This is a genomic window from Peribacillus sp. FW305-BF15 (assembly GCF_058783805.1).
In genome coordinates, this window is sequence record NZ_JBYSYV010000001.1 from 147,808 (window position 1) to 205,478 (window position 57,671).

The 57,671-nt window shown below is 39.6% G+C and carries 59 protein-coding genes and 1 pseudogene (2 of these 60 only partly in view); 18 read left to right on the forward strand and 42 right to left on the reverse strand.

Translation table 11 applies throughout. The features are described 5' to 3' along the window. From AC3WLU_RS00630 to cdaS, 9 genes are all read right to left on the reverse strand, one after another. Positions 1 to 572, reverse strand: the 5' portion of a protein-coding gene (locus AC3WLU_RS00630) for a TetR/AcrR family transcriptional regulator (RefSeq protein WP_063591155.1). Its footprint begins 22 nt before the window's first position; the window shows 572 of its 594 coding nt (coding positions 1-572); the start codon lies at positions 570 to 572; its stop codon lies off the left edge, out of view. 505 nt (positions 573 to 1,077) lie between these two features. Further along, entirely contained in the window at positions 1,078 to 3,066 is a 1,989-nt protein-coding gene (locus AC3WLU_RS00635; protein ID WP_492596587.1) for an acetoacetate--CoA ligase, read from the reverse strand. Positions 3,067 to 3,174: 108 nt separating this feature from the next. Beyond that, positions 3,175 to 4,365: an ATP-binding protein gene (locus AC3WLU_RS00640; RefSeq protein WP_492596588.1), complete on the reverse strand. Its 1,191-nt coding sequence runs from the start codon at positions 4,363 to 4,365 to the stop codon at positions 3,175 to 3,177. 461 nt (positions 4,366 to 4,826) lie between these two features. Further along, a complete protein-coding gene (locus tag AC3WLU_RS00645; RefSeq protein WP_400449274.1) occupies positions 4,827 to 5,159 on the reverse strand; it encodes a (2Fe-2S) ferredoxin domain-containing protein in 333 nt (110 codons plus the stop codon). 868 nt (positions 5,160 to 6,027) lie between these two features. Next, a complete protein-coding gene (locus AC3WLU_RS00650) occupies positions 6,028 to 7,170 on the reverse strand; it encodes an acyl-CoA dehydrogenase family protein (RefSeq protein ID WP_413002402.1) in 1,143 nt (380 codons plus the stop codon). Between the two features lie 115 nt (positions 7,171 to 7,285). Further along, positions 7,286 to 8,533, reverse strand: a complete 1,248-nt coding sequence (locus AC3WLU_RS00655) for a GTPase family protein (RefSeq protein WP_413002404.1) — start codon at positions 8,531 to 8,533, stop codon at positions 7,286 to 7,288. Between the two features lie 117 nt (positions 8,534 to 8,650). Next, positions 8,651 to 9,403: a PadR family transcriptional regulator gene (locus AC3WLU_RS00660; protein ID WP_492596589.1), complete on the reverse strand. Its 753-nt coding sequence runs from the start codon at positions 9,401 to 9,403 to the stop codon at positions 8,651 to 8,653. Positions 9,404 to 9,632: 229 nt separating this feature from the next. After that, on the reverse strand, positions 9,633 to 10,379 hold the full coding sequence (map, locus tag AC3WLU_RS00665; protein ID WP_063576246.1) for a type I methionyl aminopeptidase: 747 nt from the start codon (positions 10,377 to 10,379) through the stop codon (positions 9,633 to 9,635). A 268-nt stretch (positions 10,380 to 10,647) separates the two neighbouring features. Further along, on the reverse strand, positions 10,648 to 11,268 hold the full coding sequence (cdaS, locus tag AC3WLU_RS00670; RefSeq protein ID WP_218013318.1) for a sporulation-specific diadenylate cyclase CdaS: 621 nt from the start codon (positions 11,266 to 11,268) through the stop codon (positions 10,648 to 10,650). A gap of 272 nt (positions 11,269 to 11,540) precedes the next feature. Here cdaS and AC3WLU_RS00675 point away from each other — a divergent pair, with 272 nt between their 5' ends. Then, positions 11,541 to 11,861, forward strand: a complete 321-nt coding sequence (locus AC3WLU_RS00675; RefSeq protein ID WP_095678412.1) for a 2Fe-2S iron-sulfur cluster-binding protein — start codon at positions 11,541 to 11,543, stop codon at positions 11,859 to 11,861. Positions 11,862 to 11,958: 97 nt separating this feature from the next. Here AC3WLU_RS00675 and AC3WLU_RS00680 read toward each other — a convergent pair whose 3' ends face one another. Both AC3WLU_RS00680 and AC3WLU_RS00685 read right to left on the reverse strand, forming a co-directional pair. Next, positions 11,959 to 12,339: a VOC family protein gene (locus tag AC3WLU_RS00680; protein WP_053535009.1), complete on the reverse strand. Its 381-nt coding sequence runs from the start codon at positions 12,337 to 12,339 to the stop codon at positions 11,959 to 11,961. A 197-nt stretch (positions 12,340 to 12,536) separates the two neighbouring features. Beyond that, positions 12,537 to 13,028: a hypothetical protein gene (locus tag AC3WLU_RS00685; RefSeq protein ID WP_063576248.1), complete on the reverse strand. Its 492-nt coding sequence runs from the start codon at positions 13,026 to 13,028 to the stop codon at positions 12,537 to 12,539. Between the two features lie 163 nt (positions 13,029 to 13,191). On the opposite strand from AC3WLU_RS00685, the gene AC3WLU_RS00690 reads away from it, so the two are divergent. The 4 genes from AC3WLU_RS00690 to AC3WLU_RS00705 all read left to right on the forward strand — a co-directional run bounded on the left by AC3WLU_RS00690 (position 13,192) and on the right by AC3WLU_RS00705 (position 15,637). Continuing rightward, positions 13,192 to 13,659 carry a DinB family protein gene (locus AC3WLU_RS00690; protein ID WP_063576249.1) on the forward strand — a complete coding sequence of 156 codons (468 nt, stop codon included), beginning with the start codon at positions 13,192 to 13,194 and terminating at the stop codon, positions 13,657 to 13,659. A 62-nt stretch (positions 13,660 to 13,721) separates the two neighbouring features. Continuing rightward, positions 13,722 to 14,135, forward strand: coding sequence for a VOC family protein (locus AC3WLU_RS00695; RefSeq protein ID WP_057277670.1), 414 nt, complete (start codon positions 13,722 to 13,724; stop codon positions 14,133 to 14,135). A gap of 286 nt (positions 14,136 to 14,421) precedes the next feature. Then, positions 14,422 to 14,922: a VOC family protein gene (locus AC3WLU_RS00700; protein WP_098865806.1), complete on the forward strand. Its 501-nt coding sequence runs from the start codon at positions 14,422 to 14,424 to the stop codon at positions 14,920 to 14,922. 163 nt (positions 14,923 to 15,085) lie between these two features. Continuing rightward, complete coding sequence (locus AC3WLU_RS00705; RefSeq protein WP_413005379.1) at positions 15,086 to 15,637, forward strand: DUF402 domain-containing protein; 552 nt, start codon at positions 15,086 to 15,088, stop codon at positions 15,635 to 15,637. Positions 15,638 to 15,724: 87 nt separating this feature from the next. On the opposite strand, the gene AC3WLU_RS00710 is transcribed toward AC3WLU_RS00705, so the two are convergent. Beyond that, complete coding sequence (locus tag AC3WLU_RS00710; RefSeq protein WP_034311999.1) at positions 15,725 to 16,375, reverse strand: lysozyme family protein; 651 nt, start codon at positions 16,373 to 16,375, stop codon at positions 15,725 to 15,727. A 156-nt stretch (positions 16,376 to 16,531) separates the two neighbouring features. On the opposite strand from AC3WLU_RS00710, the gene AC3WLU_RS00715 reads away from it, so the two are divergent. Continuing rightward, positions 16,532 to 16,687 (forward strand): DUF4021 domain-containing protein, encoded by a 156-nt coding sequence (locus AC3WLU_RS00715; RefSeq protein ID WP_082609346.1) that lies wholly within the window; start codon positions 16,532 to 16,534, stop codon positions 16,685 to 16,687. Positions 16,688 to 16,872: 185 nt separating this feature from the next. On the opposite strand, the gene AC3WLU_RS00720 is transcribed toward AC3WLU_RS00715, so the two are convergent. The 12 genes from AC3WLU_RS00720 to AC3WLU_RS00775 all read right to left on the reverse strand — a co-directional run bounded on the left by AC3WLU_RS00720 (position 16,873) and on the right by AC3WLU_RS00775 (position 28,896). Next, positions 16,873 to 17,658 (reverse strand): glucose 1-dehydrogenase, encoded by a 786-nt coding sequence (locus AC3WLU_RS00720; protein WP_063576252.1) that lies wholly within the window; start codon positions 17,656 to 17,658, stop codon positions 16,873 to 16,875. Between the two features lie 49 nt (positions 17,659 to 17,707). After that, a complete protein-coding gene (locus AC3WLU_RS00725) occupies positions 17,708 to 18,460 on the reverse strand; it encodes an SDR family NAD(P)-dependent oxidoreductase (RefSeq protein ID WP_413005370.1) in 753 nt (250 codons plus the stop codon). Between the two features lie 34 nt (positions 18,461 to 18,494). Further along, entirely contained in the window at positions 18,495 to 19,283 is a 789-nt protein-coding gene (locus AC3WLU_RS00730) for a glucose 1-dehydrogenase (protein WP_063576254.1), read from the reverse strand. 113 nt (positions 19,284 to 19,396) lie between these two features. Further along, positions 19,397 to 20,047 carry a GntR family transcriptional regulator gene (locus AC3WLU_RS00735; protein ID WP_098865803.1) on the reverse strand — a complete coding sequence of 217 codons (651 nt, stop codon included), beginning with the start codon at positions 20,045 to 20,047 and terminating at the stop codon, positions 19,397 to 19,399. Between the two features lie 147 nt (positions 20,048 to 20,194). Next, on the reverse strand, positions 20,195 to 20,992 hold the full coding sequence (locus tag AC3WLU_RS00740) for a DUF2935 domain-containing protein (protein WP_413005377.1): 798 nt from the start codon (positions 20,990 to 20,992) through the stop codon (positions 20,195 to 20,197). A 366-nt stretch (positions 20,993 to 21,358) separates the two neighbouring features. After that, the gene (locus tag AC3WLU_RS00745) at positions 21,359 to 21,691 is read right to left on the reverse strand and encodes an AtuA-related protein (protein ID WP_053535000.1); all 333 of its coding nucleotides are present in this window, start codon (positions 21,689 to 21,691) and stop codon (positions 21,359 to 21,361) included. After that, entirely contained in the window at positions 21,663 to 23,048 is a 1,386-nt protein-coding gene (locus AC3WLU_RS00750) for an acyclic terpene utilization AtuA family protein (RefSeq protein WP_492596590.1), read from the reverse strand. The genes AC3WLU_RS00745 and AC3WLU_RS00750 overlap by 29 nt, the downstream gene beginning before the upstream one ends. A 53-nt stretch (positions 23,049 to 23,101) precedes the next feature. Continuing rightward, on the reverse strand, positions 23,102 to 24,034 hold the full coding sequence (locus tag AC3WLU_RS00755; protein WP_492596591.1) for an HpcH/HpaI aldolase/citrate lyase family protein: 933 nt from the start codon (positions 24,032 to 24,034) through the stop codon (positions 23,102 to 23,104). Then, positions 24,006 to 25,166: a CaiB/BaiF CoA transferase family protein gene (locus tag AC3WLU_RS00760; RefSeq protein WP_187049397.1), complete on the reverse strand. Its 1,161-nt coding sequence runs from the start codon at positions 25,164 to 25,166 to the stop codon at positions 24,006 to 24,008. The genes AC3WLU_RS00755 and AC3WLU_RS00760 overlap by 29 nt, the downstream gene beginning before the upstream one ends. Before the next feature lie 38 nt (positions 25,167 to 25,204). After that, complete coding sequence (locus tag AC3WLU_RS00765; RefSeq protein WP_278088940.1) at positions 25,205 to 26,509, reverse strand: CitMHS family transporter; 1,305 nt, start codon at positions 26,507 to 26,509, stop codon at positions 25,205 to 25,207. A gap of 183 nt (positions 26,510 to 26,692) precedes the next feature. Continuing rightward, positions 26,693 to 27,631, reverse strand: coding sequence for a hydroxymethylglutaryl-CoA lyase (locus tag AC3WLU_RS00770; protein ID WP_187049395.1), 939 nt, complete (start codon positions 27,629 to 27,631; stop codon positions 26,693 to 26,695). Positions 27,632 to 27,645: 14 nt separating this feature from the next. Next, entirely contained in the window at positions 27,646 to 28,896 is a 1,251-nt protein-coding gene (locus tag AC3WLU_RS00775) for a CaiB/BaiF CoA transferase family protein (protein ID WP_278088939.1), read from the reverse strand. Between the two features lie 302 nt (positions 28,897 to 29,198). On the opposite strand from AC3WLU_RS00775, the gene AC3WLU_RS00780 reads away from it, so the two are divergent. Beyond that, positions 29,199 to 29,864, forward strand: a complete 666-nt coding sequence (locus tag AC3WLU_RS00780; RefSeq protein ID WP_053534993.1) for a GntR family transcriptional regulator — start codon at positions 29,199 to 29,201, stop codon at positions 29,862 to 29,864. A gap of 223 nt (positions 29,865 to 30,087) precedes the next feature. Here AC3WLU_RS00780 and AC3WLU_RS00785 read toward each other — a convergent pair whose 3' ends face one another. Further along, positions 30,088 to 30,273 carry a hypothetical protein gene (locus tag AC3WLU_RS00785; protein WP_347343258.1) on the reverse strand — a complete coding sequence of 62 codons (186 nt, stop codon included), beginning with the start codon at positions 30,271 to 30,273 and terminating at the stop codon, positions 30,088 to 30,090. Between the two features lie 226 nt (positions 30,274 to 30,499). Between AC3WLU_RS00785 and AC3WLU_RS00790 the strand changes: the two genes are divergently transcribed. Beyond that, on the forward strand, positions 30,500 to 30,631 hold the full coding sequence (locus tag AC3WLU_RS00790) for a hypothetical protein (protein WP_492596592.1): 132 nt from the start codon (positions 30,500 to 30,502) through the stop codon (positions 30,629 to 30,631). 27 nt (positions 30,632 to 30,658) lie between these two features. Then, a complete protein-coding gene (locus AC3WLU_RS00795) occupies positions 30,659 to 31,009 on the forward strand; it encodes a class I SAM-dependent methyltransferase (protein ID WP_492596593.1) in 351 nt (116 codons plus the stop codon). Positions 31,010 to 31,318: 309 nt separating this feature from the next. Here the strand turns inward: AC3WLU_RS00795 and AC3WLU_RS00800 are convergent, their stop codons facing one another. From AC3WLU_RS00800 to AC3WLU_RS00855, 12 genes are all read right to left on the reverse strand, one after another. Further along, positions 31,319 to 32,869: a histidine kinase N-terminal 7TM domain-containing diguanylate cyclase gene (locus tag AC3WLU_RS00800; protein ID WP_440439385.1), complete on the reverse strand. Its 1,551-nt coding sequence runs from the start codon at positions 32,867 to 32,869 to the stop codon at positions 31,319 to 31,321. Between the two features lie 219 nt (positions 32,870 to 33,088). Next, complete coding sequence (locus AC3WLU_RS00805) at positions 33,089 to 34,888, reverse strand: S9 family peptidase (protein WP_492596665.1); 1,800 nt, start codon at positions 34,886 to 34,888, stop codon at positions 33,089 to 33,091. Between the two features lie 291 nt (positions 34,889 to 35,179). After that, on the reverse strand, positions 35,180 to 36,217 hold the full coding sequence (locus AC3WLU_RS00810) for a C40 family peptidase (RefSeq protein WP_222619793.1): 1,038 nt from the start codon (positions 36,215 to 36,217) through the stop codon (positions 35,180 to 35,182). After that, on the reverse strand, positions 36,207 to 37,289 hold the full coding sequence (locus tag AC3WLU_RS00815; protein ID WP_492596594.1) for a dipeptide epimerase: 1,083 nt from the start codon (positions 37,287 to 37,289) through the stop codon (positions 36,207 to 36,209). The genes AC3WLU_RS00810 and AC3WLU_RS00815 overlap by 11 nt, the downstream gene beginning before the upstream one ends. Before the next feature lie 15 nt (positions 37,290 to 37,304). After that, positions 37,305 to 38,465: a DUF819 family protein gene (locus tag AC3WLU_RS00820; RefSeq protein WP_492596595.1), complete on the reverse strand. Its 1,161-nt coding sequence runs from the start codon at positions 38,463 to 38,465 to the stop codon at positions 37,305 to 37,307. A gap of 161 nt (positions 38,466 to 38,626) precedes the next feature. Then, positions 38,627 to 38,944, reverse strand: a complete 318-nt coding sequence (locus AC3WLU_RS00825) for a DUF3870 domain-containing protein (RefSeq protein ID WP_492596596.1) — start codon at positions 38,942 to 38,944, stop codon at positions 38,627 to 38,629. A 320-nt stretch (positions 38,945 to 39,264) separates the two neighbouring features. Next, the gene (locus AC3WLU_RS00830) at positions 39,265 to 40,131 is read right to left on the reverse strand and encodes a carbon-nitrogen hydrolase family protein (protein ID WP_057277690.1); all 867 of its coding nucleotides are present in this window, start codon (positions 40,129 to 40,131) and stop codon (positions 39,265 to 39,267) included. A gap of 52 nt (positions 40,132 to 40,183) precedes the next feature. Further along, positions 40,184 to 41,668: a sodium:solute symporter family protein gene (locus AC3WLU_RS00835; RefSeq protein ID WP_034312033.1), complete on the reverse strand. Its 1,485-nt coding sequence runs from the start codon at positions 41,666 to 41,668 to the stop codon at positions 40,184 to 40,186. After that, positions 41,665 to 41,865, reverse strand: a complete 201-nt coding sequence (locus AC3WLU_RS00840; RefSeq protein ID WP_492596597.1) for a DUF3311 domain-containing protein — start codon at positions 41,863 to 41,865, stop codon at positions 41,665 to 41,667. Before AC3WLU_RS00840 ends, AC3WLU_RS00835 begins: the two co-directional genes overlap by 4 nt. Before the next feature lie 128 nt (positions 41,866 to 41,993). Further along, on the reverse strand, positions 41,994 to 43,226 hold the full coding sequence (locus tag AC3WLU_RS00845) for a Zn-dependent hydrolase (protein ID WP_492596598.1): 1,233 nt from the start codon (positions 43,224 to 43,226) through the stop codon (positions 41,994 to 41,996). A gap of 102 nt (positions 43,227 to 43,328) precedes the next feature. After that, entirely contained in the window at positions 43,329 to 44,948 is a 1,620-nt protein-coding gene (locus AC3WLU_RS00850) for an amidohydrolase (protein WP_492596599.1), read from the reverse strand. 267 nt (positions 44,949 to 45,215) lie between these two features. Further along, complete coding sequence (locus tag AC3WLU_RS00855) at positions 45,216 to 46,100, reverse strand: hypothetical protein (protein WP_492596600.1); 885 nt, start codon at positions 46,098 to 46,100, stop codon at positions 45,216 to 45,218. Between the two features lie 192 nt (positions 46,101 to 46,292). Between AC3WLU_RS00855 and AC3WLU_RS00860 the strand changes: the two genes are divergently transcribed. The 3 genes from AC3WLU_RS00860 (at position 46,293) to AC3WLU_RS00870 (ending at position 50,339) form a co-directional block, all read left to right on the forward strand. Beyond that, on the forward strand, positions 46,293 to 47,024 hold the full coding sequence (locus AC3WLU_RS00860; RefSeq protein ID WP_400449239.1) for a hypothetical protein: 732 nt from the start codon (positions 46,293 to 46,295) through the stop codon (positions 47,022 to 47,024). A gap of 555 nt (positions 47,025 to 47,579) precedes the next feature. Further along, a complete protein-coding gene (gene rocF / locus AC3WLU_RS00865; RefSeq protein ID WP_412992249.1) occupies positions 47,580 to 48,530 on the forward strand; it encodes an arginase in 951 nt (316 codons plus the stop codon). A gap of 372 nt (positions 48,531 to 48,902) precedes the next feature. Further along, complete coding sequence (locus AC3WLU_RS00870; RefSeq protein WP_057277697.1) at positions 48,903 to 50,339, forward strand: amino acid permease; 1,437 nt, start codon at positions 48,903 to 48,905, stop codon at positions 50,337 to 50,339. A 262-nt stretch (positions 50,340 to 50,601) separates the two neighbouring features. On the opposite strand, the gene AC3WLU_RS00875 is transcribed toward AC3WLU_RS00870, so the two are convergent. After that, complete coding sequence (locus tag AC3WLU_RS00875; RefSeq protein WP_034312053.1) at positions 50,602 to 50,880, reverse strand: hypothetical protein; 279 nt, start codon at positions 50,878 to 50,880, stop codon at positions 50,602 to 50,604. 381 nt (positions 50,881 to 51,261) lie between these two features. Between AC3WLU_RS00875 and AC3WLU_RS00880 the strand changes: the two genes are divergently transcribed. Further along, positions 51,262 to 52,593, forward strand: a complete 1,332-nt coding sequence (locus tag AC3WLU_RS00880) for an oligosaccharide flippase family protein (RefSeq protein WP_492596601.1) — start codon at positions 51,262 to 51,264, stop codon at positions 52,591 to 52,593. A gap of 181 nt (positions 52,594 to 52,774) precedes the next feature. Further along, on the forward strand, positions 52,775 to 52,966 hold the full coding sequence (locus tag AC3WLU_RS00885; RefSeq protein ID WP_034312059.1) for a DUF3934 family protein: 192 nt from the start codon (positions 52,775 to 52,777) through the stop codon (positions 52,964 to 52,966). A 215-nt stretch (positions 52,967 to 53,181) separates the two neighbouring features. On the opposite strand, the gene AC3WLU_RS00890 is transcribed toward AC3WLU_RS00885, so the two are convergent. Both AC3WLU_RS00890 and AC3WLU_RS00895 read right to left on the reverse strand, forming a co-directional pair. Then, positions 53,182 to 53,547 (reverse strand): DUF948 domain-containing protein, encoded by a 366-nt coding sequence (locus AC3WLU_RS00890; protein ID WP_492596602.1) that lies wholly within the window; start codon positions 53,545 to 53,547, stop codon positions 53,182 to 53,184. Positions 53,548 to 53,642: 95 nt separating this feature from the next. Beyond that, entirely contained in the window at positions 53,643 to 54,032 is a 390-nt protein-coding gene (locus tag AC3WLU_RS00895) for a DUF948 domain-containing protein (protein WP_492596603.1), read from the reverse strand. A gap of 130 nt (positions 54,033 to 54,162) precedes the next feature. Here AC3WLU_RS00895 and AC3WLU_RS00900 point away from each other — a divergent pair. The 3 genes and pseudogenes from AC3WLU_RS00900 to AC3WLU_RS00910 all read left to right on the forward strand — a co-directional run bounded on the left by AC3WLU_RS00900 (position 54,163) and on the right by AC3WLU_RS00910 (position 55,521). Continuing rightward, positions 54,163 to 54,416 (forward strand): annotated as a pseudogene (locus AC3WLU_RS00900) (four-helix bundle copper-binding protein). A gap of 318 nt (positions 54,417 to 54,734) precedes the next feature. Continuing rightward, positions 54,735 to 54,896 carry a hypothetical protein gene (locus AC3WLU_RS00905; protein WP_492596604.1) on the forward strand — a complete coding sequence of 54 codons (162 nt, stop codon included), beginning with the start codon at positions 54,735 to 54,737 and terminating at the stop codon, positions 54,894 to 54,896. Positions 54,897 to 55,209: 313 nt separating this feature from the next. Then, positions 55,210 to 55,521 (forward strand): hypothetical protein, encoded by a 312-nt coding sequence (locus AC3WLU_RS00910; protein ID WP_098936493.1) that lies wholly within the window; start codon positions 55,210 to 55,212, stop codon positions 55,519 to 55,521. 617 nt (positions 55,522 to 56,138) lie between these two features. On the opposite strand, the gene AC3WLU_RS00915 is transcribed toward AC3WLU_RS00910, so the two are convergent. Beyond that, on the reverse strand, positions 56,139 to 56,810 hold the full coding sequence (locus AC3WLU_RS00915; protein ID WP_369316136.1) for a hypothetical protein: 672 nt from the start codon (positions 56,808 to 56,810) through the stop codon (positions 56,139 to 56,141). Positions 56,811 to 57,124: 314 nt separating this feature from the next. On the opposite strand from AC3WLU_RS00915, the gene AC3WLU_RS00920 reads away from it, so the two are divergent. Beyond that, complete coding sequence (locus tag AC3WLU_RS00920; protein ID WP_034315248.1) at positions 57,125 to 57,334, forward strand: YqaE/Pmp3 family membrane protein; 210 nt, start codon at positions 57,125 to 57,127, stop codon at positions 57,332 to 57,334. Positions 57,335 to 57,394: 60 nt separating this feature from the next. Here the strand turns inward: AC3WLU_RS00920 and AC3WLU_RS00925 are convergent, their stop codons facing one another. After that, positions 57,395 to 57,671: the final stretch of a helicase-related protein gene (locus AC3WLU_RS00925; RefSeq protein WP_492596605.1), read on the reverse strand. It continues 2,294 nt past the right edge of the window; 277 of the gene's 2,571 nt are visible here — the last part of the coding sequence; its start codon lies beyond the right edge, outside the window; the stop codon is at positions 57,395 to 57,397.

Here is a 57,671-nt window from a genome sequence, read left to right on the forward strand (position 1 = left end):
AATGTTTGCACACTCTCCATGATAAATGCCTCCAGGGACACGGTTGGATAGTTCTCATCGGCATCCAGATTGTTCATAAAGGCACCAAAATTCATCATCATGAACGACAACGCCTGAAGCTCTGGGTCTGTGGGAATAAGCTTTCCTTTTTCATGCATCGTGTTAAAATAGTTTGTCAAAATACCCAGTAACTGTCGGGGATGCTTTTGTGTTTTTTCTCTAAAACCAGGTAAATTGCCTTCCTCCTTGATACTTATCATAATCATTTTCCGGTTACGATTCATGATTTCATGATATGTTCGACTGATCAGTAGTAAATCTGAATGCAAATCCCACACGATTTGCTCTTCATTAAAAAGTTTGGTCATCTCTTCAGCATAATGATATCGGTCAAATGCCGTTTCTAAAAGATTTTGCTTGCTTCCAAACCGACGGAATAGTGTTTTTTCACTAAAACCTGCGGAACCAGCAATTTCCTGAGTAGAAACACCATTGTACCCTTTCTCTGCAATTAGATCGATTGCCGCCAACAGCAGCTTATCATCGGTACTAAGCTTATTACTGCTACTCATGCTCTCACTTCCTCCGAATAGACCGTCAGTACTTACTGACTTTCCGTTTTATTCTATTCATCTGTTTTTAAATTGTCAAGAAAATATTTCCAACAGCACATTTTATTTAGATGGCATATGGCATAACCTTCTAAAATCAAAGACCAGTATCCAGAAATGGAGAAGTTGCTCGTTGGAGAATCATCTCTAAGTTCAATCAAGAGAAATTTAAAAAGACGGAGCTTTTTGTTCCTTCTCAGTTTGTAGACAAAAGGGGTCTATTTAAAAATTAAAACAAAGTTGATTGGAACGGAAGGTACGAGACTCCTGCTGGAAAAGCGAGTCCAGGGGAGACCCCACAGGCGCAATGGAGCCGAGGAGGCTCCCGGACCGCCCGCGGAAAGCGAGTGCCTTGAGTGGAAATCAACGTATAAATTACACAAAACACTAAAAAAACTGTAGATAAACTCGATATTCATCGAGATTGTCTACAGTTTGAGATGAAGCTTTTTGCTCCGCCTGAATACTAGAATATTTTTTTCTCATTCAACTCGAGTGCCAATTCTTTAAAAAACTGTAGCGATTCTGGATTTCCCATGGAGTCTGCATTCACTACTTTATCAAACTCGAAACCTAATAATACTTTACGTATCGGGACTTCCATTTTCTTTCCGTTCAACGTTTTAGGAATTTGTTCAACGACATGGATTTGGTCAGGAATAAAGCGAGGGGATACATGCCCCCTGATTTGTTCCTTGATTTTTGCCGTCAATGCTGCATCCAGACTTTCCCCGGGCTTAAGGACTACGAACAACAGCAGTGAGGAACCGCGGCCAAGCACTTCCCTATCAATGACTAGGCTTTCCATTACCTCGTCTATCGCTTCGACGACCCGGTAGATATCGCTAGTTCCCATCCGTACACCAGAACGATTGATGGTCGAGTCGGAACGTCCATAAATGATACAGCTGCCCTTGTCATCGATCTTTATCCAATCACCATGTTTCCATGTGCCAGGATACGTATCGAAATAACTCTCGTAGTATCTTTTCCCATCTTGATCATTCCAGAAATAAAGCGGCATGGACGGCATCGGTTTCGTAATGACCAATTCACCGACTTCATTAATCAATGTTTGACCATGCTCATCAAAGGCTTCCGCACAAACACCCAATGCCCTTCCTTGTATCTCTCCGATCCTCACGGGCAATGTTGGAACACCGCCCACAAATCCGGCACATACATCGGTCCCGCCACTGGATGAACTGAGCCAGATATCCTTCTTGACATTTTCATACACCCATTTATAACCGTCTCCAGATAATGGAGCTCCAGTTGAAAAAAGAGCCCTCAATTTCGATAAATCATATTTTCCCAGGGGCTTGTTTCCTAACTTCATGGAATTCGTAAGGAATGGTGCACTTGTTCCAAAGAAAGTCATGCCTGTATCTTGCGCCAATTCCCAAAGAACATCCATATTCGGATAAGAAGGACTGCCGTCATAAAGGACGATGGTCCCTTCATTAAGCAAACCACCCATAAGGAGATTCCACATCATCCAGCCTGTCGTCGTAAACCAGAATACGGTATCCTCGGAAGTCATGCCTTGATGGATTCTTGTTGATTTGAAATGCTCCAATAATATACCGCCATGCCCTTGTACAATCGGTTTTGGCATCCCGGTTGTACCTGATGAATAGAGAATCCAAAGCGGATGATCGAAAGGAACACTTTCAAAAGATAATTCTGCCTTTTCTTTTAATAGGTCATCCCAAGGAACTGTATCTGCCAGATTCACTTCCAAAATCTTTTTTTCTATGTAAGGAACCAGCACGGTATGCTTGACAGAGACCAATTCCTGTTTAAGCTGGGAGACGACCGATGTTTTATCATATACATTTCCATTGTACTGATATCCATCAACCGCCAGTAATACAACTGGTTCAATCTGTTTGAAACGATCTATGACGCTTCTTGCCCCAAAGTCAGGTGAACAACTGGACCAGATGGCACCTATGCTCACTGTTGCCAAGAAAGCTATCACCGCTTCGGGTATGTTTGGCATATAGGCAACAACACGGTCACCTGATTTCACACCAAGTTTCCTTAATGAATGGGCGACAGATGCCACTTTTTCTTTCAGCTCTTTCCAGCTAACCTCTTGCTGCCTGATATGTTCGGAGCGAAAAAAAATCGCCGTTTTCTCTTCTTGATCATTCAATAATGCATTTTCAGCATAATTAAGCCTTGCCCCCTCGAACCATTTCGCACCTGGCATAGATTGCTCCGCTATAACCCTGTCATATTTCCTGCCGGCTTTTACATCACAATAATCCCAAATTGAAGCCCAAAATTGCTCCAGTTCATCTACCGACCATTTCCATAATTCATGATAGTCATGAAATGTTAAACCTTTCTTTTCTTTTAACCATTTCACATATTGAGTCAATACCGTTTGCTCGATTTGTTCCTTTGTCGGTTCCCAAATGATTTGTCCATCTGTAAGCGATTTCATGCAATCATCTCCCTTAGGTATCAAATGCGTCATTGAATCATTTCATAATATTGGTAGTTTACTTAAATTGTAATCTATGAGTTTTAAAACTGTCAATTTACACTAAACTCAATTAGGCTCGTATTTATGTATGGGCAGGTTAATGGAGAAACATGTCCCTTTCCCTTGTACACTTGACACATGTACCGTACCATCCATGCTTTTGATAACGCTATATGAAACCATCATACCCAACCCCGTCCCTTTATTTTTTGTCGTGAAGTAAGGCTCACCTAAACGGTATATCTGTTCCTGTGTCATTCCAATTCCCTGATCTTGGATTTTAATTTGGATGGTGGAGGCAGCACGAATTAAATCTATGTATATTTCGCCAGCATGGTCCATCGATTCTATGCCATTCTTTAGGATATTGAACAAGCACTGCTGGAATTTCTTCCTTTCACCCATGATAGAATAAGCTCCATCTTCGATTAGTGATAACTTCAATTCTATTCCATTATTGTTAGCAAGGGGTTTTATGCTGTTCACGACATGCTGAATTTCCTCCGATACCCTTAATCGCTCCGTGTTTTCAGGGCTTATGGAAGCAAATGTCAAATAGTCATTAATGACATCCGTGGCCCGATCCAATTCCTTCAGTGCAATATTTGCATATCTGACCTTTGTATGGGAAGAAACGTCTTCGCTTAACATTTGTATATATCCCCTGGTAACTGTAAGGGGATTTCTGACTTCATGAGATATGCTAGCAGCCAGATGACTAACGATTTGCAATTTTTCCGCTTTCACTAATTTTTCGAGAACCTGAAAATTAGTGAGGATGACCTCCCATAGTAAGATTACAACAACAATTCCAATGACTTGGATCGTGAAGTATTGTTTCCATAGACTTATGCCGATAGTAAGTTCAAATACTACTGTTGAAATAAACTGCGTGAGAATATGTACAATGAAGATTAATGATATACCGATGATAATTTTTTTACTGACAGAGAGTTTCAAATAGTATTTAGATATAAAAAACAAGGAAACACCCACTAGTGGAAAAGTGATGCATGATATATAAAATCCATTATCACCCCCTGATAAATAGCGGATAACAAGAGTGATGACTATCAATATGATTCCTAACCGATAGCCTCCATATAAACCGCCTAACAGAAAAGGGATCCATCTAAGGTCCCAAACAAAATCCTCTTCTATAACAACGGGAAATAGCATGCATAGAACAAGTGAAAGAATAGGAAAAATCGATAGGAAGGATCCTTTTAATGCATCTAAACGGTATACGTACTTCACTAGATAGCTCATTTGCAATAAAAAGATCGGAAAAAGGATAAGTAAAAAGTTAATCAGTAAATCTTTGGTCATAAGATTCATTTTTACACCGAACTTTCGATATTTTTCGAAGATTTAGACAGGCATATCAATCATATCAAGATAGATAATGATAAGCTAGTGAAATTATTATGAGGTAAATAAAAGTTACCTCTTCCGCCATCCAGGAAAGAATTTGAGGTAATGTTATATAAAAAATACCCGTTCTTAAAGAACCGGTATTTTTTTCATATTGGTAAAACTGTTGAATTTTCTAAGAGAACAATTTTCAATTAGGATTAATGGGGAGATGTAAACTCTATTGATTAAATTATCGACTGATGGGTAAAAATGATCAGTCCACTGAATAACGCAATTTTTTTCTTTCAGAAAAGCGTCATATACAGAAACCCTTTTTAGATATAGAAGTGAGATGTTACAGTTCATTCACTCTTCTGGTTCTTGAATGTTTTCCCATCATGATAATAAAGTTCAGAGCCTAGATGAACATTGTCATTTTCTTTCAATTTATGAATAAGCTCTTTACTTTTTGTTTTATCCATTTCTCTATACCAGGTTCCTTGTGGATATAGAATAGCGATCGGACCATGCTTGCATTGGCCGTTGCATAATGTTTTTGTTGTGTGAATCTCCTTTTGTAGTTCTAAGTTTTTCAATTCCCCCCTAATCGTCTCTGTTACTTCTTCTGCTCCATTTTTCGTGCATGTTTTCCCGTTGCAAATTAATAGATGTTTGCTAACCCCATCTAAGTTCATATAAATTCCCCATTTCCTTATTATTTGACCTCTATAGCAAATGGATAGCTATTGACTTTATCATAAAACTTAAATTCTCCTCATATTTTTATCAACCTCAAACTCTATCGGACTAACCTGATGACAAGGTTTCCGGGTTTACTATCAACAAACGCATCATAAGAGTATTCAGGCAGGTAGAAATTCAGAGTATAAACGCCATTTCCTTTTTCCACAGGATGTATGGAAACAATCAACGGCCAGGGTAATGATAAACCATACAAAATATAAACCATACCCCGGTAAAGTATATGTTACTCTAAAAGAAATCGTGCTACAATTCGCACGTTCTTTTTTTAATGTTATGGTACATGTCTGGATTAAATTCCACTTCAACGGTGCTTTTCTCTACACTACCTCAATCGGTTTATTGCACTTGCCATGAACACAAAAAAGCCAAGCGCCGATTCAGGGACTTTCTAATCCTATTTTCTCCCGAATTCCAGAAAAAATAAAGGTTCTATAAGTAATAGAGAATTGGAATATGGTTTAGCGGCACAAAATAAGAAAAATGAAGAAAAACTCTGTTGAGACTCTTCTCCACAGAGTTTACTTCAAATCATCAGTTAGCTTTCAACTAGGGTGGCAGGGCACCTTCCCTTTGATTACGAGTGAATAGTACTTTTCGTGCCTCTTTTTATTTTGCAATTGAATCCATAAATGTTTTGTTCTAGTTTTCCCCACACTCTAGAAGTCTTACATGTGTACGGAAAAAAGACTACACCTAATCATGCCCTTAAAACGAAAACACAAATTTATGTTAGAAAAAGAACAGGAAAAAACACTGAAACGATCATTTCAGTGCCATCAAAAAATATCTGAATAAGAATTAATAAAGAGCTGATTTTGCGAGCATGGTGATTGTCGCATCATCCATCGGAGGATTATGGAGTCCTGCGCGTACATCCCTATAGTAGCGTTGCAGGGGATTGTTTCTTTGTAAACTTTTGGCTCCGACGACTCTCATCGCTTTATCGACGATGGAGATCGATTTGTTGACGACCGATAACTTAACTGCCCCCAATTGCTTCGATAATTCATCATGATCTTCAGGCTGCCGCACCCATTTTTCTGCGACAGAGTAGAGGAAATGGTGTGCTTCACCCAATTCCAGTTCCATCTCCCCGATTGTACGTTGCACATTCGGAAGGTCCCTGATTGGTCCTGGCAGGCTATTCGGAGAATAGGTTTTCGCAAATTCGACTGCGTAATTTCTGGCAGCCACTGCGATTCCCAAGTAGCAAGCCGGTATATGTAATAGCCACGCTTCAGGTTTTCTTTTTTCACCAGGATTGCTTTTCATGACATAATACTTTTCAGGCAGGCTGACATCATTTAACACCAGATCATGACTTCCTGTCCCCTGCATGGAAATCATATCCCAAGTTTCTTCTATACTTACACCCTTTACATCACGATGAACTAAAAATGTGCCAAGTCGCTCATCCTCGGGAACCCAAGCCGTTACGAGAAAAATATCAAGGACAGGAGAGAGTGTAGTAAAAGTCTTTCTGCCATTCAAATTCCATTGATTACCCTTTTTGATCGCGATGGTTTCCGGTCGGCCTCCGCGCGTCGGACTCCCCGTTCCAGCCTCAGATGCTGCCGTATTGATTAGTGCACCTTTCGACACTTCATCATACAATTCTTTCATGACTCCTTTTTCCCAAGGTCTCTTCTCCGATAAGGAAAGTACCGTTCCGACATGCCAGCCTATTCCTAAGGCTGTTGGGCCGCAATATTGAGCTATTTTTTCTTGGCATAGGAGAAAATCATATAAGGAACCGCCATAACCGCCATGCTCTTTAGCTAAAGTTAATTGGGGGTATCCGAATTCCTTTAACTCCTGAATGTTTTCATAAGGAAATCCCTTTGAATCATCAAGTGCCTCAGATCGGTCGGTAAAGGACTGAATCGCCGCCTCTAATTTTTGTATATATTCTTTTTGCTTCTGTGATTGAAAAAACGACATGAAGATCATCCCTCCTCTAGTAAACAAAAATCTTGAACCATCCAGCTGAAGAAACAGAACGGCTAACTCCACTTTATCATATCACCTTAGTGTAGTTTATGGTTCGAATCTCAGATTAAGAGTCAATGTCTTCATTTTTATATTCTTTGTTCGCGTTCTTGTATGCCTCCTTCGCCTGATCAATATTCTTGTTTTCGAGAAAGTAAGCTATCGCGGCTTGCCCGATTCCATAAGTGACGGCACCCGCTACCGCACCGGAAACGACTAGACCAGCTCCTGGAATGAAACGGACTGCAGCCCTGACACCTTCCCTGACAAGGAGTCCGATGCCAACATTGATTCCTAACGCTGCAATGAATTCACTTGCCGTTTTCGTATTGATTTCCTTATCCGCGATAAAACCGATCACCACAATCATCAAACCTTGAATGCCGGTCAAAATGGGAAAATCGGCAAAAGGTATTGGCTCTGCACCGATTAAACCTGCGATTGCCGTAAACGTTCCCACTATCGTCCGCGCGAATTTCTTCTTAACGAATTGGCTCTGCATTGCTTTGGCGGTCTTCAGCTTCGCTTCACTGGGTAAGGCCTCAATTAAGTAATCAGAAAGCAAATCTATGTTCCAACGCATATCATATTCAATATTTCCGCTTTCATTAAAGTCAATATACGAACAAGTAGGAATAATGTTCAAAAGTGGTATTTCACTCTCTTTAAATCGTTTTGACATCAAAGCGATGGCTTCATCAATATTCTGTTTTTTCTTAGGATTGGCATCAAAAGGTACTTGTTTATAATGTGGCGGATCTAATTCATCCACTTGTGTGACCACACAGATGACAGGTACATCATAATGGTGATTCTCTTTAACGATCTTGCGCAGCTTATTCAATTCTTGTAAGTCTTCTTCAATACGTGAATCTGCTTCTTTTGCTTTAATCAAGAAAAGAAACACATCAGGCTGTTCTTCAGTCACCGCTTTTATCAATTCATCCAATGGTGTATCTTCCTCGAACTCTTCCGTAGGAGCTTCACTCTCACCCAGCCCGCGTGAGTCCAGCAAACGAATTTTGGGTTCGGCATCACTCGGGTACCATAACCATTTACCCTTACCCGTTCCAGATTTAACGGAACTGACATATTGCCGTTCCTGACCAAACATCGCATTGATCAGTGAGGATTTTCCAGACCCTCTTCTACCGACAAGAGCAATTCGCGGTTCCCTTGCATCAACAGTCATCGTTTTAAGCTTTAAGAGCTGGTCGAGCATTTTGGTCTTTTTCGATTGTGAAATTGGGAGCTTATCTACCTGGCCTTTAATGAAACTGAATATGCTTCCCATTTCATCTTGTTTTTCCGCCATCACTCATTCCCCCTTTTTAAGAAGTGTATTAAGTAACATTTACCCTTGAACGATTCAATTTAAGCATGTAACTTCATTCTCCTTGCAAATTAAGGGGCTCCATTTTGGTCTAATCATTTAACTCTTTTCTTTTAAGAACATGACTACACTGGCCATGTATTTTTGAATTTCCTGGACTTGAAAGGCCGCAGAATCCGCAATCTGTTTGTAATGATGCTGTCCTTCATCGGTTATTCGTAAATACCGTTTAGTTCGTTTTTCACTTTCCCACCTGCCGACAAGTAGGCCGTTCTCTTCCATTTCATGAGATAAATCGTATAAATAGCCATTTGAAGCGATCCAGCCGAACTGATTTTTAAGCAGATCGCCAATTTCCCCCATATAAATGGGTTTCTTAGTGAAAGCGGCTTTTAAAGTTACATAACGGACAAGGTCCTTCACCGATATTATTTTCGAGAAATAAGACCTGTATTCTTCTGGAAGCTCATTTACAACCGGTGGGTTTTCACCAGATCCCCTTAAATCGAACATGAAGCGATCAATGACCTTTTTCACTTCGGAAAACCGTTCCAGGAAATTTTCTTGATACCATATGTAAAGCTCTTTGCCTTTTTCCGTTATTTGATAATAATTTCTTCCCTTATTCGTATATAATGATAAATGATTGGATTCGACTAGCGAATTCGATATTTTACATAAATAGTCATAGCTATGCACTTTTCCAGTGAACGTATTTTTCAGGTCCTGATGAATCGCCCTTGGATAATTCGCTTTTATCCTCAAAGAGTGAAGTAAGAAAATCGTTAAAAATTCGCGCTGGCTCAACCCCACGGTTTCTACCGTCGCAGACAGTTTCTCCCCTTTCTTCACAGTCATTCCCCCCTTAATACTGTATATAATTAAATATTTCTTCCTTCCCCTTATTATCCTGTGCTGCCACATAATAGTAAAGTTTTTAATGCCAAACTGCCTAGTACTAATTTTTTGGATTCGATCTATTGTGGGATAGGAGAATTCCGAATATTCTGTCGAGGTTTATTGTGAAATAGTTTTAAAACAAAAAAAGAAACGGCCTTATCATAGGCCGTTTCTTTTTTGCTTACTGTTCCGTTAAAATGATCGGATCTTCTTTTGTAATGACGAGGGTATGTTCATATTGGGCGGAAAGCTTTCCATCTGCCGTTCTCGCCGTCCAGCCGTCTTGGTCCATTTTCATATGCCATGTTCCTGCATTCAGCATAGGCTCAATCGTGATGACCATGCCCTCTTTTAAACGGGCACCTTTACCTGGCTTACCATAATGTAGGACGGTAGGGTCCTCGTGCATGGTTTTGCCGATTCCGTGTCCTGTAAAATCGCGGACAACAGAAAACTTTTCACCTTCTGCATAAGACTGGATTGCATGCCCAATGTCCCCGAGACGATTTCCTGCCCGTGCAACTTCAATGCCTCTATATAGAGCATTCTTGGTTACATCCATTAAGCGCTGAGCTTCTTCGGAAACTTCTCCGACTGCATATGTCCAAGCTGAATCCGCCAAACCGCCGTTAAGGTTCACCACCATATCGATCGTGACGATGTCTCCCTCTTTTAAGGCTTTCTTTTGCGGAAACCCGTGACAAATCACATCATTCACTGAAGCACATGTTGCATATTTATAACCGTTATAACCCTTTTGTTCAGGTGTAGCACCATGCTCTGCCAAATATTGATCGACAAATTCCTCGATTTCCCAAGTCGTGATACCCGGTTTTATCATTTTTGCAATTTCTCTATGCGTCGCAGCAAGAAGTTTGCCTGCTTCATGCATCAAATTTATTTCTCGTTCACTTTTAATGGTTATCATGTAAAATCCTCTTTCGTTTTATAACTTATCTGCTTGAGACTCCTTATTTATCATATGCCTTTTTTTATATAAAAAGCAACCAAAAACCCGGTAAAAATCACCGGGTTGATTAATTCATGAAATTTTCTGTACCTGTAATTCTGATAAAATAAGCAAAATTACAAAAGCCTAAAAAGGATCCAGCATTTACTTATTACGCGATTGAATATTCCAGAGGTGAATTAACTGGAACATGATAATTACCCTGTGACTTATGGTCTTAATAATTCTATATAGGCCCGTGTGTATTAATTGGGTACAGTTTCCCATTCATTGCAAATGAAACTCTTCCTGTTTCCTCTGATACTACCAATACAAGGGCATCACTCCGTTCAGATAAACCCAAAGCAGAGCGGTGCCGTGTTCCCAGTTTCTTTCCCCCGGTTGACATGTCTGAAAGCGGAAGGACATTTGCTGCGGAAACAATCTGATTTTGACTAACCAAAACGGCACCATCATGCAGTGGATTTCCAGGAAAAAAAATCGATTCCAATAAAGAATGGGTTAACTCCGCTCCAATAGAAATACCGGGTTGAATCAATGAATCAAGGGGATCTCCCCGTTGAATCACAATCAACCCGCCATGTCTCAAATTCGATAAATTTTGAACGCAAGTTGATAATTCGGGATATTTGTCCGTAAATGGTGACAAATAACAGTTTAGATAAAATGTTGCTGCTTTCATATCAATGTATATGAATTTATCCTTTATTTTCTCGAAATTTCCAAGAAGACAATAATTTTCATCACCCATTGCTTCTAAGTTATCCTGTAATGCCGATATTACTTGGCGTATCTCCTCTTTTAACGTTTGTTTCATTGGTGAAAAATCACAATGTCCATTATTCACAGGCATGCACCTCCCTTTAATTATTCGACTCTTTTTTTGAATGGATCTTAATTCCCACTAAAAGACCATGCTTATTTTCCCTAGCTCTATTTATCCCTTTTTACATTAATAATTATGAATGTACTTAAAGTTTGTCTTCACGATAATTAATTATTCATCTTTACTATAAATCAGCAGTGACTTCACATTTTTTTATGTCATATGGACAAGGTAAGAGAATAGATATATTAATGACCTGTTGATAGATATCCTATAATAAGAGGTGGTATTAGATGCCTTATGTAACTGTATTAGACCAAGGAACGTTTGAAGTTGAAATGGGAAAAAAATTAGTATTGGCATTGGAAGATAACGGGATAAATATTCTCCACCGATGCGGTGGGAAAGCTAAGTGTACAACTTGCAGAGTGGAAATATTGGCAGGTGATTTTTTGGAGGTTACACATAAAGAAAAAAAGGTCTTTGAGGAAAAAGGAATGGAAGATCATTTGCGTTTATCTTGTCAAATTTACGTGAATGGAGACATAACAATTCGGCCGATCAAAACGGTTGAGAACTCTGGACTTCCTGCTGGGCCAAGGCCTGAAGACTAAATGTTTCATAAAGAGTGTAGTTTGATCAAAAAACATCAAAACGACTAAAAATATTTTTTCTAGTCATTTTGATGATTTTTATCTTTAGCTAAATGATTTACTTCTTTTCCATGACCGCAAAGTAATTATCTTCATTATCAGCAAAATTGAAGACTCTTCCAGATGGCATATTTACAAGTTCTCCCACTTTGATATTCTTCTCCGAAAAGTCTTTATATAATTCATCAAGATTATCCGAGTAAAACATTAATGAAGGTGTAGCAAGATTTAATTCAGGCTGCATTTTAGCAATGAATTCCTTATTATGCAGGATGATACTCGTTTGTGCATCCTTTGTTGGTGCTATTTCAATCCATCTTAACCCTTGGCCGTTATCTTCTTCAGAAATTACGCTAAATCCGAATTTTTCCGTCCAAAATTTCAATGACTCATCTTGGTTATTAACGTATAACATAATTTGACCGACTTTATTAATCATTGGCTTCTCTCCCTTTCTGCTGGTTCCGTTATTAATTGAATCATTTATGTATAAGCATCATGCTGGTTGGGAAAATATAACTGATTAAATCGTATAATAAATGAAAGATTTAATCAATATTTACAAAAATTGAATTTTTCCTCTTTTGGGAAGGTTTTTGAAAACCAACACAATTGTCTATGGGAAGCGGATATCTCTTACGAACTTTGCTTAATTGTTTCTTCTACATATTCCAAGAAATCTGTATGTGCCGGATTCCCTTCCAGATGTTGAGCTACCACAGTCAATGGCATTATAACTCTATCTCTCTTTTTGGAATAAAGAACCGTCTCTGTTTTAATGCCCCTATTCACTTCATCAAGTGCAGAAGAAAAATGGTATACAGAATCATATTCATACCATTTATAATCTTGATTTATATTCCTTTTTATAACTTCTCCAATATACGCACCTATCCTTACCACAAAATTATCAAAATGATTCTTTAAAAGTTCCCTACCCATTTGAGTAGTGCTTAATCTTTTCGTATAAGCATCTATATAACGAGTGCTTTCAATAGTAAAATCTAAATTTCTCTTTGTTAGGTTCTCTTGATCCCAAGTGTCATCTGACACATCCTGATACATTAATTTCGCGATGCCTTTTAAATCATTTTTTATTAATTTAGTTTTATTTAAGGAACCGAACATATGACATTTCCCCTTTACTTTATCTTTTGGTTAATTATACATTAATGGAATTGCTCCATTGTTTATTTAAAAAAGCTATGCAATCTTTATATACAGAAATTTGCAGGACTTTTCTATTTTTCACAGAACTTCTATACAGAGTATTTCTCAAAGGAGAGTGAAAATGGTGGTTCTATCGAAAGAGGGTTTGTTAAATATATTGGAAGGCAACAGGAGCTTGACGTTGCGGGTGGTTGAAGCTTTCCCTGAAAAGGAATTGTTTCATTATACACCGGCCGGGAAGCTTCGCCCTTTCGCAGAGATGGTTAAAGAAATCATGAACATTGAAACTGCATATATGCGTGGAATTGCACTGGGTGTTTGGGAGTTTCCAGATTCCTTTGCCGGAATTTCCACCAAAGAAGAACTTGTATCTGCATGCGAAACAGTAAGGGATGAGACGAGGAAATTGTGGGAGGAAATGACCGAGGAAACGCTTGAAGTGGTTGAAAAAGATCCTTTTTTCGGTCCCTCACAAAGCCACTTTGATAGACTTCAATATGCCTTGGAAAATGAGATCCACCATAGGGGACAGGGTTATATTTATCTTAGAACCCTTGGAATTGAACCACCGGAATTTTTCGTAAGGTAATCATGCATTAAGTAATAAATTGGGAGCATTGAAAAATAAATAAGAAAATAGGAGTGAGATACATGTCAGTTGATGCATATCTTAATTTTAATGGGAATTGTCGACAAGCAGTAGAGTTCTACGCAGAGGTTTTTGGAACGGAACAACCAAATATCATGACCTTTGGGGAAACACCGCCTAATCCGGAATTTCCCCTTCCAGAAGAAGCGAAAGATTTAGTCATGCATACAAGGCTTACTATTAATGGTAGCAATATCATGTTTTCAGATACTTTTCCTGGTATGCCTTTTGTAGAAGGAAATAATATCAGCCTGGCATATGTCGGTAATGATGTGGAGGAAATTAAATCGATCTTTAACAAACTAAGTGAAGGCGGCACGGTTGGTCTAGAGCTGCAGGAAACATTCTGGAGTAAAATTTACGGTCAGTTAACCGATAAATTCGGAATCAAATGGCAATTTAACTTCGAAAGCTGAGAAACGGAATTTGGATATAGGACTTTTCACGGTTGAAAAGTTTCTATATCCTTTTGTATTTCCATCACCATGAGAAGGATATTGTAACAAGTAAAGGATTAAGGGGATTAGTTAAATGATCGGTTGGAAAACACAAAACACAACCTAACTTTACAGCATTATCTTGGTTCAGGATAAAAGGTGTATAGTGAAAGGGTACTTTCCAGGTATTTAATCTTATCTTATCGAATCAATTCTCATTTCCTGACCATAATAGCAAGGATGAAAACAATAAAGGAGAAAAATCATGAAAAACAAAATTCAAAAAATCACCACTAACCTTTGGTTTGATTCACAAGCCGAAGAGGCTGCGAAGTTCTACACATCCATCTTTGAAAATTCTAAGATCGGAAGAATCACCAGCTATGGAAATGAAGGAAATCAAATTCATGGAAAGACAATGGGTTCTGTGATGACCGTGGAATTTGAATTGGAAGGACAAAAATTCGTAGCATTGAATGGCGGTCCTCAATTCAAATTCACAGAGGCAATATCATTTATCATCCATTGCGAGGATCAAAAAGAATTGGACTATTATTGGGGGAAACTCTCGGAAGGCGGAGATGAAAAGGCGCAAGTGTGCGGTTGGCTGAAAGATCAATTTGGTGTGTCATGGCAAATCATCCCGGAAAGTCTAACCGAGATGGTGAACGACTCCAATCCTGAAAAATCGGAAAGAATGATGAAGGCGTTGCTCCAAATGAAGAAAATTGACATTAAAACTTTAGAGCAGGCGTATCAAGGATAAGTTCCAATAAACAACATTCTGATTAGGCAGAAGAGTGAACGATTTTGGTATAGTTAAAGCCTAATTTCTCGGTACTTGTGAAATTAGGTTTTGATATTTACCAAAGTAGAAAAGAAACAAATGGCATAATGATCTAGATGGTTTTTAAGGGAGAAATAAAATGATGGACAAAATATATACAACACCACTTCAACTTGGCAATGAAATAATTGAAAGAAAAATCCGCTATGACTCTTTAGTTGTAGAACATACCTGCATGCTATTAAACGCACAAAATCATCATGTCGTGCTTTTTCATGAAATCATGGATGCGTTCACGATGAAAGCGGGTCCCATAGAATTAAACATACCCATTGGAAGTTATACGATAGCTTATTATTGGAAAGACTGCCCTTATAATTTATACATTTGGAGAGATAATGAAGGCAATTATTTAGGTTCCTATTTCAATATTGTAAAAAATACATATATGGCGGATAAGTTGTTATCCTTTGAGGATTTGATCATTGATATCATGGTGCTTCCGGATGGGTCACATTTTATTTTGGACGAGGAAGAGTTACCTGTGCCCTTAGAGCAATTTGAGAGTGGCTCTGTTAAACAAGCCTTAAACTCTTTACTTGATTCCATTGATATCCTTCTTTCACAAATCATTGAGGAATCCGGGAAACTCTATAAACATACTGACCTCCTTCCATGGTTGAACAATAAATGACAATCGTTTTAATTCTTTGAACTCCGCAAAAGAGGTAGCATTACCATGAAAAAAAGCCTACTTCATTCAGTAGGCTTTTTGTTCCCCTCACTCACCATCAGCTTGAGCCGATATACTGTTACCAAGCTCCTCAATGTTCTTAGATACCTTTGCACTGTATGAGTAGTCGCCGTAGCAATATGGGTACCGAAAATTATCCTTGTCCCCGCCGCAATCATAGAGCTTGGGGTTCTTTTCGACCTGAAGCATGGAGAACTTCTTCGCAAGCTCTTCATTATGCTTGCCCCCTTCATTCGCCACGAAATCAATATAACCAATACCCATGTTATATGCTTGAATGATCGTGGCAAAATCCACACCCTTTTCATTGCCATATTCATTGATCCTCTTAAAATGTTTCACCCCATACTTAATGCTTTCCGTTGGATCTGTGATTGTATTTGGATCAAGACCCGCTGACTCAGATGCCTGCATTGGGTCACCGCCCCTTCCTCGGCTTTCCTGCTGCATCAAAGCAATCAATGTCGAAGTATGCTCCTCAAGTCCGTATTTAGCCAACTCCCCTTGAAGGAGTGAGCTATACTTTTTTACGTTCGCGAAAGAATCAAGCGTATTTACTGATGTGGAAACATTTTCGGAATAGGGGGTTTTCATGATCTCCTTAATGAGCAAAAATCCAAAAATCAGGATGAAAATGGTAAAAACTTTCTTTGATTTCTTACGTTTCTTCTTCTTCACATTCTCTCTCCGATATCTCTAAGTTAATATATTTATATCTTAACAAATAGTAAGACTAATAACTATTTAGAATACCCAATAAAACGTTTTGCAAATGAGATTACCATGCATATTTTATCAAGCAATGAGAAACCCTATTGGTTGGAGGTGATATGTATGGACAAAAAGAATGAAAAAGAAGAAATCCTTGATGATAAAAAGAAAAAATATAGAAACGAGTTTGGGGCAGATCCGGATGAACAAGAAATGAATGGTCTGTATGGTATGTTGGAAACTGAATATGAAGATAAGCTTCATGATAAAGAAAAGTAACGATTGGTTTCTTTAATGTTTGTTAAGCGCCTTAATATGGCGTTTTTTATGAGTTCCGTTACTATTCTAATGGTTCACATCGTTTCATAAATGTACTGATTTTTAAAATTTGAATTCATTTGGTCATAAAATAAAAGGATACGATTAAAAAGGGAGTGACCTATACTGTCACTCCCTTTACACGTTTAGTATTGTGAAGACTGTCCGCCATCAATCGGAATGACAGCCCCGTTGATGAACTCCGATTCCCCTGATAATAGGAAGGCGACTAAACGGCCGACCTCTTCTGGTTTACCAAAGCGTTTCTTAGGATTCACACTGACGAAATCCGCCATTGCTTCTTCCCAATTTTCCCCGCCTATTTGCCTGAATGAACCTTCTACCATTGCCGTTAAGATAACTCCTGGTGCAATGGCATTTATGCTGATTCCATATTGACCATATTCAATGGCAGCTGTTTTCGTTAAGCCTGCAACAGCATGCTTACTCGCAACGTAAGCACTTTGGTTAAGCACAGCACGAATTCCACCTACGGAAGCCACGTTCACCACTGCCCCTGATCCTTGTTCTTTCATGATTGGCAGAATGTATTTCATACCATAGAACACACCATTGATATTGATGTCCGTCACTTTGTTGAAAACTTTGCTATCGTATTCAGCCATAGGGGCTTGTTTACCTTCGATACCCGCATTATTATAAAATGCATCGATTCTGCCATATTTGCTGACTGTTTGGTCTACATAGTTCTTTACTGCTTCTTCATCCGATACATCTGCAGTGACCAGAAGCACGTCCGATTTTGGTGCAATTTCCAAGATTAATTTTTTTGTCACTTCCAAAGAAGCATCGTTTAAATCAACTAATGAAAGTTTAGCCCCTTCTTTAGCCAATTCCAATGCGGCTGCTTGTCCTAACCCTGATCCTGCCCCAGTAATGATTACAACTTTGTCATCGAATCGTTCGCTCATTTGTCAAAACTCCCTTTTTTAAGTTATCTCGAAAATCCTTTGATTATTATTATCCTTTAAAGCTTAAGAATCCATCATCAACAGGGATGACTTGTCCATTAATGGCGTCCGCTTTTTCAGAGAACAAGAACGTTACAACTTCAGCAACTTTTTCTGGCTGAATCAATTTTTTCCTCATATGAAGTTGTGCCAAACTGTCCAGGAACTCTTGATCTTCACCAATGATCGGCGTTTCGATGAAACCTGGTGCAACGCCGACAACACGAATCCCATATTGCGCAAGTTCAATGGCACCGGATTTAGTCATGGCGATGACTGCAGCTTTTGCGGCATGGTAATTAAAGCTGCCAATTGAAACCATCGTCCCATATATAGAAGCTGTATTAACGATCGTTGCCCCTGTTACACCAAGATCGACCATCTTCCTTGCTGCATAATACATGCCATAATATACGCCGTGTTGGTCAACATCAACGACTCTGTGGTATGATTCTGGATCCATTTCCAAAAATGGTTTTACTAGCCCAATTCCAGCGTTGTTGAATATGCCATTGATGGTGCCATGATTGGCAATTGCTGCTTCGACCATCGCTTCCACTTCTTCCGCTTTAGCTACGTCCACTTTCACAAAAGATGCCGTGCCTCCCTTTTGTTGAATAGATTCAGCCGTTTCCTTAGCGGCAACATCATTATAATCAGCCGCTACGACAATAGCTCCCTGATCAGCTAATTTATATGCCGTTTCCTTACCAATTCCGCTGCCCGCTCCTGTAATTATTATGACTTTTCCTTTTAAACTCATGTATGTGTCCCCCTTTAATAATGTTTTTTGCTAATCAGATTAAAATGGCCCCTCCGTCGATTACAAGTTCTTGACCCGTAATGTGGCTGGAAAGATCGGATACTAAGTACATCATTAGATTTGCAACTTCCTGAGGCTCAGCATACCGTCCATCCGGAGTCGTTGCTTCCAACTGTTTTCTAGCCGTTTCTGCTGCCGCGGAATCACCTTGACCAAATCCGCTTTCAATCGACCGCATCATAGCTGTATTGACGACACCTGGGCAGACCGCATTCACCCGGACACCATGTGGAGCAACTTCGACACCAGCTGTTTTCGTCATTCCAAGAACCGCATGTTTACTTGCGCCATACGCCATCATGTTTGGCGTTGCCAGTAAACCCGCTCCAGAAGCTGTATTCACGACTGCCCCGCTTTTTTGTTCAATCATATGTGGCAATACATGTTTCAAGCCCAAGAAAACGCCGCGTACATTTATTGTCATTAATTGATCGAAAACCTCAGTAGGATAATCGATAAGGGGCATTATTTTGCCTTCCCACCCGGCATTATTCAAGAAAATATCGATTTTCCCATAGGAATCTATCGTTTTTTGGACATAATTTTTAATATCGGCTTCCTTTGTAACATCGGCTTTTACGAATTTCGCTTCGCCGCCGTTTTCTTTGATTTTATTTACCGTTAGCATGCCAGCCTCTTCGGAAAGGTCTACAACAACCACTTTGGCTCCATTTTCTGAAAGTGTAATAGATGCTGCCCGGCCGATCCCCCCGCCGCCGCCGGTAACAATTGCTACTTTTTCTGTAAAATCGAATGCTTGCATAATATTCTCCCTTTCTCCCTTTAATCTTGCTGAAGATATTCTTGTTTGAATACGATTACATCATAACATTTATTTTGTCGATTGTCGACAATTTGGTTTTAGAGTCAAAGACTCTACATCACTCCACGACTCAAGGCTTCATGAATTTCATTTTTTGCTTTAACGAAATCATCTTCTAGAATGGCCTCAATGGACATTTTTAATCTGAAATGGAAGTTTTCCATCGTTTCCGTATTCCATTGACTTTGGGCAAAAACCATAAGGATATGACTGGCTTCTTCAAAAAATCTTGATAATGCTTTATTATTAGCGATTGAAAAAATATAGCGAAATATCTGTGTTGCCCTTTTTTGATACTCGATTACATTCCTATTTTCACACTCATCGGTTGCACTTTCCAAATGCCTTTGTAATGATTGCTTATTTTCTGCATGCCACTTCCCTTGGGAAAAATCAATGCCCATCTGGATCAACCCGATCGTAACATCATTATATTCAATGATTTCCTTTTGTGAAAATGGCTTGACGATCGTTCCCCGCCGCGGCATCCTCTCAACAATACCGTCAACCTGCAATAAATAAAGGGCTTCGCGTACGGGTGCACGGCTAGTGTTCAATTCTTTGGAAATGTCTTCTTCGACGATTTTCTCTCCAGCTTCTATTTCACCTTCAATGATTTTTTTTAAAATGTGTTTAGCGATTTGTTGAGGTAACGATTCTCCAAAATAAATGCCATCTGTCAAATTGGAAGCATTTCCAAACATCTTTCAGCACTCCTATACTTCTATAATTAATTTTAGTTCTTCTAGTATAACATAAGGATAGGAATTAACTTCCTTTATAAATCACACCCATTAAGGAAAGCACATATAAAGAGCCCGTTTAAAGAAAGGGCTCCATGAGGTACTTTTTTATTCGACTAGCCTGGGTTTCGCTGGATCGCAGTTTGGCTTTTCCATGTCTGTCGATTCAGCGAGTTTCGTTAAATAATAACATTCTTCACGCCACATATGATCGGCCATTAATGGCGAAAAAGTTCCAAGAGCCTGCGCACTGAGGTCAAGCTCCTCCAATTCAAGCAGGAAGTGCTGGAAGAATTTAATTTCCAATGTAACGTCCGCATTCATTTTTTCCAACGCTGGGAATGTTGAAAGATTAGTTCGTAAAAATCCAGCCATTTCAACAGCTTTTAAATAAAAATCATTAAAATGTTTTTTATATTGCTCACTTTTCTCTTTTAATCTTTTTTCAACATCATCCAAATTGGATGATATTGTACCTGCATGCCCTGCTGCATCTAGCAGCCAAAGCAAATGATGATGAAGTTCATGAAAAATCGGCGGCATTTGATTTGCATTGAAATATTTCAATAATCTTAAATATTCTTCTAATTCGTTCACCATATGATTAATGAATGAAGGTGAAAGATGTATTTTAATTTTACCTACCAGATGCTCTTTTAAAAGACATAGCTTAAACTCCCGAAATCTTAATGTTTCTTGTTCTGCTGTGGCAGTAAGTTGCGAAATTTCTTCCGAATTGGCTTTACCAAGGAGAGTATCAAAAATTTGAATGAATTCTGAGGCAATTTCAATGTATTCCACTTCGACCGGAGCTAAAGACTCGTGGATGAACCTGGCATGGTCTCCTAAGATTTGCAGCCAAAACCGATGCTCGAATCTTGCTGTTTTCTCCAAAAACTCGTTCATTTGCTCTCCCCCATAATTTAAAGTAAAAGAAACACACTTATTATTTTTATTCCTTTAAGGAAATACTTATGAACAAAAAATGAACAAAGGTCAGCAAATTTTTATTAAATGATCATCATTCTTTACGGAAAGAGAAAGGGGCCCTGCCCCCCTCTGCTCATCAACTTATACTAACCAAGCAGCATTTGAATACTTCCTCACTTGCTATATCATATAATCCTATCGTAGCGATCGGATTGTTTGATCCAATGATGTATAACAAAGTGTCAGCTTATATGTTAGGGTGGATACCAAAAGAATATCTCCTCAAAATATCGGGATACAAAAAACGAGCCCTTGAATATTTGGCTCGCCTTCATAAGAAAATTAATAATTTGGGTCATGTACATCAGCTTCCATATCGATTTCCATATCCATTAGGGCTGAGCTCATGCTTTTTCCATGTCTATCCAAAGCAAGTGATTTTGTGACTCCTCCGCCTAGAGCGTTTTGCATGACAAAGTTCAATGCGCCAATTTTCGGCAGTTCATACCTAACTACATCACCCTTCACTATTTCGTGAAAGTAATCCTTAACCTTTGCTGCAGTTACCTGTTTTTTTACTTTCTCAAAATCCTCCATACGATAGACGATGACGGAAATATTTGAAATATTTCCTTTATCCCCTGTTCTAGAGTGAGCGACTTGCTTGAGTTTCAATCTTGTCTACCTCCTCGTACGTTACGTCGATTGTAATATCTTCGCTAGGAATAAGAATTGAAGCAATGGATACAACCTCTTGGACATTAACCCGAACACCACCGCCTCCAGCAGGCCCATTAGTATATAAAGCTTCCACCTCTTGGCCGATTAAGTTAGCGCCTACTTTATCAGCTGTCCTGGCTGCAACCCTTAATCGTACCTCCGATAGTTTTTCTTTGTTATACAACGGTTCCGATATAGAAGATCCATATAGCGAATTAGAACCAATATGATCGAATCTAATTTCTTGAATCTCAATATTTGCCTGAATTAACCGGTGTCTCACTACTTCTTCCGCCAGTCTTGACCTTCCCAAACAACCCGAACCTCCGTAACTGATTTCTGCTTCAACTATGTATCCGTCCAAATAGCCGATGCTCGTTTTATAGTAACCGCTCTTCTCTTTTCCAGACACTCCCTTAATATGCACTTGGTTTGTTTCCTTTTCTATCACTTCTATTTGAGAAAAATCAGCGATAACATCCGGAGTAAGATATCGGGTTGGGTCATGAATTTCATATACAACCTGTTCCTTTACGGTAGCAGCCGTAACCATGCCTCCCGAAACCTCAAGCTTGGTTAAAAGAAAGTTCCCATTTTCCTGTACTTCGGCGATCGGATAACCGACATTCCATAAGTCAGGAACATCCTTATACCCCGGATCTGCGAAATAACCACCGGTCACTTGGGCTCCACACTCGAGTAAATGACCAGCGGCTGTCCCCTTACCAAGAAGCTCATAGTCTGTATCCTGCCAACCAAATTCATGTTTAAGTGGTGCAACTACTAATGAAGGATCAGATACCCGGCCCGTAATTACAATATCTGCACCTTCTCGCAAAGCGGAAACAATTCCTGAAATTCCGATATAGGCATTTGCAGAAATGATGGAAGACTTCACCTCTTTCAAGGGGACTCCGGTTTCTATTATTGTGCAATCCATGTACTTCCCAATGTTCGGATATACATCATCTCCACTTACAGCTGCTATTTTTAAATGTCCGATGCCTTTTTCCTCTGCTAATTGCTTAACGATCTTAGCGGCTGCGAGAGGGTTTGCTGCTCCCATATTGGTAATTAATTTGACATTATTCTCGACACACAGTGATAAGACCTTATCCATACGATACTTCAGTAAATGGTTGTACCCCTTATCAGGATTATTCATTTTCTCCTGCTGAGCAAGGGCAATTGTTCTTTCTGCTAAGCATTCAAAGATGATATAATCCAAATTTCCTTTAGAAATTAATTCCATCGCTGGCTCAATTCGATCGCCTGCGTATCCAGCACCCGAACCAATTCTAATTTTCTTCATAATAATAACTTCCTCCCTTCAAGCACCAGTGGGAACTTGAGCGAAACTTGACGTCACGATTGATATAAATTAACTGATTGAAGGGTACGCTTAGCACGTTCTACAATAGGAAGGTCAACCATTTTCCCATTAAGCTGCAAAACGCCTTCCCCTTTGACTAATGCCTGTTCGAACGCTCTTACAATTCTTTCTGCTTCCTCGATTTCTTCAGGACTTGGGGTAAAGACCTGGTTTACAAGATCGACTTGATCGGGATGAATGATTAATTTCCCTTGAAATCCAAGCTCCTTAACAAGCTGGGTTTCGGCTAGAAAGCCTTTATGATCTTTTATATCAACAAAAACCGTGTCTATAGGGGGTCCAACTCCCGCAGCCCTGGAAGTAACAACCAACTGGGATCTTGCATAGAGCAATTCATGGGCATTCTTCGTTATGGTTGCATTTATATCGAATGCATAGTCCATGGAACCGAAAGCAAGCTGCTGAACTCTCTGACTAGCAGAAGCGATTTCGAAAGAATTATATAATCCTAAAGCAGACTCTATTAAAGGTACAATTTTTATTTGGCCCTTATTTAGATTCCTTTTTGATTCCCTTTCAACTAATAAATGATCCAAAGACCTAATTTCTTCTTTTGTCTCAACTTTCGGTAATACAATTCCTGTCAAACCGAGATCGATTAGATCAAGTAAGTCATCGTAAAAATATGGTGTGTGAAATCCATTTATTCTGATGTAATTTTCCTTTTCCTGATTCGCCTTGATATATTTCCTTACTAAATCTCTTGCATCTTTTTTTCCTTCTGGAGAAACAGCGTCTTCTAAATCATAAATGAATACATCGGCACATAATTGCTGCACTTTCTTTAATTTCTTTTCATCAGACCCAGGAATGAACATCCATGTCCGAGTAATCATAACTTCACCCCTTTTCATTTTTCCATCATTAGGGTATGCCTTATATTTTTCCGATGATTTCGTTTTCAAATCCAAACTCCTTTAGGATAGACTCTGTATGCTCGCCAACATCCGGTATAGGATTCATGACCGGCTCCAAATCATCGAAAGTAACAGGGGGGATGAGTGCATTTAATTTTCCAGCAGGAGAATCGACTTCTCGCCAACGTCCCCGGACCTTCAATTGTGGATGTTTGATGAATTCCTCTACCGTATTTAAATGGGCATTCGCAATTTTTGCTTTTTCAAGTTTTTCAATTATCTCACTCGAGTTCATTTTTTGAAAAACAGCGTCAATCATTTCCTTGAGAATACCGCTATTTGAAACGCGGAATGCATTACTATGAAACCTTCTATCTGTAATTAATTCAGATTTTTCTAACACTTGTGTACAAAAGCTTTCCCACTCCCGCTCATTTTGAATGCCCAAGAATACTAATTTCCCATCCCCTGCTAGGAACGGGCCATAAGGATAAATCGTTGCGTGATTTGCCCCAGTTCGCTTCGGATCCGTCCCACCATACCCAGAATAGTATAGTGGATATCCCATCCATTCTCCCAACGCCTCAAGCATTGAAACCTCCATCACCTTACCCTTACCTGTCCTAAAACGGGAAATAAGTGCAGTTAATATACCAGAGTACGCATACATACCTGCTGCAATATCCGCAATCGAAATGCCTGCTTTCGATGGAGTATCTTCTGTTCCAGTAATGGAAACGACTCCCACCTCACATTGAATGAGTAAATCGTATGCCTTTTTATCCATATAAGGACCAAACGTACCATACCCAGAAATTCCGCAAATCACAAGTTGAGGATATTTTTCTTTGAGGATAGAAGAACTGAAACCAAGACGATCAACAGCACCGGGTGCAAGGTTTTGAATGAATACGTCCGCCTCCGAAAGCAGTTTATCCAAAACCATCTTTGCTCCATCTTGTTTTAGATCAAGCGTCAAGGACTCTTTCGACCGATTGAGCCAGACAAAGTGGCTCGACATTCCGTGAACGGTAGAATCATAGTTTCGTGCAAAGTCCCCAGCTCCAGGCCTCTCTACCTTTATCACACGCGCTCCCAAGTCTGCCAATTGGCGAGAGGCAAAGGGAGCTGCCACCGCCTGTTCTAATGACACAACTGTAATTCCCTCAAGAGGTAACATTGAACCACTCCCTAATAAAATACTTCAACCTGTCTTATTTAAAGAGGTATTGCCCCTGTAAGCAATGCCACGATTGTCATCACGATAGTACTCCCAAAAGCCCAGAAAAAAATCTTTTTCTGAAGATCTCCCAAATCGACCTTACATAATCCAATGAGGACAAAAACAGACGGATTCAATGGACTCAAGGGAAAACCCGTTGTCCCGTTCCCTAATAAAGCAGCCCTGCCAATTTCTATTGGGTCAACTCCAAAGGCTGCCCCGGCCTCACTTAGGACTGGAAGCAGCCCATAATAAAAGGCATCAGGGGAAAATATTAAACTTAAAGGCATACTGACCACGGCTACCAGGATTGGCAGATGTCCTCCCAGCCAATCCGGTATGGCTGAAACCATAGAAACAGCCATGGCGTCAATCATCTTAGTTCCTGAAAGAATTCCTGTGAAAATACCAGCCGCAAATATGGTAGTACATACCATAACCATGCTTTGCGCATGTGAAGCAATTTGTTCTTGCTGTTTTTTCACGTCGGGAAAGTTCACTAACAAAGCAATGGCGAACGCAATAATGAATAAGACGGGAACTGGAATTATTTCCATTATTAAAGCAACAATCAAAGAAATAGTTAAGATTAAGTTGAACCAATAGAGTTTCGGCAGACTCGATGACATTTCTAGTGTTGCCGCGATTTCTCCCGATTCCATTGAATCGCCTTTGTTCGAAATATTAATAATGCCTATTCTTTTACGTTCTTTCTTACCAAATATATACGATACAAATACTACCCAAACAGCCCCAGCTAACATGGCTGGAATAATGGGATTAAACAATTCAGTGGATTCCGCCCCAAGGGAAACCATTGCTCTAGCTAGCGGCCCTCCCCATGGAATAATATTCATGACACCCGCACCCAACGCCACTACTCCAGCTAAAGTAAGTGAGCTCATGCCCAACCTCTTATATATTGGCAACAAAGCCGTGACTGTTATCATGAAAGTTGCTGATCCGTCCCCATCCAAAGCAACAACTAAAGTTATGATAGCCGTGGCCATAACTATTTTTAGAGGGTCTCCTTTTGCAAAACGAATGAGCCGGGATATCATTGGGTCAAATAAGCCCCTATCGATCATCAAACCAAAATACAAAATGGAGAAACCAATCATGATACCTGTCGGTGTAACTTTTGCAATTCCATCCAACATCATTTTCCCTATTTCCAAACCAAAACCGCCGATAAGTGCAAAAATAATCGGCACAAGTGCAAATGCGATTAAAACAGAAACTCGTTTTGACATTACTAAATAAAGAAATGTACCAATCATCAGAAACCCTAAAATAGCCATTCACATATCCCCTTGTAAATGATTTATTTGTAGCCTTTATATCTTTTAAACGAAAGGGTTTGAAGAAAAATTCTATTAACCTTTTAAACTCTCCGGGAAAACGGTTACATTATTTGTCATGAAGAGAAATCGCCAGTTGCACTTTATATGGAGGGAGTGATATTTATTTGTATGAAAAAACGGTTAAGAGTTCTGTTTTACAATATTGGTGTTATTCTCTGGGGAGTATGAATTTTCTATTTTGTGGAGGTGGCCAGTCAATGTACGATTCGTCATTTTTTTTATCAGAGTTACACAATGCATAAGTTTATCAAAATCAATACCAGTCTCTATTCCCATTTCATGAAGCATGAATACAAAGTCTTCAGTTGCATCGTTTCCTGCCGCTCCGGGCGCAAAAGGACAACCACCCAATCCTCCTATGGAAGTATCAAAAGAAGTAATACCCGCTTGCAATGCTGCTAATGAGTTGGCTTTTGATAAACCATAAGTATCATGGAAATGGGCTGCTATTTTCGCTGTGGGTGAGAGGTCCAAGGTTTTACCGAACAAATGATATACTTGCTTAGGATTAGCTCTGCCAATTGTATCGCAAAGCACAATTTCGTCCACATTTAATTTTTCTAATGCATGAACAAGGCCAAGGGTTGTCCCTTCCTGAACCGGACCTTCATATGGGCAATAAAAAGCTGTTGAGATATGGAACCGTATGAACATATTTTCATTCTTAGCTTCCTCTACGACAGAGGATAACTGGAATAAGGACTCTTCAATGGACATCCTTACATTTTTTTTATTGAACGTCTCACTTGCCGCAACAAACAAGGCTAAGCTGGTTGCCCCTACATCTTTAGCCAAATCAAATCCCCGCTTATTCGGAATCAATGTCATGTATTGCACATCTTCACGTTTGTTGATATTTCTAAAAACTTCGGCTCCATCTGCCATTTGTGGTACATGTTTGGGTGAAACGAATGAAGTAGCCTCCATTCTTTTAATCCCCGTCTCACTTAGTGCATGTATCAATTGCAATTTCGAGTCAGTTGGAATAAAGATCTTTTCATTTTGAATTCCGTCCCTCGGTCCAGACTCTATGATTTCAACACGTTTTGGTAAGTTCATTTTATTTCATCTCCTCATTTTGTACTGTTATTTTTCAGCTTACTAGTTTCATGATCTGAAATAACCCCGGAAGCGAGCCACTCATCATATTTATCCTCTGCTAGTTCCAAAACCCCCTTTAAAACCTGTTCTGTGTGCTCTCCTAGTTTTGGACCCGCCCAATTAATACTTCCGGGAGTTTTGCTCAATTTGGGTACAATACCTGGAACTTTTAGTTTTCCAAGGCCTTCAACATCCATTTTATAGATCATTTCCCTAGCAAGGAAATGTGGATCATGCATCATGTCCTCAACACTATAAATCGATCCTGCGGGTATTTCTGAATTATCAAGTAATACCAAGGCATCTGCTAAATTATGCTGGATTGTCCAACCACCAATCACTTCATCTAGATACTCAGCATTCTGTACACGACCGTCATTAGTTGAGAATTTATGGTCATCCCTTAAATCAGGCCTTTCAACAACATCCATAAGCCTCTTGAAAATGCCATCTCCATTTGCCCCGATCACAATATATTTCCCATCTCTGCAAGGGTATGTATTCGAAGGTGCAATTCCTGGGAGGGTGCTTCCGGTTCTTTCACGAATCACTCCGTAATGGTCGTACTCTGGAACTGCACTTTCCATTAAACTGAAAATAGATTCATATAGAGCGACGTCAACACATTGTCCTTCCCCCCCAGGTTGGTCTCTATGATATACAGCCATTAATGCCCCCATAACAGCATATAATGCAGTTACAGAATCTCCCAAGCTTACTCCGACCCTTGTTGGAGGCCTATCAGGATAGCCTGTTAAATAACGAATCCCCCCCATTGCTTCTCCAATACTTCCAAACCCCGGCTTATTTCGGTACGGTCCATCTTGGCCATATCCTGATACCCTAACCATAATGATCTTCGGATTAATTCTTTTTAAATCCTCATAGCCAAGCCCCCACTTCTCCATAGTCCCCGGTTTGAAGTTTTCAATAATAATATCGACTTCATTTGTTAATTCCCTTATGATCTCTTGGGCTTCCGTTTTTCGTAAGTCCAATGAAATACTTTTTTTGTTCCTGGATTGAACAAACCACCATAAGGATGTGCCCTCATATAGTAATCTCCAATTTCTAATGGGGTCCCCCTTTCCTGGTGGTTCTACTTTTATTACCTCGGCACCGAAGTCGGCCATTAATCTTCCGGCAAAAGGACCAGCTATCAAACTACCTAATTCCAAAACCTTTAATCCCTTCAACGCACCCTGTTTTATAACTTCACCCATGAGCATTCACCCCTTTTTAATATTTCTATCTAGGTAGATTACGGTTAAATATAAACGTTTCCTTTCTATAAAAATCAATTCATTAAAATAAAAACTTTCCTAATTTTTTGATAATTCTTATAATAATTGACATTTATTATTATGTCAACGGTTAACCGTTGACATTTTTTATGTTATAATTTGAGCTATTAAAGTAGGATTTAAGCTTTTATTATTGAAATATATCTATGTATTGAAAAACTCTGATAAATTGAAGGCCGTTTGTTAAATAGATATTAATTTGTTACATAGGAGGCACTATTATGAAAGAAATACAAAAAACTGAATTGCTTCATAATCAGGTATATCATATTCTGAAGGGTATGATTATAGACGGTGAATATCAGCCTGGAGAGCGTTTGGTCGAAACCAGGGTTGCTGAAAGAATCGGGGTTAGCCGGGGTACAATTAGAGAAGCCTTCCAGATGTTATTGAAAGATTACCTACTGGTTCGTGAAGGTAAGGCCATATCAGTTTATAACCCTAGCGTACAGGACATTATTGATGTATATCAATGCCGAATTAGCCTCGAATCTTTAGCTGTTAAATTAGCGACTCAGAATATCACGGACGAGGAATTAAGCAAGTTGGTCGAAGTAATAAATGACTCTAAAATAGCCGTGAATATGAATGATACAAAAAAGCTTACACAACTAAATCAGGAATTTCACGATATCATTGATCTTGCTTCCCGCAACCACCAATTAATCCAATTATGCGATGTTATCAAGACGAAAATACTATATATAAGGACTAGCATTTTAAAAGTACATTTTAAAAACTTTTCCGATTTTGTAGATGATCATGAACGGATCCTTATAGCAATTCAGAATAGAGATCCGGTACGAGCCGAACAGGAAATGCATTCCCATATTGAAAAAAGCTTCCATACAATAAAAGCAACTTTTAAAACCGTCATTGATCAATAAAGGAATTGATTCCCTAGGATTCCGTCTTGCACGGTCTTTTTAACTTCGGCAAACAAGCCAAAATCATTCAAAGCTCACGGCTTTATCTTAGTTGTACATCTATACATATTTTCCTGATTTTTTCAGGAATCCACTCCAATGGCTACAAAATAAAAAAACCTGATGATTTGTCAGGTTTTTTAAAATTTTCATCATTCGCATTACCAGAGAAATGCGAGAAAGACTAAAGATGCAATTGCGCCAAAGGCAAATCCATTTGCCGCACCCCATCCATATCCTGCATTAAAGCCTCCATAACCAAAACCCCCAAGGTTTCCGACACCGTCAAATGGACGAATATATACACGGTTCGGCGTAACCCGGTGTATGATTCCCCGATGTACGGTTCCTCTGCTTGTACGAATTTCAATCGGTCTTCCAACACCTTGCCTGCATTTATGATAATAATTTTGATATACCGTATTACACTCCCCTTGTTAGTGATTCTACATCGTATGCATTCGGGGACTAGCCTGCATGGTTTAAAAACCCACCATTCCTTTAAACGTCTTTCCCATATTCCTTGTCAATGGTTAAATCACTATTTAAAACCAAAGCATAAAATACATTTATACATTTACAAAGGAGACAATTCCATGAACCATTCATACCAATACGCACTAGCCATAATTGGCATCGAAGGGGCACACCCTGGTGGATTTGAACTGACTAAGCAGCTCTTAAAAAATGAAAAAATCACTCATACGTCAAAAATCCTTGATGCCTGATGCGGGACAGGGCAAACCTCAGCTTTCTTGGCAAAAACGTTCCTTTGCCGAGTATCAGCGCTAGATCATCACCCTGAAATGGTGAAACATGCAATAAAAAGATTCCAACAAGCTAACTTAAGCATCGACCTATATGAGCATTCAATAGAAAAACTGCCTTTTGACGATAATTCTTTTGATTTGATCATAGCCGAATCAACGACTGCAATCACTGATATACAAAAATCACTCAGTGAATTTTACAGGGTCCTAAAACTAAAAGGAACTTTGTTATCCATTGATATGACAGCGGAAACCAGCCTTGATTCCGCCTCAAAAAAGGAAATCATGAACTTTTATCATTTAAGAGAATTATTAAAATGCAATCCGAATGGTTGAATTCCTTCCGATAAAACGGGTTTTCAGAGGTAAATATCTTGAGATCGAGTACCGCCTTAGAGCAATTAATGAATTCTTCAGTTTCAAATAGCCCCCTTCAGCCTTTGAATGAATCTTTGAAACGAGTCATGGACGAACATTACCGCCTCCTTTTTTCTTACGGAAACAGCCTCGGTTATAGAGTATACAGAGCTAGTAAAAAATAGGGCACTCATCATGAATAACGCAGCTTAAGATGTGTCTGGAATCTTGAACACAATGAAAAAAACCTAGAACAAGTTCAAGGTTTAAAAGAAAGGCAATATAGTCTTAGGCTATGATCTGTACACAATTTCGGCCATTCTTCTTTGCGGCATATAAGGCTTGGTCTGCCCGTGGCATCAATGTTTGGATGGAATGGCCTCGATCACCAGCTTCAATTGATGCATGAGTCACACCGAAACTGCAGGTAACGGAAATCTTCTCTCCATTAACCTCTGCAATACTTTCAGAAACCTTACCCCTTATAACATCGGCTAACTCATATGCAGTGGATAAAGCGGTATTCGGCAAACACACGATAAATTCTTCACCACCATAGCGCCCCAATAGATCTCCTTCCCGAATATATTCTTTTGCTGTATTTGCAACAAGCATTATGACGGCATCCCCTGCTTCATGTCCAAAATTATCATTAACATTTTTAAAATGATCGATATCAAACATGATGACTGAAACACTGCCGCCTTTCCTGCTTAGAGCATCGAATAAAATTTCTGATTTTTTGATGAAAAATGTTCTATTCAATATTTGGGTTAATCCGTCCAAGCTGGCAAGTTGTTTCAACTTTTCCAGCATGAGCACTCTTTCAGTTACGTCGGCGAAGGTAATGATCTGTCCGATAGGCAGGTTGCTTTTGTTGAACACGGGTGAAAAACCAATATGGTAATGTACCATATCACCATTTATGCTGCATGTAAAATCACTGTCTTGCTTAAGATTGATTATTTCCCTAAGGTGATGATTCCCATTTAGCACACTTGTAATAGATTTACCTATAGTATGTTCATCCAACAAAGGTATGACTTTGCGCATTCCATGGTTATAATCAACAATCAAACCATGTTGATTTAAAACGATGACACCCTCTTTCATACTTTCAAAAACAGTATCCCTGGCGATCGGTGCTACATTGAACATTTGAAAAGTCAATAGTGCCGCACCATGAAAGATAAACGTGATACTCATGGATACAGGACCAAGATCGATTCCATATGAGCTTAATCCGTTTATATAATAGTAATTTGCTATTATAGGAATAAGCAGACCTGCCACCATCATTGATATTTGCATCCTGAATCTGAATGAAGAATTTTTCAACTGCCTTAGCAATATTATTATACTTATCATCACACATAAAAAAAGAAACAGGGACTGAACGTAAAACCAAGGGCCGCCCACCAGTTTAATTATTGGAAAAGGACTATCGCCTCTCAATCGCATTGATTTGTAATATAAGTGATGAGAATCATTTGTATAATGCATGAAAATGGTGATGAACGGTATGATGAAGAGTGCATATTTCCATACCTTCTTGAGGCTATGCCCTATATATTCAATACACATCAACAAAAGGAAGACTGGGATGAATGGCAAGGCCAAGTACTCGACCCTTAACCAAAATAAGATTTGTTCCAAAGATGTACTGGAAAGTTCGAAAGCATAGGAAAAAGTAAAAATGGAAGACAATAATGTCACGATAATATACGGTTTTGCTCCAGGTGCATCCTTGACCTTTAATAGTGCAAATAAACACAGGAACAAACTTAAAGCACCTGCCAATATAACTACGAGTAAGTATATCGATAATTCCTGTGGCATTGCGAATCAACTCCGTTAAACAAAAAATACTTTTTCCGTATATTATATAGCGCTTTATAACTAGGTGACTAGCGTTTATTCGGGGAATTCTGAATTTTAAAGGAATAATTTTTTTAAACGCCATATTGGTAGCTATTTACTAACTCCCAAAACTTAAAAACCCCTGCTTCATCACTTTGAACGTGAGAGGCAGGGGTTCTTAAGTTGTAAAAATATGGATTACACCTTCTCTGTTACTGCTGTGAATCGATTTAAGAAGGAGAGTATTTTTTGATAGACGGCAATCTCATTTTCTTTTTTGGAAAATCCATGTCCTTCATTTTCTAGAAGCATATAATCGACATCTCTTCCTTTATCCTTCAACGCTTGAACGATTTGATCCGATTCCTCTTTGACGACACGGGGATCGTTTGCTCCTTGAATGACAAGCATTGGCTTTATCATGGATTCTAGATAAGTGATAGGCGAATACTCGATTAGTTTTTCTTTATCTTTTTCCGGATTTCCTACCCACTGGTCCATGACTGGCTTCCAGTCTTCAGGTACGGAATTGATAAATGAGAATAGGTTGGATGGGCCGAAAATATCGACAACCGCCTTAAAATAATCCGCATGTCGCCCGTGCAGCAGAAGGGCCATATAGCCTCCAAAGCTTCCGCCCATCAAAAGAATGTTGCCTTTTTGTGCATGCCCTTGGTCTATCAGCCAATCAAGGCCGGCTACATTATCAAGTCGCGGTCCATTTCCCCAATCTCCCTCTACCATTTTCATGAATTCCAAACCATAACCAGTAGAACCGCGGAAGTTTGGCGCGAAAATACTGTAACCGTTATTCAGGAAAAATTGAAATGAAGCTCTAAAAAACTTCCGTTCTGCCGCTTGAGGTCCTCCATGAGGCCAAAAAATGACTTCACCATTGTCATTTTCCTTTTTTGCCCTAAAAAATAACGATTCGATCTCCCGGCCATCAAAGGAAGGGTAGGTAATGATGTCCGGTTCAACCAATTCATTAGAATCGACGCCAGGAACAGTATATTTAGTTAATGATACCCACTCATCACCTGTATTTTTATAGATATTATGAGGCTTGGTTGCACTCATGCCAAATAGGTAAAGCGTGCCTGATGCAGCAACTTCAAGTTTATTAATGACACTGCATGGCACGGGGATGTTTCTCCAATTTACATTTTGCAGATTGATTTCATATAATTGATCCTCTACACCCTTTTGACTGGTTATATATAATAATTGATTCTCTTTACTATAAGTAATGGCAGTAAAACTCTCATTCTCCAATTCTTTAACTTTACAGAACTTGTTTGTTTCAAGGTTGTATGAAGCCAAATAGGTAAAGTCCGAATCATAATCAGTCAATAAATATATCATCGAATCCGAAACAAAAACCCCATCATTCACTGTGTGTTGTTTCTCTGTCGGCGGAGTGAGCAGGATATCTTCATTCCCTTTTTTTGCATAGAGAAGAGTATATGTATTAGCAAAGTGTTTATAGTAAAGTAAGGTTTCTTCATCCGGGCTGAAGCCAAATAAATAGGTCGCTGCATCTTTCCCCTCCAGTACCAGCCTTTCCTGTCCTGATTCTAAATCCAAACAATAGGAATTAAGAAAGGAAGGATTTCCTCTGGATGTCGTGTAGTAGAGCTTTTTACTGTCATTCGATAATTTTGGCATGAAATTACGTGTATTTTCATGATTAACGATTTCCTTCATTGTACCTCCATTCAAAGGAACTCCGTAAAACTGGGTATTTTCATTACCGTCTTGATCGAAACCAGCAATGATAAACCGGCTCTTCTTATCATATATAAGCCCTTGGCAGCTTTGATCGATGGATGTAAGCGGATAAGGAAAGGAGTTTGGCAAATCCATTCCCCATAAATTATACTTGCCGCTCAAATTGGTACTGAAAACCAGATGTTTTTCATCTGGACTTACAGCAAAATCAGCAATGGAAAACGTTCGTAAAAATTGCTCAACATCAGGTTTTGGAAAAGTGATCATCATTGGCAACCCCTTACTTTTATAATATTGAGAAATATCCGTAAATAATTATACCATATTTTTCCTCATCGGTACTGAGGAAATAGTGAATTAAGGTTTTAACTAGCGAAATATGGATAATATAATCTCATTTAATATTAACTAAAACACTCTATAGGCATCCGGAACATCCAGGTTATGCAAAACTATTCTTTTTTAAATTCATCGGAGCATCGTTATGTCATTCGATAGACTGATCTATTTACATATGAAAAAAGCTTAAGAGCACTGGGCTCTTAAGCTTGTTAAGCATCAATCGATATATCTTCTTGCTCCGGCATATTCCTCTCCGTATCCCGATGTTTTTATTTCATCTATCCTTACATGTGTTGAGCTGTTAGGCGAATGGATCATTTTGCCGTCACCAATATACATTCCAACATGATGGACCTTTCCTTTCCCTTTATCATGGGCAAAAAATAGTAAGTCACCTGGCTGAAGATTTTCTTGTTCAACCTTTTTGCCATGCTGGGCCTGAATGGAAGAGTCCCGTGGGATCGTTATTCCATTAGCGTGATACATCGTATACGTAAATCCAGAACAGTCAAATCCAAAACCGGACATTCCAGCCCATAGATAAGGTAGCCCCAAAAAACCTTTTCCTGATTCAACGATGTCCTTACCGGTTGGAGCCGGTATTTGATTTTCATTTTGATAGACTGACACGTCTTGCTTTTCCATCCATTTTGCCCCATTACCCGGTGTCATCACCTTCACTTTATCTTTTTTCACCTGCAATAGCGGAAGGCGGGTATTGAAGCTGACTTCGATGAATTTGGACTGAAGTTTCGAATCCGAATAGAGCCAGGTCTTTGGGGCATTTACAAGGGCAAATCCTCGTTTAAATTGCTTCTCAAAAGAATGTCCGTCTTTTAATTGTCCCTTCGGCATCCAACCTGGGTAACCAATATCATTGCGGGGTGTAGGTTGATTGGAAACGGCTACTTTCACCCATTCGCCACGTTCTTCAAGAATCGTCACTTTAGAACCATATAAAGCTTGTGTTTCCAGGTTACCTACAAGCCACAGCTTGTCTTCATATTTCATCGAGCCGATCCATTCATTCAAATCAGCGGGATTCGATGCAGAAGGGGCATCGATTCCCCTTAATAATCCCGGCTCAGTCCAAAGAGTGGCCACGTTCACATCAACATACGCAATTCTCTGCTTCTCCCTGGAACTAGCTTCATTGGGACTGAATACTAAAATACCAAAAGCCAATAAAGATAAAACAAAAACGGTTAACCTTTTCAAATCATTCACCCTTTCGAAATTGTTTTTATTGAGCAAAAGAGGATTTCCTCTTGACTCCCAGTCCAGGTTTATCGGAAATGAGAAGTTGATCTTTCATAAATTGAATGCCTTCAAATGGCTCATTCTTAATCCATAATGGGGCATCTAAATCAATCTTCGTTATATTTGGATGGGCGGTTGCCAGATGAGCCGCGGCCGCTACACTAACTGTTGATTCCATCATACTCCCGATCATGCATTCCACCCCGGCTGCTTCTGCCATATCTGCGATTTGGAGTGCTCGTCGAATTCCGCCAGTTTTCATTAATTTGATATTAAGGAAATCAACAGCATGTTCATTCAGGAGCCTCATGGCATCACGTGGGGAAAACAAACTTTCATCGGCCATGATCGGCACTTGGACAGAGCGTTTTATTTCTTTCAATCCTTCGATATCATGGGCTTGCACGGGCTGTTCCACCAAATCAACGTTCAGCTTTCTTTCTTCGATTTCATGAATGATGGAAATCGCTTGTTTTGTTGTCCACCCTTGATTTGCGTCAATCCTGATCATAACCTGTTCGCCAACAGCAGCACGAATGCAGGCAACGCGCTCCACGTCATTCTTCCAATCCTTCCCCAGTTTTATCTTCATCGTAGAGAATCCGCTTTCGATAAGGGACAATGCCGCCTTTGCCATTTCTTCAGGTTCATCAACGCTGATTGTCATATCATTTTTCAGGACATTAGATTTACCGCCAAGATATTGATATAATGGGAGCTGCCATCGTTTGCTGACTGCGTCGTACAAAGCGATTTCAACAGCAGCTTTTGCACTTGTGTTACCTACACAGGATCGTTGGATCAGCTGAGACAATGCATTGATATTCTCGATGTCGCGGCCAATTAGATGTGGTGTGATTACTTCTTCAATGACCGTCATGATTCCTTTTGTAGAATCACCTGTGATGGCAACCGTAGGGGCTGCAGCCCCCAAACCTTCCGTTCCATCCTCCAATTTTACGGAAACCATGATGTTTTCAATTTCCATTGCAGTGCGTAATGCAGTCTTGAATGGCTTGATAAGTGGCAAGGTTTCCACTGATACTTGTAAACTTTCAATCTTCATATTAACAACCCTTCCTTAAAAGCTTGAGAGTATATATGATGTAAGAATTCCAAAATAGGTGCCCAGAAGACTGCCAAGTACTGCCATCAATATCCCGACCGGTATTAGCGACCGGTTGAATGCACCAGCCAATATGGGGGCTGATGCCACGCCCCCTATGTTGGCCAAAGAGGCAACTCCCATTGTAAATAGATCCAACTTAAAGATTTTGGCCAAAATGACCATGATCAATCCATGAAAGAATAGAATCATAAAGCCGGAAATAATATACACAGGTGCTTGAAACAGCTGTGAAAAATCGGCATGGGAAGCAATTAAACCAATGACGATATAAAGCATGACTTTGGAAATTTCCATGGAACCGGCGATACGTCCAACCTTCGTGACAGCCAGAATTAATCCTACGGTCGAAGCGATGATGATCGTCCAAGTGGTTCCATTCACAGCGGCACCGAGTACCGGCAGTCTCTCCCCAATTTTGGTTGCACCTGCTGAAACAATTAAAGCCAGCGCCAAGAAACCGATCAATTCCACGAATCCAAATTCCGTCTTGGCGGTTTCCCCCGCTTCAAGCTCGGAAGTCATCTGATCAATGAAAGATGTATCCGCTTTCGTCCAAATATTGAATTTTCCAGCAAGAGGCACCAGCCAAAACAAGAACATGACCCAAATGGAATAATTAACAGTATCCATGATCAACGCATAGCCAAAAATATTTTCAGGCACATCGAGTATGCCTTGCAAGATCACCATATTGGCAGAGCCCCCTGTCCAGCTTGCGCTCAAGGCCGAGAATGCCTTCCAAGTTCCTTCCGCATAAAAGCCATTCATTAAAACGTAAGTAATAGTGAACCCTCCAATAATGCTGAATGAAGCCGCAAAAAAAGTTAACAGCATCTTTGGTCCAAGCCTGATGATTTTCCGCATATCGCATTGCAAAAGCATAAGCATCAACATGGCAGGCAAGAGGAGCCCCCGTATGGTGCTATTTGCACTTTCGACTGACTCACTATCTGAAAAGACCCCGAATGTTTTCATCAGAGCCGCTCCAATATAAATAAGGACAATACCTGGAACATACTTGAAGAACTTTCCTCCTATCTTTTTCTCCACAACCGCAATCAGGGCAGTAAATGCCAATAAAAAGCAGACAAACATTACACCATCTTGAATCATATTCCATACCTCCTAATCTTTTATAACTAAATGCAATTTCCATTTTATTTAACCCCATCAATGAATTATTGCATGGCACTACATAGAAAAATCCAGCTGCCAAAGAGCGCGTATGCACTCTTTAACAGCTGGATTTCAATTGCGACTGACAAAAGAAGCAGCTATAACTTATAAAGTTGCTGATATTTGATGCTGGCATTTCTTAGGGCGACGGTCAGTGCTTTCTGAGATGAACCAAAATACCGTTGCTCAATTTCTGTCTCCAATTCATCGGGCCGAAGAATGGATTTACCAACTAACATGGATTGTATGAAGCGATATGTAATCGATATCGTGGTCGAGCATTCCGCATCCACTATTTCATGCGTATCACGATTAATGACGAACCCGATAAAAAAGCAGTTGAATTGCTGTGTAATTGGATTATTGGACGGTGCCTTCGATTCGCCAACTATATATACTGTATTCTGTTGAAACATGATTGTTGTGCCTCCTGCCATTACAGACATCATAACAGGTATAAATAGGGTGACTATCTATATTATTACAATATGAAATGGTTATATATATTTTAATATATATAGCAAGTATTTGACAATATATTTTGTATATTAAGTCAATTCCCGATTCCTTCGGCCAGAGAATAGATAAGTTCTATAACTAATACGCCAATCAAACTGAAGAATCACGAAGAATAACCAGGTATTGTTAAAGAACTCATTTCAGGGGTCATTTTTTGACCTACCACCGCACTTTATTGGACCATCATTCGGACGACAATGGTTCGGGATCCAACACTTCATTTCAGCCCTTCATATGGTTCATATTTTGCATACATATCTTTTCGGCGATTACGATCCTTGAAGGTGGTTGCTGCACCACTTTTTCGATTCTCATAAAGTTCGTCCATATCCACTGTACCGGTAATGATGGTATGTTCATTCATTACCGCCTCGGCCACTATTCCATTAGCAGGCCAAGCGCTGTCACAGGGGCTAAGGATACTGGCACGGCCATATCCGTTCGGCAAGGGTGATCCTGGTTCACCAACTGTGGGGCAATGAACAAAATATACCTGATTTTCTATTGCACGTGCATGTGCGCAATGGCGAACTCGCCAAAAACCAGCCTCCGTAAATGTGTATGATGGGCAAAAAATGATGTCGGCACCGTTCACTGATAATATCCTTGAAATTTCAGGTATCTCCGCTTCATAACATACCGCTATCCCTATCTTAACCGGACCCACGGAATAAACCTCCAGTTCATCGCCTTCAGAAGTATGCCAATTCGCTTCAGCAGGAAAGATATGAGTCTTTTTATGCTCAACGACTGATCCGTCTTCATCAAAAATATAAGCAATATTGTAGTATTCATTTTCGCGGCGTTCCAGATGAGTTCCTGCAATGATGACTTGTTTTCTTTTTCTTGAAATTGACCTGAAAAGATCTTTGTATTGATTGGTATATTCATCGATCCTGATAACGGACGAGGCATCCTGTTCTCCAAAGGCCGCTGATAACCCGATAGTTAACAGTTCAGGAAAAATGATATAATCCGAGTTTTCGGGAACTTGGGTGATCAAGTCTTCTACTTGTTCCTGAAATTCAAGGAAATTTGACACTTTTTCTACACGAAATTGGCAAGCCGTTATTTTAATTTTCACAAAAGCCCTCCCATATCATGTTTTATCAGTTCTTCCAGACTTTTAAAAGAAATCAGGATATCTTGTCCAGATCATTCATCTCGGTCTGTTGCATGGAGATTTGTTTAGTCAGGGCACTTACAAGGAATGTTACTAGTATATTAATCAACAAAGCTATGACGCCTGTACTGATATCATTAATTACATGTGGGGTATTTGGCAGGAATGTAGCAACCTTCACATCTGCAATTGTCGCATATAAAACAATCAGGACACCTGCCAATATTCCAGCCATCGCACCATACTTATTGATTATATTGGTTTTTGGCAAACTGAAAAACAAGGACGGGGCCAGTTGCGTAATTAAACTGTATGACATGATATTCAGGATGGCCAAAGCCTCGCCGCCTGTAACCGTTACAATTAAAGCAATGATTGAGATACCAATAATGATTATCCTTGAGACAATCAATTGATGTGTTTCAGTCGCAGCAGGGACCAGGACTTTGAAAAAGCTATTTGTCAGACCTACCGATGCAGCCATTAGCATGACTGAAGCCGGTACTAGGGCCGTCAATAAACCTGCAGCTCCGATTACCCCTATCACCCAAGGATCGAATGTTTGTATCGCCAGCCTTAAAAGTGAGAGATCACCATCAGCTCCTTGCAAACCCGGGATTTGCATGATGGCTGTAAACCCAATGAAAAAAACGAACAGCAGCAACAATGTGTATAAAGGTAACGCAATCGCATTTTTGCGAAGGGTCCTTTCCCCATTGGACGATAAAACGACCATGAAAGTTTGTGGCAGCAAATAAAATCCTAGTGCATTCAGCAAAACGGTGGACACAAACCAGGACTGACTCAATCCCTGATCTGCCAAAACCAACATTTCCGGTTTGGCAGCTTGCACGGTCTCGAACATTGGCTGTATGCCTCCGAAGTAATGAACTGGAATGTAAATCCCTAAAAAGATGACGACCACCAAAATCATGAAATCTTTCAGTATGGCAGTCCATGCCGAACCATGAATGCCTGAAATCATTACATAGGTAGTTACAACCACAGCACCGATCACACTTGCCGCAACTGGTGAAATTGCTCCGTATGATGCTTCTGAAACAATGATACCCAATCCTTTAAGCTGTATGACTATGTACGGGACGAGGGCTAAGCTTCCCAATACAGCAACGATCATCCCCATTGACCTGCTTTTATATTTAGATGCAAAATACTCTGGCTGAGAGATAATGGAATGTCGTTTTGAATATCTCCATATTTTAGGGACGAGCCAATATGATAGGACATAAGCTAAGAAAATATAGGCGGGAACATAATAAGCAGCGGCACCTTTTGAGTATGCCCACCCACTTCCGCCCAGGAATGTAAAAGTTGTATAAATTTCACCTGCTATCAAGAGAAAAATGAAGAATGTACCGAAGCCCCTGCCCCCTACGGCAAATTGCTCCATATCCATATCCTTCCCTTTTCTTGCTTTAATCCCTAAATAAAGTGCTAGAACCAAGAAGATGGCAATGATGAGCAATGAGATATTCATTCAGATTCACTCCCTTTATTATCAGGATCGAACTTATAGACGATCATTAAGATAATCGATGCCATCACCATCCAAGCTGCAACCCAAAATAACAAAAAAGGCATTCCCAATATGTACGGTTCTATTTTATTTGCATAGGGCAATAAACCTAAAAACCCTATAAATGGAACAAAAAGCAATAGCTTAATAGCAGCCAAATTATACCCTCCCCTAATTAGTTTCCTTACACGGGTGCATAACCATCAGTCAAGCCGACTTTCAAGCTGAACTGATGGTTTGATGGCACCCTTCGGTACTGGCTGTATACAACCAACCATATTTCCGCTTAAGATGACTGGATGGCAAGGACCGTTTCCAATATTACATTGACGCCTTTTTCACAATCTTCCCATGTGGTAAGTTCCTCTTCACAATGGCTTTTCCCGTTGATGCTTGGGACGAAAACCATGGCAGTAGGTATATAACTGGCTATAAACTGTGCATCATGTCCTGCACCGCTTACCATTCTTTTATATGGTAGTCCTAATGATTTGCTCGATTGCTCGAGCAAATTGCAAATGGATTTGTCGAACCACACGGTATCCCTGTCCCACAATTTTTTCGCTTGGATGTCGCAGCCGCCTTCTGAACCTCTAGTTGTAAGGCCTTTTATGACTTCCTCCACCTTTTCGATGACTTTGGAATCCTTATGTCTCGCTTCAAGCGAAAAAACCACTTTATTAGGGATGACCGTATGGATATTCGGAAACACATTTACCCTTCCCATCGTAAAAACCAAATCGTCATCAAGCATGCTTAGCTTCTGACGGGCCTCCATGATCAAGCTATTCGCGGTGAAGAAAGCATCTTTTCTCATATTCATCGGGGTGGTTCCTGCATGATCGGATTCTCCTGTAATTTCTATCTCATAGCAAACCATACCAAGGACACATTCAACGACACCGATTGTTAGTGATTCCCGTTCAAGAATGGGCCCTTGTTCAATATGCAACTCTAGAAATGCAGTTGCTTCTTTTAAACGAGACTCTTGATCCCCTGCATAACCAATGTCACTCAAGGCACTTTCGAAAGTGGTTCCTTCACTATCCGTCTTTTGCAGCATGACGGATTTTTCGAATTTACCCGAAAGAACTCCCGAAGACATCATGGAAGGTTCGAATCTGGCTCCCTCTTCGTTCGTAAAATTGACGATCATTACCGGAATTTTAGGCTGGATATTGTTTTCGACCAGAGTACGCACGACTTCCAAGCCTGCAGCTACACCCAAGATACCATCAAACCGCCCGCCCTTTTTTACAGTATCCATATGCGATCCCATTACAATAGGTGGTTTGTTTTCAAGTCCCGCTAAAGTGGCGTAAATATTCCCCATATCATCGATCTTAATGGTCATACCCAATTCTTTACAGCAAGCGCAAAAATAATCACGGACTAATCGATCTTCGTCGGAAAGGGATAGCCGTGTGACCCCGTTGTTTTCTGTGCGTCCAAAATCAGCAAATTTCTCTAGCGTACGACTCAGCCTCTCACCATTAATTAGTAATTTTTGCTTTTTCATAGCGAATATCCCCCTTTTAGATAACCTGCTAAATCCTCTTCGTTCGCTTAAGCCAAAAAAATGTAAGTGAAGGTCCTGTTGTTTTAGAATAGTCATGCTAGATTATATTTCCACCATTGTTTCCCTATGATAAAGAATCTCCCCATTCAGAATCGTCGATTCAACTTTCAAATCCTTGATATTTTGGGAATCCACTTTCAATATACTATCATTCAATACTACTAGATCGGCCAGCTTTCCTGCCTCCAGGCTGCCTTTGACATCTTCATCGAAACTAGCAAACGCGCCATTCCATGTGTATAGTTTAATGGCTTCCAATACGCTAATCGATTGAATCGCACCTATTTTCATACCAGACCTGCTTGTTCTATTAACAGCAACGTGTATGCCTAATATAGGGTCGTGATCAGTTACGGGAGCATCTGAACCGGCTGCGGCCAGGATGCTATTATCAATAAAATCACGGGCAGCGTACATATGGTTGACCCTATTGCCGTAATGTTCAATATATATATCACCGAATTCATAAGGAAATGGGGGGTTGGGGATTGGGATGACCCCAAGTTCTTTCATCCTTTTTTGTAAATCTGGTGAAGATATTCCAGCATGCTCAATTCTATGTCTATGATCTTTTCTGGGCGATTCATTCAAAGCCTTTTCCACGCAATTTAAATACATCTCTATTGCCCTGTCTCCTTGGGCATGGACTGTGATTTGAAAGCCTCTTTTATGTGCCTGACCTAATACTTGATGGATCTCCTCTTCTTTATAATAAAGAATCCCGGAATAACCAGGATCACTCGTATAAGGCTCACGGGTGGCAATTGTCGGACCGGTACTGCTGCCATCCGTAAACAATTTGGCTGGTCCGATTTTGAATCTTTCGTCCCCCGTTCCGGTTATCACTCCCGAATCTACCATTTTATTCACAAATTCATGAGAATTATTCAATGAACCGACCATCGCATAGATACGGACACGAATGTCCTTATTTTTTATGGCCTGCTGCATTAAACGGAAACTGTCAGGACCATGAGCACCAGCTTCATGAATGCTTGTAATGCCTGCTTCAATGAAATGTCCCGATGCTATTTTGACCGCCTTCAACAGTTCACTTTCTGAATAGCTTGCTCTGTCGGCCATTATCATATTTGCTGTTTCAATGAGTTTTCCTGTAAGTCTCCCCGCTCCATCCTTTTCAATGATCCCTCCAGTTGGATTCTCTGAGTTTTCATCAATTCTAGCAATCTCAAGCGCCCTGCTATTCACCACGCTTATATGGCTGCATGTGCGATTCACGATAATGGGATGGTCTGTTGAAATAGCATCCAATTCCGCTATTGTTGGATAACGTTTTTCTTTCACTGCGGTCTCATTGAAGCCCCAAGCCCGAATCCACTCACCTTTAGGGATCGTCGAAGCTTTCTTCTTCAGATCGATTAACAAATCTTCTACAGATTTGATATGTTCAGCTTTACAGCTCACTGCCAATTGATTGACACCATACAAGATAAGATGAATATGAGAATCTATAAACCCGGGAAGTAAGGACTTTCCCTGCAAATCAATCACATTTGTTTCTTCTCCGATAAATACCTTGATTTCCTGATTCGTTCCGACTGCCGAGATACGATCACCGTTAATTGCCAGGGCTTCCGCGACTTCATTTTTTTGATTTACGGTTATGACTTCGCCGTTTATGAACACGATATCAGCTTTCAACCAACACACCCCTTCCTTATTGTTTCCCCCTCAGTTCTGTCACCTCTTCATTTGCTGTCCCTGCCGCCACTTACCGGAATATTCTGTTTTCAACAGATTCATTATATCCACACCAGATTGTGAAATCATTAGACAAATAGTTAAAAATATCATCGTTTTTTTATACCTTTTATATAATTGCGTTCTTAATTCCTAAGGGGGCTATAACCAATCAAAAAAAGGATAGATCCAGCTGCTTATTTGCTTATCTATCCCGCCATTATTCAATTACACCCCATTGTTTCTCCCGATAATGCCAATGGTCAAATACTGTTTATTTTCTTGAAAATCCCATGGCCAGTATCGAAGAGTTAATTCACTTTTATCCAATTTTTCAATAAACGTTTTTACCCCTATTAAGGCTGCCCCATAACCAACGTTCGAGGCCAATGCAAAGATGGCATTCAGCCCTTCGTTAATGGTATCCATATACTCAGGTTCGATTTTTAAGATATCAGTCCATGTAATACAGAATCCATTTTGCTTGGTACATTTTGATATTGAGTGATTCACTGTACGAACGATTTCATCCCTTACATCCAAAATTCCATTCTTCATCTCTTCTGCATCTTTTTTCTGATAGTGGTTTGCATGATCGGAAAGAAGCTCCATGGCCCAATTATAAAATAGTTGAGTATAAATGGCGGACGTTGCCACGATATCAAAATCATTATAATAATTAGCAAAAACACGTTCAGAAAGCTGACCTAACCGATTCTCGGTATCCTTTAAATACCGAATAATTCCCTTTGCCGTTTCACCACGATTCAGCATGGAAGATAGGTGGTGATCAAAATCCACTTTATCGAGGCCTGTTACATCACTTTCAATAAGTTGAATTTTCTCCCGGGTCCGTTCAGGCAAATTTGCCGTACCCTTTTCCATACTTTCCATATCAATATCAAATAGGTATATGGAGTTGCATTTAGTTGCCAGATACTCTATATCCAAATCATCGCAATTGCCTGCTCCGACGATAGCCACTTTATCTACGAACGCTTTTTTCGATAAAACGGCATCGAATAAACCTGTAACTTGTATACGATGTTGTTTCCACCGTAACTTTCTGTATTCATCCCGATTATGGTTCATTTTTCTTTGATAGGTTTCCAAGTCAATCTCTCCCTTTAGGGTACTAAGGATTTATTTATTGTAACAAAGTATCCCGATCTTTTGGAGGGCAGGTAATTTAGATTTCGCAATGGGCAAAAGATAGGCTCAATTTCCATAGTAAAATGAGCGATAATGATGTTAGAATAATATGGGAATTGTTTTAAAGTAGCAGTGATTACAGGAGGGTGTTCCTTGAGCAAAACAAAGAAGATTTTACTTACTTTACTAGGTGTTTTTTCAATCATCTTGGTCGGTGTTGTGATCCTTTTGTTTACATTCACACAGAGCATGAAAGCAGATCCCGATGAAGAAAAGAAGATCCGGGATCAAGCTGAAAGATACTTAGAAGAAACTTTTGATGAAGGAACCGAAATATATGATGTCCTATACGACAATATGGGAAACCGGGGCTATTTTGAATACGCAGCTAAAGTGAAACATGAAAAATATGGTACGCATTTTCTTGTTTTCTTTAATGATGAAACAGGGGAAATGGAGGATACATTCCTATCTGATAAATGGCAAGATGATGCAGAGAAGGAAATCAGGCCATATGTTGAAAAAGAACTGGGTGACGTGTTGATATCCAAGGAAATGGAAAATATTGCAGAAAGCGAAGATTGGGAGAAGATTCAAGAAGAAATAGGTGATTATAATCAATTACTCTTGGTCTTTGATGAGGGGATCGATAAAGAATTGAACATTGATCCGAATAAGCCAGCCAGCTATAAAGATTACGAAGTTTCCCCTACCATCCGGATTACCCTTTCACGTAAGAAACAGGATGCAGATGAAGACCGCTTTAACGAAATGATCAATGGCCTTAAAAAAGATAAAGTTCTTGAACATGGAAATATGATTGTAGAATATATAAGTACCAAAGGTGTGCCACTTGAAGATGAGGAATGGCATAAAAGGTTTTAAAACCAACATATAGTTTAACAGGAAGGTAAAAGGCAGCCGCTCTTTACCTTTTTTGTATTTGTGAAACAAACCCTTCAAAATGGCACTTTCCTCTAGTAATCTATCCTATTTTTTGTAATGAATCGTTTCTCGCGGTTAACCACATTAGAGAAAAAGTTCTTTATTCTCACGTCAAAAAAATTTTTTTAATATAAAAATAAAAAATCCTTCCATGCATTTTAGGTGAAACCGCTCATTTTGATGAATAAATGTAACCAGTATAATATATTCAATATCTTCAGAATCTTCCTTCGGCCACCGATTCAGTTTGGCAACGCTATCACTTCCATTCCTGGAATAAAAATCTTAACAATCGCAGATTTCAAAGGAATTCAGCCAATTCCCTTCATACCCCACACGGTAATGTATCCTATTCATAAATAACCAATAATAGGAATTTAAACCCAGGACTTTTACCCTTTTTTCAATCGTATAAATATTCAAAAAAATGTCGAGTTGAGTCATCTATCATTTTACCCTTATACTAGGGTAGAAAAATCGAAGGAGGAATTACATATGAAAAAGGAAATTTCAATCATTGGTGTGCCAATGGATCTTGGTCAAACTAGAAGAGGAGTGGATATGGGGCCAAGTGCCATCAGATATGCAGGATTAAGTGAAAGACTTGAAAACATTGGCTATACTGTCCGTGATGAAGGTGATATTAAAGTAGAAATACAGGAAAGAGCACAAAGTGATAGTGACACAAATTTAAAGAATCTGCAGGATGTAGCAGAAGGTAATGAAAAATTGAGTCAAAAAGTGGATCAAGTCATCCAAGCAAATCGTTTTCCTTTAGTTTTAGGAGGAGATCACAGCATTGCTATCGGGACATTAGCCGGTTTAGCGAAGCATACTGAAAACTTAGGGGTAATATGGTATGATGCACATGGGGATTTAAATACTGCCGAAACTTCCCCATCAGGAAACATACACGGTATGTCCCTAGCCGTAAGTTTGGGTCTTGGCCACCCTGCACTGACTAACATCGGCGGATATTCTCCAAAGGTCAAACCAGAGAACATTGTCATCATTGGTGCCCGTTCTTTAGACCAAGGTGAGAAAGAGTTAATCAGGGAAAAAGGAATTAAAGTCTATACGATGCATGAGATTGATAGAATGGGTATGACAAAAGTGATGGAAGAATCGATCGCCTATCTGAAAGAACGTACGGATCTTGTACATTTATCACTTGACCTTGATGGTCTTGATCCAGATGATGCACCTGGGGTCGGTACGCCTGTAATGGGAGGCATTAGTTACCGTGAAAGTCATCTTGCCATGGAAATGCTGGCTGAAGCTAATATCATTACATCGGCAGAGTTTGTTGAGATAAACCCAATATTGGACGAGCATAATAAAACGGCTGAAGTTGCTGTCGCATTAATGGGCTCATTGCTTGGGGAAAAATTACTTTATGGAGCGGAAGAACATATCACTCCTGATTTATTGGCTCAAGTTAAATAATCGGACACTTTGTTTTTGATAGAAAGATAGAGAGTTCTTTAAAGTGATACTCCATAGGAAAAAGCCCATACTTCGTTTATGAGCTTCTTCCTCCATTGGCGGATGATCGATTTGAATCAATTTATATCCCTAGTTTCCTGACGCTTGGCTTCTCTTTCTTTATTAAGCGGCGCTTTCGAAATTAATTCTGCATAGGTACCTATGTTCCTTGAATCATGCTTCTTTAATGCAGAAGTAATCTCCTTTCGGAGGGAATTCGACATCATCTAAGAATCAGATTCTAAGCTATTAGACTTGTAAGAACACAAATTCCCTAAAAACGTCCCAACATAAATGAAACCGTTTGCACCCATCAGGTAAAGGAGTTTTTCAATGAAAACAGCAGAAAATCAACCAAATGAATTAAAACGGAGCATGAAAGCAAGACATTTATTTATGATTTCAATAGGGGGATGTATTGGTACGGGCTTTTTCATCGGTTCGGGCTATACCATTCATGAAGCAGGAGCTTTCGGCGCTATCCTCTCTTACATAGTCGGCGGCTTCATCATGTATTTAACGATGCTATGTCTAGGTGAACTATCCGTTGCGATGCCTGTTTCCGGTTCGTTTCAGACATATGCGACAAAGTTCATCGGTCCTGGCACCGGGTTTGCCATTGGATGGCTTTACTGGTTAGGTTGGGCAGTTACAGTTGCCTTGGAGTTTCTGGCGGCAGGCCAGCTTATGCAAAGATGGTTCCCTGAATCACCCGTTTGGATGTGGTGTGCAATCTTTGCTTTTCTCATCTTTTCACTAAACGCCTTATCAGCAAAGGCATTTGGCGAATCGGAATTTGTTTTTTCCAGCATAAAAGTATTGGCCATCATTCTGTTCATCATCGTTGGCGGTGCTGCTATGTTTGGTTTGATTGATATGAAAGGTGGACAAGAGACACCATTTTTCTCAAACTTTTTCGCTGAGGGTCTTTTTCCTAATGGGATATCGGCCCTGCTCATCACAATGATTACAGTGAACTTTTCCTTCCAGGGCACAGAGTTAATCGGAATTGCCGCTGGAGAAAGTGAAAACCCGGAAAAGGTCATACCAAAATCCATCAAACAAACGGTGTGGAGAACCCTCTTCTTCTTTGTTCTTTCGGTCACTGTACTTTCGGCGATGATTCCAAGGGAAAAAGCAGGTATCTCAGAAAGTCCATTCGTTGTTGTACTGGATAGTATCGGGGTTCCGTATGCAGCTGACATCATGAACTTCATCATTCTTACAGCACTATTGTCAGTGGCGAACTCCGGCCTTTATGCTGCCACACGTATGCTCTACTCGCTTTCAAGGGAAGGCATGGCAAGTCCGAAACTCGGTTTGGTGAATAAGAGAGGAATTCCGCTTAATGCCCTGCTCATCACACTGGCGATTGCCGGTTTGTCTTTACTTTCTAGTGTAGTGGCTGCAGACACAGTATTTGTCTTTCTTCTCTCCCTTGCAGGATTAGGTGCACAAATTGGCTGGATTGCCATATCTGCTAGTCTTCTTGCTTTTAGAAGATCATATACCCGCCAAGGTGGAAAGATAGAAAATCTGAAATTCAAAGTTCCGCTATACCCATTCATCCCCATTCTTGCTTTAGCAACAAACTGCATCGTCATGATCAGTTTAGCATTTGTTCCTGAGCAGCGAATGGCCCTGTATTGCGGGGGAACATTCTTCCTTGGATGTTATGCGGTTTATCACTTTAGAGTGAAGAAAAACAAGACCATAGAAACGCCTAAGCAGGAAGTTGAATTAAATGCCGGTAAAAAAATGGTCATTTAATCCAGAACGCTGCGAAGTATAGTAAGTGGTGAAAAGTAATTTTTACAATCCATCAAGATTGCTTTTCAAAGAAGAAATACCCTGGATATTTACACACCCAGGGTATTTCTTTTATTTAGTCACCATTCCTGCCAGCTACCCAATGGTAAACCGCTTTCCAGCTTTTTTAGTTCCCCTAACCACCCCTGTATATAAATAGGAAGTTAAATTTCAAGCTACATCTGGGCAATAAAAACCAAATGTCAAAACAAAAAAAATCATCTTAATCGATGATTTTATATTGTGCAAATTCTTTTAATTTAGGCAGGATTGGCTCTAAAATTTCCTTGGCTATGTAATCGGTGTCCAATCCAATGAAGCGTTCACTTTCCATGTCGACAGATCTCGCATTTTCCGGGTCATCACAAAAAATAAACGATATGATTCCGTTATCCTCCATCATATCTACATATTTAAATGTAATGTCATGTTTCGTAAGACAACTTTCAAACGCAATGCACAATTCATCTATATTTGATTGACTAATAGATGTGAATTTCATATTGATCATCCCCTCTGCTAAAGGATAGCAAAATAAAGCTTGAATTTCAAAGCGAAATTCGTGTCCCACTCTTATGTTCTTCTGACACTTTCGATAAAGGAAACATGGCAACAAAAAAGCCCTCGATTGGAATATTACTGAATGAAGCCTTTTGATAAATGTCATGGCTAATGATTTTCCCATTTGAAATGATTGTAACCAAATCGATTCATTCCATTTCCCGAGCTTACCCTTATTTAATTTTTTATCTTTCAACAGCGATTAATAAGGATTGCCATAGGCATAATCGCATTTTGTATAGCCGTGATCTGCAGTTCCTCATGAATATTCCATGGCATGTCTCATATCTTTATACAAACACCTTGTTAGGAGTGGACCAACATGAAATCTTTTTATAAAGGAACGCTCATCTTGATTATCGCAGCGTTTTTTGGTGAATGTATCGAATTTTTAGTGAACATGCTCCTAGCCAGGGAATTACACGAAGAGGGCATGGGGCTTTATATGTCCATATTGCCAATTTTCTTTTTGATATATGTGATCGCCAGCCTTGAATTACATATTTCCATCTCAAAATTCGTTGCGGAAAATAAACAGACCATGCATTATAATCTTATCATTCATGCACTTAAGATGGCTGCAGTCGTCGTATTGGTAATGTGTGTAGTCATGCCTTTCATACTTTCCTTCTCATCCATAATGGACAAATACCATCCCTATATTAAATGGCTGCTCATCACACTGATCCCAATAGTTGCCTTTTCGTCGATTGCAAGAGGCTATTTCATGGGTGTCCAGCAAATGGGGAAGATTGCCTTTTCCAACTTTTTAAAAGATATCATTCAATTCGGCTTGCTTTTCCTCATCTTTAACTTATTTCATTTTAACCAGGAAAAGTCATTATTGATGGCCTTTTTTGTTTTGATTGGCAGTGAGTTCCTCGTTTTTCTTTACTTGATCAACCTTTTGATTCTTCAAATGCGGATCATGAGGCGCGGTACGAACTCACGGACAACCGGTAAACTTGCACGGCAAAAGTTATTGGCGGTTTCTCTGCCCACCATGGGGTTAAGGATCTTTCATGCGATAACAAATGCCATCCAACCTTTTTTGATCCACACTGCCCTTCTCTCGGCAGGATTCGGTGCGGTAGTAGCTACAGAGCATTTTGGGATGCTTACTGGAGTTGCAATGACGATCGGCTTCTTTCCAGCCTTTATCGCGCATTCCTTAATGATCATGCTCATTCCGAATGTTTCGAATGCATACAAGAGGCAGGATAAAGAAAAATTGAGGGTTTTATTGCAAAAATCGATGTCTTTCACCGTATTGTATGGAGTTCCGGCCGTGTTTTTCATTTATTTCTTTGCGGAACCTTTGACCTCCCTCTTTTTTTCTTCAACTTCTGCCGCATACTATTTAAAATTATTATGTCCTTACTTCCTTTTTCATTTTTTTGTCATTCCCATGCAAGCCTATCTCATCGGCCTGGGTTTAGTGAAAGATGCTTTCATCCATACCGTATGGTCCCATATTGTTGCCTTTTTAATGATGTATATCCTAGGGTCACAGGCTTCTCTTAATATGGGAGGAATCATTTTAGGAATGAACACTGGTGCGGTATTATTAACCTTCATGCACTACTTGACCATTTGCAAAAAAATCGGCATAAGCATCTTACTGACGAAATCAAGATCGATATCGATAAAATGAAGCCAAAAGCAAGTTCCGCACGGCAAAAACTTTTGCTATTATTGGTTTATAAAGATTTAGATTAAAAATATTGAGCCTTTCCCTGTACATATCACCTTCGTTACTGTATATTTCAACATACTTGGGTAATAATCAAGTAAAATGGTTTAAACTAACCATACAATAGTAATGGAGTGATTTCATGAGTAAAGCTAAGGCTAAGAGCGGAACGGGTAAAGGTACGGGAACTGGAACGGGCAAGAAGGGCTGGAATCGTTGGAAAACAAGTGCCAACAAGAAAAAAAGCGCCAAACCATATGTTAGTAAAGGCGTCAAGCATTCCAGTGATTCAAAAACATCCGGTCACTCTACAGGTGACAAGACAGAAAAATAATTGCTTGTCCTACAATCCATACAAAACATACAACATTTATGTTTGTTCCATATTCTCATACAGGGTGTTAAGAGATCTGTATGAGAGAAATGGGTCTTATAGATATAAACCACTAACAATATCCAAATGAGGCATAAGAGTACGGCTATTATACATACCATCAAAAAAGACACTCCAAAACCCGGCAGTGTCTTTCATTTTTATTTTTTTCTTTTTTATCTAACTTGGCTTTTGGGTTTGATAGCATTGATTTTTCTCGGGGAAAACTCTGTACGGAAGCCGTTAGTGGCTTTTTTAACAGAGTTTGTAACTGAATGTATCGCTTCACCAACGTCCTGGGCAGAATCCAATAATGGTTCAACCGTTTTCATTTTAGTTTTTACATCGTCGGTGATTTCATTTGCAGTTTGCAATAGTTGTTTCGATTCACCGGATAAATCGTGGATGGCATTTCGCACCTCAGCCAATGTGTGATTGGCTTCCCCTATCGTGACCATTCCCTTTTGAAGTGTACTTATCAAAAATACGACCAACCAAATGAAGGCTAAAGCGATTGCAGCCACACTATATTGAATAATCAAGATAAAGCTCCCCCTCTGAATTAAATGGTAGAAACGATTGCCTTTAATAGGTTAGTGAATCCCGGAGTGCCAGTTTTTAAAGATAAATGATGATTCTATTTAAGTTTTATTTGAACCCCCCCAGCTTTAGTTCGAGTTGAAGGAGCTGACGGTGTGGATAAATCCTTGGGGCGGCCTTCCAAACTGGCTTCTTTCATGGTATTGGTTACATTATGAATCATTTCCCCAACATCTTGAGCGGATTCCAGCAATGGATCTACATTTTTCATCTTCCCTTTTACATCCGCAGTAATTTGATTGGCAGAGTGGATCAGTTGTTTGGACTCTTGCGTCAATCCATGGACGGCATTTCTTACCTCTTCCAGTGTCTTATTTGTCTCTTCGAGCGTTCCCATTCCTTTACGCAGCGTCTGGTTGACATTATATATCAAATACACGACGGCTCCGGAGACACTGGCAACACTTAATTTAATGAACATTTTCATATATCCACTCCTTTCATTTAAATTTATGCATTGTCCCTTTCATTCATTCCCTATAGTCCATTACTTGTCCGATCAGTTTTAAAGAACCATTTACCTTTCCCCAAATGAAGTTTAAAGGGTAGTTTAATGGATAATAGTAAGGGCGTGTAATCATTGTTACGACGCATGCTTAAAAGAAGAACATGTAAACATGATGCTGGAAAGCATTCGCTTGGATCGGGAATATGCGGATATTTGCTCTTTTTTAGTACAGGCGATAGGTAGAGGAACCCCGTTTATTTCAGAGTTGGCTAATGTTTTGTCAAGATTTGTGAAAGCTGCGGAAATGAATGCAAAAAACACGATCATGAACAGTGTCAAAAATGTGCCGAGGCTTGTTTGTGATGCGCAGAAGAATGCAGAAAAATAGTCGCTTGATGTAAGGATAGCATTAGCTATTCCTTTCAGACTATAGACAAATTCGATGAAAATCGAGTTTGTCCATTTTTATGGCTTGTACAATTTGGACGTTGATTGAAACGTAAGGCTCGCTTTCCGCGGGCGGTCGGCCCTCGGCTTTCGCCTGCGGGGTCTCCCCTAGACGCGCTTTTCTAAGCAGGAGTCTCGTACACCCGCTCCAATCAACTTTGTCTTACATTTTAGATAGAACACTGTTGCCTGGAGTGAGTTTTGTTTTAAGTATTAAAACCTGAGGTGATGAGGATGCCTTCTAAACATGATTCTATTCAGCGAGATCAACTTGAATTGATTACTTTAGATCAACTGGTGCCACCGAACTATTTGGTTCGTAAAATGGAGGCTGCCATTAAATTTAAAGAAGATGGCCAATTGAACATGGCCAGGTCCAAAAATGGCCTAACATAGTGCACTCGTAGAGCCCCAATCTCATAACTTTAGGCGAAATTCAGAGGAAATTTCAAAAGGGGCTCAGAATTTATTAATTCCGTACCCCTTTTGTCTACAAACTGTAAGGAATAGCATTAGCTATTCCTTTTATTATCCTTCCCCCTTACCAACTGACTACTTTTTGAACCTATTAAAGGATGATGATATTTCTTATATATTCTAACGAGGTATTTGTTGAAATTTATTTACCAAGAAATTTCAACAAATACGAAAAACATCTATTGAAAATCGCCCTTTTTAGGCACACTAGTATTAAAAACAGGAGGATATTATGACACCTCGGAATGTTCCTGCTAAAGATGATTTAGAAGTTAAAGATACCCCCGCTTCACCTGAGAAGGAAAGTGAAGCAGCTAAACTCAATCGATTATTAGGTGCAGTCATGCGATATTTATCAGATGATGAGCAAGAAGAAATCGATATAGAGTATCTTCTCGAAAACACCGAAGGGCTGCGGGATTGGTGGAGCGAATATAGGGAGCTTGACCGAAAACGGGTCGAAGAGGAAATTAAAAATTCGCTGACGGATCTATCCCTCGAAGAACTAGAAAACATCCGAGAACAAATCCGTACAAAGGCATAAAAAAATCCCTGCATAGGGATTTCAGTTTGTAGAATGGGGTTCTACCTAAAATATATAATAAGACTAGATTATCCTTCATCATGTTTTTTACTATAATCCTTATTGGATTGAACAAATTTGCGACACTCCTGCCGAGTTACTGGCTAGCCGGGACACCACAGCCTCTTTGATGCGGCTTGGCAGACAGTAGTCGGAAAGGAATGGATTTCTGAAATTAACTGGAACGTTTTTTAAATAAAGGCTGTTTTCACATACTTTGTTGCTATTTACCAGGTAGTGAGTTGTGGTTGATTTCCCCTCCAGATGCTCGCTTTCCTTGGTGCGGGCGGTGAGCCTCCTCGGCGTATACGCCTGTGGGGTCTCACCTGTCCCGCTGCTCCCGCAGGAGGCTCGCACTTCCGCTCCAATCAACCTTAAATAGTTTCGTTTTAAAAACAACAATCTTTACGAAAAGAGTCTAAATAAAAAACGGCAGTCAAACTCGCTTTTTTTTCGAGTTTATCTTCGAAATCCCTGCATTGTGATTTAACCAGATCATTCATGAATTTTTTTCATACCCAAAGACATTTTTTGAATTTAACAATATACCGTGCATGCGGCACCATACATCCTCGTATTCAAACGCCACTCAAGGAACTTAGTTTTAGTTGTTCGATCATGGAATCAACCAATGCATGCAATGGATTTAAAACTGTCTGTCCTGTCTGAAGTTCATATCTCCTTGCCGCTTCGACCATTGATAGTTGAGCTACAGACAGCCGTCTATTTTCGTTTTTAAACTGGGATAAATAATTCATGATTTCCTGATTATATCTTTCTCCCAATCCCTGCATAATGAATTCAAAGGCATCGTCGATAATGATGACTTCAAAATCCACAGTCCCAAATTTTTCAGCATGTGCAGTTAAACGTTTGACCGTTCCTTCAACAGTGGCAGGGTTCGTGAATAATATCATTTGCGGCTGCTGCAATTGGCAAATTTGCTCAAAATATGGTTCATCGATTTTAATGATGGGCATGGGTAAAGATAGTTGTTCTTCGTTTAATAAAGCAATATAGTTTGTACAAGTTATCAGGATGGCATCCACTTTACATTCGGCAATCCATTCGACCTGTTGTTTAACCTTTTTTTGAGCATCCGAATAATTAAAATTTTCATCCGTTGACACCCGTTGCATCAATCCCGGATCTACAAAATGAAGCCATTCAATATCGAATTTCGAGAATGCGGTTTCTATGTATTCTATATTTGTATAGTGTGCATGCAAACAGCCTATCTTTTTTTTCATAAATCTCCCGCTTTCGTCAGTTAGTATTCTGATTATTCTAACACAAAAACGCGACACATTGACCGATGGCAGCAAAAACGATGAATAACCATGTCCCTCCTGTTATATCGGGGTAAAAGACTGCTTCTTTGAGCCAGATTGCTCAGTAGGTATGAATCGGGCTCTTGAGCATATATTTATCAAGGCGATAACAAGGGGAATCATCAGGAAAATGGAACATCAGTAACCAAATTGCTGCTCATTTAAAGTAAAGTAACCATTAAGAGAAACAAACCGAAGTCAGTTAAAAAACATTATATTGGAGAGTGTTCACCATTCTTTATTTAATTGCGATTCTTTTCCCTCCATTAGCGGTTTTATTGGCCGGTAAACCCATTCAGGCTGTGCTTAATTTGGTCCTCACACTATTTTTTTATGTCCCTGGATTAATTCATGCAATCCTAGTGGTGCATGACAAGAAAGCGGATAAACGAATGAAGCGGCAAGCAGCGTTTATTGCTAAACTGAAACGAACGACTAAGTGATTTATTCAAACACCAATAACCCGAATGCAATGTATTCGGGTTATTATTAAAAGAATTCGTTTAATTGAATCTGTGCGTCTTTCTAATCCCTCTATGATAACAAGCGTCACATATTTGAAAACGTGAGTCATCAGGCAGCCTTTTTCCACAGCGCTTGCATTTTTTTTGATAATTCAACATTTCATCTTTTAACTGATCATGAACGCCATCACTGATTTCTTCACGGATACGCTCCCAATAAACAGCTTCCGTACGCTTACCCATCCGATATAAAAATAAAAGATGAAGACCTATCGCTTTATAAGATAGCTCCAATTCCTCAAGATTCCTTGTCTTG

Excerpts from the sequence above, each read along its gene's own strand:
- AC3WLU_RS00635 (WP_492596587.1), bottom strand. The coding sequence starts at position 3,066 with ATGAAATCGCTTACAGATGGACAAATCATTTGGGAACCGACAAAGGAA.
- AC3WLU_RS00645 (WP_400449274.1), bottom strand. The coding sequence starts at position 5,159 with ATGAACTTAGATGGGGTTAGCAAACATCTATTAATTTGCAACGGGAAA.
- AC3WLU_RS00650 (WP_413002402.1), bottom strand. The coding sequence starts at position 7,170 with ATGTCGTTTTTTCAATCACAGAAGCAAAAAGAATATATACAAAAATTA.
- AC3WLU_RS00655 (WP_413002404.1), bottom strand. The coding sequence starts at position 8,533 with ATGGCGGAAAAACAAGATGAAATGGGAAGCATATTCAGTTTCATTAAA.
- map (WP_063576246.1), bottom strand. The coding sequence starts at position 10,379 with ATGATAACCATTAAAAGTGAACGAGAAATAAATTTGATGCATGAAGCA.
- AC3WLU_RS00675 (WP_095678412.1), top strand. The coding sequence starts at position 11,541 with ATGCCTTATGTAACTGTATTAGACCAAGGAACGTTTGAAGTTGAAATG.
- AC3WLU_RS00680 (WP_053535009.1), bottom strand. The coding sequence starts at position 12,339 with ATGATTAATAAAGTCGGTCAAATTATGTTATACGTTAATAACCAAGAT.
- AC3WLU_RS00685 (WP_063576248.1), bottom strand. The coding sequence starts at position 13,028 with ATGTTCGGTTCCTTAAATAAAACTAAATTAATAAAAAATGATTTAAAA.
- AC3WLU_RS00690 (WP_063576249.1), top strand. The coding sequence starts at position 13,192 with ATGGTGGTTCTATCGAAAGAGGGTTTGTTAAATATATTGGAAGGCAAC.
- AC3WLU_RS00695 (WP_057277670.1), top strand. The coding sequence starts at position 13,722 with ATGTCAGTTGATGCATATCTTAATTTTAATGGGAATTGTCGACAAGCA.
- AC3WLU_RS00700 (WP_098865806.1), top strand. The coding sequence starts at position 14,422 with ATGAAAAACAAAATTCAAAAAATCACCACTAACCTTTGGTTTGATTCA.
- AC3WLU_RS00705 (WP_413005379.1), top strand. The coding sequence starts at position 15,086 with ATGGACAAAATATATACAACACCACTTCAACTTGGCAATGAAATAATT.
- AC3WLU_RS00715 (WP_082609346.1), top strand. The coding sequence starts at position 16,532 with ATGGACAAAAAGAATGAAAAAGAAGAAATCCTTGATGATAAAAAGAAA.
- AC3WLU_RS00720 (WP_063576252.1), bottom strand. The coding sequence starts at position 17,658 with ATGAGCGAACGATTCGATGACAAAGTTGTAATCATTACTGGGGCAGGA.
- AC3WLU_RS00725 (WP_413005370.1), bottom strand. The coding sequence starts at position 18,460 with ATGAGTTTAAAAGGAAAAGTCATAATAATTACAGGAGCGGGCAGCGGA.
- AC3WLU_RS00730 (WP_063576254.1), bottom strand. The coding sequence starts at position 19,283 with ATGCAAGCATTCGATTTTACAGAAAAAGTAGCAATTGTTACCGGCGGC.
- AC3WLU_RS00735 (WP_098865803.1), bottom strand. The coding sequence starts at position 20,047 with ATGTTTGGAAATGCTTCCAATTTGACAGATGGCATTTATTTTGGAGAA.
- AC3WLU_RS00740 (WP_413005377.1), bottom strand. The coding sequence starts at position 20,992 with ATGAACGAGTTTTTGGAGAAAACAGCAAGATTCGAGCATCGGTTTTGG.
- AC3WLU_RS00750 (WP_492596590.1), bottom strand. The coding sequence starts at position 23,048 with ATGAAGAAAATTAGAATTGGTTCGGGTGCTGGATACGCAGGCGATCGA.
- AC3WLU_RS00760 (WP_187049397.1), bottom strand. The coding sequence starts at position 25,166 with ATGTTACCTCTTGAGGGAATTACAGTTGTGTCATTAGAACAGGCGGTG.
- AC3WLU_RS00765 (WP_278088940.1), bottom strand. The coding sequence starts at position 26,509 with ATGGCTATTTTAGGGTTTCTGATGATTGGTACATTTCTTTATTTAGTA.
- AC3WLU_RS00770 (WP_187049395.1), bottom strand. The coding sequence starts at position 27,631 with ATGAACTTACCAAAACGTGTTGAAATCATAGAGTCTGGACCGAGGGAC.
- AC3WLU_RS00775 (WP_278088939.1), bottom strand. The coding sequence starts at position 28,896 with ATGGGTGAAGTTATAAAACAGGGTGCGTTGAAGGGATTAAAGGTTTTG.
- AC3WLU_RS00780 (WP_053534993.1), top strand. The coding sequence starts at position 29,199 with ATGAAAGAAATACAAAAAACTGAATTGCTTCATAATCAGGTATATCAT.
- AC3WLU_RS00790 (WP_492596592.1), top strand. The coding sequence starts at position 30,500 with ATGAACCATTCATACCAATACGCACTAGCCATAATTGGCATCGAAGGG.
- AC3WLU_RS00800 (WP_440439385.1), bottom strand. The coding sequence starts at position 32,869 with ATGCCACAGGAATTATCGATATACTTACTCGTAGTTATATTGGCAGGT.
- AC3WLU_RS00805 (WP_492596665.1), bottom strand. The coding sequence starts at position 34,888 with ATGATCACTTTTCCAAAACCTGATGTTGAGCAATTTTTACGAACGTTT.
- AC3WLU_RS00815 (WP_492596594.1), bottom strand. The coding sequence starts at position 37,289 with ATGAAGATTGAAAGTTTACAAGTATCAGTGGAAACCTTGCCACTTATC.
- AC3WLU_RS00820 (WP_492596595.1), bottom strand. The coding sequence starts at position 38,465 with ATGATTCAAGATGGTGTAATGTTTGTCTGCTTTTTATTGGCATTTACT.
- AC3WLU_RS00825 (WP_492596596.1), bottom strand. The coding sequence starts at position 38,944 with ATGTTTCAACAGAATACAGTATATATAGTTGGCGAATCGAAGGCACCG.
- AC3WLU_RS00835 (WP_034312033.1), bottom strand. The coding sequence starts at position 41,668 with ATGAATATCTCATTGCTCATCATTGCCATCTTCTTGGTTCTAGCACTT.
- AC3WLU_RS00845 (WP_492596598.1), bottom strand. The coding sequence starts at position 43,226 with ATGAAAAAGCAAAAATTACTAATTAATGGTGAGAGGCTGAGTCGTACG.
- rocF (WP_412992249.1), top strand. The coding sequence starts at position 47,580 with ATGAAAAAGGAAATTTCAATCATTGGTGTGCCAATGGATCTTGGTCAA.
- AC3WLU_RS00870 (WP_057277697.1), top strand. The coding sequence starts at position 48,903 with ATGAAAACAGCAGAAAATCAACCAAATGAATTAAAACGGAGCATGAAA.
- AC3WLU_RS00875 (WP_034312053.1), bottom strand. The coding sequence starts at position 50,880 with ATGAAATTCACATCTATTAGTCAATCAAATATAGATGAATTGTGCATT.
- AC3WLU_RS00880 (WP_492596601.1), top strand. The coding sequence starts at position 51,262 with ATGAAATCTTTTTATAAAGGAACGCTCATCTTGATTATCGCAGCGTTT.
- AC3WLU_RS00885 (WP_034312059.1), top strand. The coding sequence starts at position 52,775 with ATGAGTAAAGCTAAGGCTAAGAGCGGAACGGGTAAAGGTACGGGAACT.
- AC3WLU_RS00895 (WP_492596603.1), bottom strand. The coding sequence starts at position 54,032 with ATGAAAATGTTCATTAAATTAAGTGTTGCCAGTGTCTCCGGAGCCGTC.
- AC3WLU_RS00905 (WP_492596604.1), top strand. The coding sequence starts at position 54,735 with ATGCCTTCTAAACATGATTCTATTCAGCGAGATCAACTTGAATTGATT.
- AC3WLU_RS00910 (WP_098936493.1), top strand. The coding sequence starts at position 55,210 with ATGACACCTCGGAATGTTCCTGCTAAAGATGATTTAGAAGTTAAAGAT.
- AC3WLU_RS00915 (WP_369316136.1), bottom strand. The coding sequence starts at position 56,810 with ATGAAAAAAAAGATAGGCTGTTTGCATGCACACTATACAAATATAGAA.